This is a genomic window from Ornithinimicrobium sediminis, from assembly GCF_021272345.1.
Lineage (GTDB): Bacteria > Actinomycetota > Actinomycetes > Actinomycetales > Dermatophilaceae > Ornithinicoccus > Ornithinicoccus sediminis_B.
On the sequence record NZ_JAJSDQ010000011.1, the window covers coordinates 1 to 57,671 of the forward strand.

At 70.2% G+C, this 57,671-nt stretch carries 47 protein-coding genes (1 of these 47 running past the window's edge); 14 read left to right on the forward strand and 33 right to left on the reverse strand.

The window, feature by feature from the left end:
- The first annotated feature begins 213 nt into the window (after nt 1-213).
- Nucleotides 214-441, forward strand: coding sequence for a FitA-like ribbon-helix-helix domain-containing protein (locus LVO85_RS15735; RefSeq protein ID WP_232748562.1), 228 nt, complete (start codon nt 214-216; stop codon nt 439-441).
- Nucleotides 438-824 (forward strand): type II toxin-antitoxin system VapC family toxin, encoded by a 387-nt coding sequence (locus LVO85_RS15740; RefSeq protein WP_232748563.1) that lies wholly within the window; start codon nt 438-440, stop codon nt 822-824. The genes LVO85_RS15735 and LVO85_RS15740 overlap by 4 nt, the downstream gene beginning before the upstream one ends.
- Before the next feature lie 37 nt (nt 825-861).
- Here LVO85_RS15740 and LVO85_RS15745 read toward each other — a convergent pair whose 3' ends face one another.
- Nucleotides 862-3,537 carry a hypothetical protein gene (locus LVO85_RS15745; protein ID WP_232748564.1) on the reverse strand — a complete coding sequence of 892 codons (2,676 nt, stop codon included), beginning with the start codon at nt 3,535-3,537 and terminating at the stop codon, nt 862-864.
- 145 nt (nt 3,538-3,682) lie between these two features.
- Here LVO85_RS15745 and LVO85_RS15750 point away from each other — a divergent pair, with 145 nt between their 5' ends.
- Complete coding sequence (locus tag LVO85_RS15750) at nt 3,683-4,969, forward strand: cytochrome P450 (RefSeq protein ID WP_232748565.1); 1,287 nt, start codon at nt 3,683-3,685, stop codon at nt 4,967-4,969.
- A 74-nt stretch (nt 4,970-5,043) separates the two neighbouring features.
- Here LVO85_RS15750 and LVO85_RS15755 read toward each other — a convergent pair whose 3' ends face one another.
- The 9 genes from LVO85_RS15755 to ddaH all read right to left on the reverse strand — a co-directional run bounded on the left by LVO85_RS15755 (nt 5,044) and on the right by ddaH (nt 16,550).
- On the reverse strand, nt 5,044-5,409 hold the full coding sequence (locus tag LVO85_RS15755; protein WP_232748566.1) for a hypothetical protein: 366 nt from the start codon (nt 5,407-5,409) through the stop codon (nt 5,044-5,046).
- Between the two features lie 197 nt (nt 5,410-5,606).
- Entirely contained in the window at nt 5,607-6,059 is a 453-nt protein-coding gene (locus tag LVO85_RS15760; RefSeq protein ID WP_232748567.1) for a hypothetical protein, read from the reverse strand.
- 214 nt (nt 6,060-6,273) lie between these two features.
- Nucleotides 6,274-7,005 (reverse strand): DUF4352 domain-containing protein, encoded by a 732-nt coding sequence (locus LVO85_RS15765; protein ID WP_232748568.1) that lies wholly within the window; start codon nt 7,003-7,005, stop codon nt 6,274-6,276.
- A gap of 890 nt (nt 7,006-7,895) precedes the next feature.
- Nucleotides 7,896-9,959, reverse strand: a complete 2,064-nt coding sequence (locus LVO85_RS15770; protein ID WP_232748569.1) for an LTA synthase family protein — start codon at nt 9,957-9,959, stop codon at nt 7,896-7,898.
- A gap of 78 nt (nt 9,960-10,037) precedes the next feature.
- Nucleotides 10,038-11,459: a phage tail sheath family protein gene (locus LVO85_RS15775; protein WP_232748570.1), complete on the reverse strand. Its 1,422-nt coding sequence runs from the start codon at nt 11,457-11,459 to the stop codon at nt 10,038-10,040.
- A gap of 130 nt (nt 11,460-11,589) precedes the next feature.
- Nucleotides 11,590-12,048, reverse strand: coding sequence for a hypothetical protein (locus LVO85_RS15780; protein WP_232748571.1), 459 nt, complete (start codon nt 12,046-12,048; stop codon nt 11,590-11,592).
- A gap of 14 nt (nt 12,049-12,062) precedes the next feature.
- Nucleotides 12,063-14,615 carry an SGNH/GDSL hydrolase family protein gene (locus LVO85_RS15785; protein WP_232748572.1) on the reverse strand — a complete coding sequence of 851 codons (2,553 nt, stop codon included), beginning with the start codon at nt 14,613-14,615 and terminating at the stop codon, nt 12,063-12,065.
- 33 nt (nt 14,616-14,648) lie between these two features.
- Entirely contained in the window at nt 14,649-15,557 is a 909-nt protein-coding gene (locus tag LVO85_RS15790; protein ID WP_232748573.1) for a hypothetical protein, read from the reverse strand.
- Between the two features lie 213 nt (nt 15,558-15,770).
- Nucleotides 15,771-16,550: a dimethylargininase gene (gene ddaH, locus LVO85_RS15795; protein ID WP_232748574.1), complete on the reverse strand. Its 780-nt coding sequence runs from the start codon at nt 16,548-16,550 to the stop codon at nt 15,771-15,773.
- Nucleotides 16,551-16,680: 130 nt separating this feature from the next.
- On the opposite strand from ddaH, the gene LVO85_RS15800 reads away from it, so the two are divergent.
- Nucleotides 16,681-17,367 (forward strand): hypothetical protein, encoded by a 687-nt coding sequence (locus tag LVO85_RS15800; protein WP_232748575.1) that lies wholly within the window; start codon nt 16,681-16,683, stop codon nt 17,365-17,367.
- An 8-nt stretch (nt 17,368-17,375) separates the two neighbouring features.
- On the opposite strand, the gene LVO85_RS15805 is transcribed toward LVO85_RS15800, so the two are convergent.
- From LVO85_RS15805 to LVO85_RS15815, 3 genes are all read right to left on the reverse strand, one after another.
- On the reverse strand, nt 17,376-18,710 hold the full coding sequence (locus LVO85_RS15805) for an ISL3 family transposase (RefSeq protein ID WP_232748576.1): 1,335 nt from the start codon (nt 18,708-18,710) through the stop codon (nt 17,376-17,378).
- Nucleotides 18,711-18,779: 69 nt separating this feature from the next.
- Nucleotides 18,780-19,706: a DEAD/DEAH box helicase gene (locus LVO85_RS15810; RefSeq protein WP_332875454.1), complete on the reverse strand. Its 927-nt coding sequence runs from the start codon at nt 19,704-19,706 to the stop codon at nt 18,780-18,782.
- Nucleotides 19,673-19,894 (reverse strand): hypothetical protein, encoded by a 222-nt coding sequence (locus LVO85_RS15815; RefSeq protein WP_232748578.1) that lies wholly within the window; start codon nt 19,892-19,894, stop codon nt 19,673-19,675. The genes LVO85_RS15810 and LVO85_RS15815 overlap by 34 nt, the downstream gene beginning before the upstream one ends.
- 177 nt (nt 19,895-20,071) lie before the next feature.
- Here LVO85_RS15815 and LVO85_RS15820 point away from each other — a divergent pair, with 177 nt between their 5' ends.
- From LVO85_RS15820 to LVO85_RS15830, 3 genes are all read left to right on the forward strand, one after another.
- Nucleotides 20,072-21,205, forward strand: a complete 1,134-nt coding sequence (locus LVO85_RS15820; protein ID WP_232748579.1) for an aminotransferase class V-fold PLP-dependent enzyme — start codon at nt 20,072-20,074, stop codon at nt 21,203-21,205.
- A gap of 36 nt (nt 21,206-21,241) precedes the next feature.
- Nucleotides 21,242-22,171, forward strand: a complete 930-nt coding sequence (locus LVO85_RS15825; protein WP_232748580.1) for a hypothetical protein — start codon at nt 21,242-21,244, stop codon at nt 22,169-22,171.
- Between the two features lie 72 nt (nt 22,172-22,243).
- The gene (locus tag LVO85_RS15830; RefSeq protein WP_232748581.1) at nt 22,244-25,366 is read left to right on the forward strand and encodes a DUF3427 domain-containing protein; all 3,123 of its coding nucleotides are present in this window, start codon (nt 22,244-22,246) and stop codon (nt 25,364-25,366) included.
- 5 nt (nt 25,367-25,371) lie between these two features.
- Here LVO85_RS15830 and LVO85_RS15835 read toward each other — a convergent pair whose 3' ends face one another.
- The 10 genes from LVO85_RS15835 to LVO85_RS17125 all read right to left on the reverse strand — a co-directional run bounded on the left by LVO85_RS15835 (nt 25,372) and on the right by LVO85_RS17125 (nt 41,711).
- Entirely contained in the window at nt 25,372-25,893 is a 522-nt protein-coding gene (locus LVO85_RS15835; RefSeq protein ID WP_232748582.1) for a hypothetical protein, read from the reverse strand.
- Nucleotides 25,894-25,959: 66 nt separating this feature from the next.
- The gene (locus LVO85_RS15840; RefSeq protein WP_232748583.1) at nt 25,960-28,767 is read right to left on the reverse strand and encodes a hypothetical protein; all 2,808 of its coding nucleotides are present in this window, start codon (nt 28,765-28,767) and stop codon (nt 25,960-25,962) included.
- Nucleotides 28,758-32,069, reverse strand: coding sequence for a tubulin-like doman-containing protein (locus tag LVO85_RS15845; RefSeq protein WP_332875455.1), 3,312 nt, complete (start codon nt 32,067-32,069; stop codon nt 28,758-28,760). The genes LVO85_RS15840 and LVO85_RS15845 overlap by 10 nt, the downstream gene beginning before the upstream one ends.
- A gap of 55 nt (nt 32,070-32,124) precedes the next feature.
- Nucleotides 32,125-34,800, reverse strand: a complete 2,676-nt coding sequence (locus LVO85_RS15850) for a VWA domain-containing protein (protein WP_232748585.1) — start codon at nt 34,798-34,800, stop codon at nt 32,125-32,127.
- Nucleotides 34,797-35,132: a hypothetical protein gene (locus LVO85_RS15855; protein WP_232748586.1), complete on the reverse strand. Its 336-nt coding sequence runs from the start codon at nt 35,130-35,132 to the stop codon at nt 34,797-34,799. Before LVO85_RS15855 ends, LVO85_RS15850 begins: the two co-directional genes overlap by 4 nt.
- A gap of 59 nt (nt 35,133-35,191) precedes the next feature.
- A complete protein-coding gene (locus LVO85_RS15860) occupies nt 35,192-36,262 on the reverse strand; it encodes a GmrSD restriction endonuclease domain-containing protein (protein WP_232748587.1) in 1,071 nt (356 codons plus the stop codon).
- A 213-nt stretch (nt 36,263-36,475) separates the two neighbouring features.
- Nucleotides 36,476-37,594, reverse strand: coding sequence for a class I SAM-dependent methyltransferase (locus tag LVO85_RS15865; RefSeq protein WP_232748588.1), 1,119 nt, complete (start codon nt 37,592-37,594; stop codon nt 36,476-36,478).
- A gap of 116 nt (nt 37,595-37,710) precedes the next feature.
- Nucleotides 37,711-39,306, reverse strand: a complete 1,596-nt coding sequence (locus LVO85_RS15870; protein ID WP_232748589.1) for a LuxR C-terminal-related transcriptional regulator — start codon at nt 39,304-39,306, stop codon at nt 37,711-37,713.
- 96 nt (nt 39,307-39,402) lie between these two features.
- Nucleotides 39,403-41,292, reverse strand: coding sequence for a SulP family inorganic anion transporter (locus tag LVO85_RS15875; protein WP_232748590.1), 1,890 nt, complete (start codon nt 41,290-41,292; stop codon nt 39,403-39,405).
- Nucleotides 41,184-41,711: a hypothetical protein gene (locus tag LVO85_RS17125; protein WP_332875456.1), complete on the reverse strand. Its 528-nt coding sequence runs from the start codon at nt 41,709-41,711 to the stop codon at nt 41,184-41,186. The genes LVO85_RS15875 and LVO85_RS17125 overlap by 109 nt, the downstream gene beginning before the upstream one ends.
- A gap of 166 nt (nt 41,712-41,877) precedes the next feature.
- On the opposite strand from LVO85_RS17125, the gene LVO85_RS15885 reads away from it, so the two are divergent.
- The gene (locus LVO85_RS15885; RefSeq protein WP_232748591.1) at nt 41,878-42,240 is read left to right on the forward strand and encodes a VOC family protein; all 363 of its coding nucleotides are present in this window, start codon (nt 41,878-41,880) and stop codon (nt 42,238-42,240) included.
- Nucleotides 42,241-42,503: 263 nt separating this feature from the next.
- Here LVO85_RS15885 and LVO85_RS15890 read toward each other — a convergent pair whose 3' ends face one another.
- From LVO85_RS15890 to LVO85_RS15905, 4 genes are all read right to left on the reverse strand, one after another.
- The gene (locus LVO85_RS15890) at nt 42,504-43,277 is read right to left on the reverse strand and encodes a hypothetical protein (RefSeq protein WP_232748592.1); all 774 of its coding nucleotides are present in this window, start codon (nt 43,275-43,277) and stop codon (nt 42,504-42,506) included.
- Complete coding sequence (locus LVO85_RS15895; RefSeq protein WP_232748593.1) at nt 43,274-44,014, reverse strand: ATP-binding cassette domain-containing protein; 741 nt, start codon at nt 44,012-44,014, stop codon at nt 43,274-43,276. Before LVO85_RS15895 ends, LVO85_RS15890 begins: the two co-directional genes overlap by 4 nt.
- On the reverse strand, nt 44,011-44,394 hold the full coding sequence (locus LVO85_RS15900; RefSeq protein ID WP_332875457.1) for a GntR family transcriptional regulator: 384 nt from the start codon (nt 44,392-44,394) through the stop codon (nt 44,011-44,013). Before LVO85_RS15900 ends, LVO85_RS15895 begins: the two co-directional genes overlap by 4 nt.
- A gap of 67 nt (nt 44,395-44,461) precedes the next feature.
- Nucleotides 44,462-45,859 carry a pyridoxal phosphate-dependent decarboxylase family protein gene (locus LVO85_RS15905; protein ID WP_232748594.1) on the reverse strand — a complete coding sequence of 466 codons (1,398 nt, stop codon included), beginning with the start codon at nt 45,857-45,859 and terminating at the stop codon, nt 44,462-44,464.
- Between the two features lie 262 nt (nt 45,860-46,121).
- Here LVO85_RS15905 and LVO85_RS15910 point away from each other — a divergent pair, with 262 nt between their 5' ends.
- Nucleotides 46,122-46,346 carry an antitoxin MazE5 gene (locus tag LVO85_RS15910; RefSeq protein WP_232748595.1) on the forward strand — a complete coding sequence of 75 codons (225 nt, stop codon included), beginning with the start codon at nt 46,122-46,124 and terminating at the stop codon, nt 46,344-46,346.
- Entirely contained in the window at nt 46,343-46,681 is a 339-nt protein-coding gene (locus tag LVO85_RS15915) for a type II toxin-antitoxin system PemK/MazF family toxin (RefSeq protein ID WP_332875458.1), read from the forward strand. Before LVO85_RS15910 ends, LVO85_RS15915 begins: the two co-directional genes overlap by 4 nt.
- Before the next feature lie 44 nt (nt 46,682-46,725).
- On the opposite strand, the gene LVO85_RS15920 is transcribed toward LVO85_RS15915, so the two are convergent.
- Complete coding sequence (locus LVO85_RS15920) at nt 46,726-47,559, reverse strand: SGNH/GDSL hydrolase family protein (RefSeq protein WP_232748596.1); 834 nt, start codon at nt 47,557-47,559, stop codon at nt 46,726-46,728.
- A gap of 244 nt (nt 47,560-47,803) precedes the next feature.
- Between LVO85_RS15920 and LVO85_RS15925 the strand changes: the two genes are divergently transcribed.
- Nucleotides 47,804-48,814 carry a TM2 domain-containing protein gene (locus LVO85_RS15925; protein WP_232748597.1) on the forward strand — a complete coding sequence of 337 codons (1,011 nt, stop codon included), beginning with the start codon at nt 47,804-47,806 and terminating at the stop codon, nt 48,812-48,814.
- Nucleotides 48,815-48,871: 57 nt separating this feature from the next.
- On the opposite strand, the gene LVO85_RS15930 is transcribed toward LVO85_RS15925, so the two are convergent.
- Nucleotides 48,872-49,393, reverse strand: a complete 522-nt coding sequence (locus tag LVO85_RS15930; protein ID WP_232748598.1) for a VOC family protein — start codon at nt 49,391-49,393, stop codon at nt 48,872-48,874.
- 76 nt (nt 49,394-49,469) lie between these two features.
- On the opposite strand from LVO85_RS15930, the gene LVO85_RS15935 reads away from it, so the two are divergent.
- Complete coding sequence (locus LVO85_RS15935; protein WP_232748599.1) at nt 49,470-49,937, forward strand: MarR family winged helix-turn-helix transcriptional regulator; 468 nt, start codon at nt 49,470-49,472, stop codon at nt 49,935-49,937.
- Here the strand turns inward: LVO85_RS15935 and LVO85_RS15940 are convergent.
- The 3 genes from LVO85_RS15940 to LVO85_RS15950 form a co-directional block, all read right to left on the reverse strand.
- Nucleotides 49,904-51,439: an Nramp family divalent metal transporter gene (locus LVO85_RS15940; protein ID WP_232748600.1), complete on the reverse strand. Its 1,536-nt coding sequence runs from the start codon at nt 51,437-51,439 to the stop codon at nt 49,904-49,906. The two genes, LVO85_RS15935 and LVO85_RS15940, sit on opposite strands and share 34 nt — an antisense overlap.
- A gap of 115 nt (nt 51,440-51,554) precedes the next feature.
- Nucleotides 51,555-52,466 (reverse strand): hypothetical protein, encoded by a 912-nt coding sequence (locus tag LVO85_RS15945; protein ID WP_232748601.1) that lies wholly within the window; start codon nt 52,464-52,466, stop codon nt 51,555-51,557.
- A 6-nt stretch (nt 52,467-52,472) separates the two neighbouring features.
- Nucleotides 52,473-53,324, reverse strand: a complete 852-nt coding sequence (locus tag LVO85_RS15950) for a hypothetical protein (protein WP_232748602.1) — start codon at nt 53,322-53,324, stop codon at nt 52,473-52,475.
- Between the two features lie 153 nt (nt 53,325-53,477).
- Here LVO85_RS15950 and LVO85_RS15955 point away from each other — a divergent pair, with 153 nt between their 5' ends.
- A complete protein-coding gene (locus tag LVO85_RS15955; RefSeq protein ID WP_232748603.1) occupies nt 53,478-54,992 on the forward strand; it encodes a flavin-containing monooxygenase in 1,515 nt (504 codons plus the stop codon).
- Nucleotides 54,993-55,243: 251 nt separating this feature from the next.
- Here LVO85_RS15955 and ligD read toward each other — a convergent pair whose 3' ends face one another.
- Nucleotides 55,244-56,884: a non-homologous end-joining DNA ligase gene (ligD, locus tag LVO85_RS15960; RefSeq protein WP_232748604.1), complete on the reverse strand. Its 1,641-nt coding sequence runs from the start codon at nt 56,882-56,884 to the stop codon at nt 55,244-55,246.
- 62 nt (nt 56,885-56,946) lie between these two features.
- Here ligD and LVO85_RS15965 point away from each other — a divergent pair, with 62 nt between their 5' ends.
- A protein-coding gene (locus tag LVO85_RS15965; protein WP_232748605.1) for an ERCC4 domain-containing protein crosses the window boundary here: on the forward strand, nt 56,947-57,671 show its 5' portion. Its footprint extends 229 nt past the window's final position; 725 of the gene's 954 nt are visible here — the first part of the coding sequence; the start codon lies at nt 56,947-56,949; its stop codon lies off the right edge, out of view.

Sequence of the window (57,671 nt, forward strand, 5' to 3'; positions counted from 1 at the left end):
CGGGCGCACCACAGGCAGCGACCCACACCGGGCGACATCTCCCACGGTCGTCCGGAGCACCTCACCACCCCACTGCCCTGCCATAGGACAAACGTACGATCCGACACCGACAGACCCTCGTCGGCCGGTTCGACCTCCATCGCCGCGCGCCGCGGCTGGCCTGGTCGTTCCGAGCTCGTAGCCATGCGCACCGCATGCACCTATGCTGAGTGCATGTCCAACGTCCAGATCCGCAACGTCCCCGAGGACCTGCACCGTCGGCTCCGCGCTCGGGCGGCGATGGAGGGGACGACCGTGTCCGATCTTCTCCTGCGCGAGCTCGAGCGGTTCATGTCCCGACCAACGAAGGACGAGGTGCTCGCCCGCCTCGCCAGTCGGCAACCGGTCTCGACCACCGAGTCGTCGGCCGAGGCCGTCCGTGCGGGTCGTCAGGACCGGTGATCGTCCTTGACGCCTCGGCAGCGGCCGACCTGCTGCTGCGGCGCGGACGTCACCTGAAGGTCGAACGCCTGGTCAGGGAGCACGACACCGCCAGCTCCGACCTGCTCGCGGCGGAGGTCCTGCACGTCCTGAGGCGGTTCGAGCACTGCGGCGAGCTGGACCGCGAGCGGGCGGCCGAAGCAGTGGACGACCTCCTCGACATCCCCCTGGAGATCTACCCGGCCTTCCCGCTGGCTCGCACGGTATGGGGTATGCGGGCCGACGTCTCGGCCTACGACGCCGCCTACGTCGCCCTCGCCGCGGGTCTGGACGCCCTGCTCGTCACCACCGACGAACGTCTGGCACGCACCGCCAGGCGGCACTGCCGCGTGGCCGACCTGTAGCCGCCCTTCTCCTTGCCGCGTGCGGTGGTGCCGGCCTTCACCGACCGGTCCCACCGTCCCCGGACGCAGGGTCCTGCTGGTCGGACGGGGAGGTGGACACCTGCTGGTCGGGTGGTGTCGGCACGATGCGCTCGACGAGCAGCGTCATCGCCGACCCGGCGAGCGCCGTCGCCAGCGCGGTCGCGGCCGCCACCGCCACGCCGGACCCCCAGAGCACGAAGCGGCTGGTGTGGTAGATGTCGCGCAGCCCTTCGGCGCCCGTGCCGCCCTGGCGCAGCGCCAGGTAGTCGGCGCCCACCCCCAGCACCAGACAGATGACGGCCATCTGCAGGATGCGGATGGTGACGGCCTCGACGGTGCCGGTCTCCGTGAACGGCACGAGCAGCAGCACGCTCTCCGAGCCGGCGAGCACGACGAAGAGCCGCAGCGACTTCACCAGGCCGGTGGCCCCCGGGATGAGCGGGAAGAAGTATCCGAAGACGAACCCGTAGAGCGGGAAACGGAACGCCAGCGCCGCCGCGGCCACCGTGCCCCAGGGTCGGGACCCGAAGGGGCCGGAGATCTGCGCGACGGTGTCGGCGAGCGTGCCGATCTGCAGCACCAGTCCGACGACCGTCGCCGCGACTGTGGCCGTGACGGCCCGGCGCCACGGGTTGGCCTCCCCCGCCCAGTTGAACGCGTCCCTCATCGACGACGGCCCCGGGCGTCGTGGCACCTCGCCGAAGGCCTGCGCGACGACCTTCCGGGTGGCGTCGGCGTCCTTGGCGTCCACCTCGGCTGTCGCGACCTTCTTGCGCAGAGCCTCCTGCAGGTGGTGGTAGGTCGCCGCCCTCGTCGACCGGCGCAGCGTGGCCCCGATGACCGCCGGCGAGCTCTGCTGCTGGGTAGGCAGCCAGTCCGAGCCCCAGGAGTCGCTGCGGGGGAAGAGGACGAGGACCATCAGCAGCAGGCCGACGCCGAAGGACCACGGGATGCCGGCATACAGCACCTCGGGGCGCAGCACCAGGCTCGCGCTCAGCAGCAGCACCACCGCCCACGGGAGCGGCCACAGGCCCGCGCTGCCGACCGACCGGGACCGGAGCACGACCACGGCCGAGATGATGAGCGCGAGCGGCACCAGCGAGCGCAGCGCGAAGGTGGCGTTGCCGGCCAGGTGGGCGTCGGCGCTTCCCGGCTGCAGCAGGGGCAGTGACGGCAGCACGATGAGCAGGAGCGCGACCACGGCCAGGGCCCTGGCCACCCGCCGGGTTCCTCGGCTGCGGTTGGAGATGCGGATGAGGTCTCCCAGGGCGATGCGGGCCAGCACCAGCAGCATCGCGGCGGTCGCGAGGGCCGACGCCACGGACACGGCGACCTGGGCCGGCTGTGACCAGATGGGTGCGAGGACGCTCACGACAACCAGGACGCTCAGCCCTGCCAGCGCGGGGGCCAGCCCCTCCGCCCAGCGGCGCGTCACCCCCCAGCAGAACACTGCACAGGCAAGCGCCCCTGCTGCGATGCCGATCATGAGGTCCTGTCGGACCCACACTGCCTCGTCGACGCCTCCGCCGGCCGTGGTCGGGTCGACGGTGAGCACCAGCACCAGGGCGGCGACCGCCGCCAGCCCCAGGGCCGCGCTGCTCGCCACCACTCGCGGCCCCGGCCTGCCGCCGCGCGAGAGCGCCGCCACCACCCACATCGCGTATGCCGCCTCGAGCACGCCGGGGTAGAACGCCAGCGACAGCCCGTCGACACCTGACCCGTCGATGGTGGTGCCGTCCCCGGAGCGCTCCTCGACGAGCAGGATCACTCCGGTGGCGAGGCTGACGCCGACGTCAGCGAGGGCCACCATGCCCAGAGCCAGGAGGAGGTAGAACCGGTCGCCCAGCCGGGCGCCTACGCGTTGCGCCTCGGGATCGGTCTGGGCGTCACCACCCGCCGGACGCAGCCGTCGCAGCACGGCATACAGCACCGCCCACGGGACGAGCGGCCACAGGTAGTTGGCGACGGTGGCGAGCAGCGCGCGGACGGGCTCAGGCACGATGCCGTCGGCAGCGTCCGGCGAAGAGTCGGTCGGCGCCAGTGTGACCTGGGCGGCGCCCTCGGCCGACAGCCGGGCCGAGACGTGCTGCGGCCCCTGGGCCCCGACGGTCCCCGCGACCACCACCTCACTCAGGGTGTGGGTGGGCTCAGCACGGAGCTCGAGCTCCACGACGCACGCCGGGCCGCACATCCAGGCCGACCTGGTCAGGGCGACCTCGACGGACCCACCCCAGTGGTAGTCCCGACCGGCGGCTGCCGGCCTGCCGTGCAGCTCGACGCGTGCGGTCTCGTCGGTCCCCCTGGTCACCACCGGTGGGCTCCACTGCAGGCGTACCACCTGTTCGGCGACGGTGACCACCGGGTTGCCGGCGAGGTTCCAGACGAGGTCCTCGGGCGCCTCGGCGAACTCCCCCTCAGCGACCCCCACCGTGAACGGACTGTCCGCGGGCAGCTCCAGGGTGATGTCCACCTGCGTGTCCGTGCCGGCGACATCGACGCTCACCTCGACACGCTGCAGGTCGGCCGCGCCCTGGTCGACCAGGGCGAAGTCCGGTCGTGGCGCGGGCGGGAAGATCTCCGGGTGGGCCTGGTCCAGCCGGGCGGCGTCGACCGCCGAGATCAAAAACTGTCCAGAGACCGCCAGCAGCAGGACACCCACGAGCACAGCGAGGAGACGTCTGGTGCGCCGCACGTGCGACATCGCGTCCCCCCGTGCCGACTGGGTGGTCGGTCAACGCTACCGGCCACGGCCACAGCGGCACCAGAGCCAGGACTGCGACGAAAGTCGGGGCGACCCCCGGTGGAATGCCCAGAGTGACTGTGAGTGACTGGCTGGCATGACCACTGAACCCCTGATCCACGACCACGGCCTCGACTTCCTGCTCAAGGGCTACGCCTTCGCCGACGACCTGCGCGCCCGGTCCGGCGACCCGAAGGCCGGCAGCCGCGTGCGGCTGAGGCTGCTGGGAGGTGACGCGCTGCTGGTGCGCGGCGAGGAGGGCGTGCGGCTCTTTTACGACACCGACAAGGTGCAGCGCAAGGGTGCGCTGCCGAAGGTCGTCGGGGGCGGCCTCTTCGGCAAGGGCTCGGTGCACGGCCTCGACGACGAGGCGCACCGCCACCGCAAGGCGCTCTTCGTCCGCGCGCTCATGGACCCCGAGTCGGTCGCGCGGCTGCTCGAGGAGAGCGCGGTGGAGTGGCACCAGACGATCGCGTCACGCTGGCTCTCGGGCACGAGCTTCTCGGTGTATGACGCCGCGGTCGAGGTCTACGGGCGTGCGCTGCTGCGGTGGGCCGGGGTGGAGACCGACCACACGACCGCGACCCGGCTCTCCCGCGACGAGGCCGCGATCGTGGACGGGTTCGCCGTGCTGGGCCCGGCCTACGTGCGCACCAAGCTGAACCGCCGCAAGTGCGACGCCTGGTTCGCCGCGCACATCCGGCGTGCCCGGGCCGGCGAGGTCACCGCGCCTCCCGGGAGCCCCCTCGACCTGGTGCTGCAGCACCGGGAGCTCGACGGGCAGCCGTTGTCGGATCACCTGGCCGCCGTAGAGCTGCAGAACGCCATCCGCCCCGGCATCGCCGTCTGCCGGTTCGCCGCGTTCGCGGCGCTGGCGATGCACGAGCACCCGGAGTGGCGCGAGCGCATCTACGCCGAGACCCGTGAGCGCGGCAGCACCACCAACGGCCCGCTCGCCGTGGCCTTCGCCGAGGAGGTGCGCCGCTACTACCCGTTCGTGCCCCTGCTGCCGTCCGTAGCCCGGCACGACCTCGAGGTCGACGGGGCCAGACTGGCCCAGGGTGAGCGGGTGCTCATCGACATCTACGGCACCAACCGCGACGAGCGGCACTGGGAGTCGCCGCAGCGCTTCGACCCCACGCGGTTCCTCGAGACGGGCGAGATGTTCGCGGAGTACTTCATCCCTCAGGGCGGCGGCCGCCCGGAGACCGGGCACCGCTGCCCCGGTGAGGCCATCACCGTCGGCCTGCTCGCCCAGACCGTCGCCGAGCTCTCGCGGCTCGACGCCCGGGTCGCCCGCAAGGGGCTCGACTGGTCGATGCGCCGGATGCCCACCGCCCCGAAGAACGGGGTGCGGCTCTCCGACGTCCGCCGCCGCAGCTGACCCGTGGCGTGCCTCGTGGACCCACGGGTGGTCCGCCAGGTCGCCGACCCACACACACGCCGCTGCTGAGGACGCTATGCTCCGAGGCGTTCCTTACCGCGACCGGGCTGACGGCGAAGGGCTGCTCCCATCCGCACCGCGCGCCAACGTCGCACCTCGAAGCCGCGCAGGATCAAGTCACCCGCGAAGCCGAGACCCAGCCAAAACAGCAATGCCGCCGTACGCCTCTCGGCTTCGAGGCTCTGCAGATGCTGAACTTCCAGTTGTTCGATCTGGATCGTCGCCAGATCGGCAACGTGCCATCCGTTGACCACCTGTTGCTGTGGGGCTCCCTCAGCGCTCTCGTTGTTCAGGTCCGCCATCGAGTCCGCCACCGATGTGCGATCAGACCAAGAGATCTCGTCAGCGCCATCTGGCGTCGCCACGAACCAAGTGATCACGAGAGCCAGAGCAATCAGCGCCCCCCAAAGCACACGTGCGAGACCGGCGGCAGCGCGGAGCGGCCGAGATTGGCTGTCGCTCCGGGCGGCAACTACGCCGGGCGGAGGAGTTTCGTCAGTCGTATCCATTCGGGCTTCCGTCAGTGGCGCTGTAGATGTTGGCGTGTGGACAACTGGCCGAGTGGGCTCTTCATCTGTCATCGCTGGTCCTCCAGTGCCCACGTTCCGCACCGGGCGAGTTCCAAGTCCTGCCCTTCGCGGACCGTAACGGTCGGATAGCCGCCTCCGGGGATGCCGTTGTCGACGATGTCGGCTCCGTTCGAACCCGACACAAGCACCGCCCAGTAGCAGTCCTCGCTGACGGGTTCGATTGGTCGGTAGGAGCCTGGCTCGATGTCGCGCCCAACAGTCCACACACCCGAGGAGACGGCGTCCTCCTCACTCACGTCCGCGCCTTCTGTGACGGTGACGGTTGCCGTCTCCGTCACGGTGACTTCGGACGGCTCCTCGGCGAGGGTGACAGTTGCATCGCTCGCCGTCGGCTCAATTGTCTGAGTCACGGTTGTTGTGACTGTTGCCGCTGGGGAGACTGTGTCGTTTGCCTCCCCGCAGCCACTCGTCAACAAGATGGCGGCCAGGGAAACAAGCACATACACTCGCATATTGCGACTTCGCTCCTTAGTCCGTTGTCGCTACAACAAACCCCATGACCGCGCTAACCGAACGAAGTTGCCATTCATCCAAAACGCGACTATGGGAACGGGGTAGCGATGTGCCCCCGGAGAAGCCGGGACAGCACATCGCCACCTCTGACAGATCAGCCCAGGGAAAATCGATAAGCACCCCGTCGGTGCATCGCGCGCCCTACCGCTCGTCGAGCCAGGCTCCGCGGTCCGAGAAGAAGGAGAACAGGGGCTCGTACAGGATAACGAACTGGCCCGACTCTGAGGCGTCATCTACGTCGAAGCACACATCTCCGTCCGTCGAACCTCCGGGGGCGATCTGACCAGCAGACAACGCATCATCACTACCGGCGATCCCCGTCATCGAGATCGTGCCACCAGGCTCCTGAAGCGACCAGTCGAAGACGTTGAAGTCGATCGCCTCGTCCGCATTGTTGGTGATCGTCACCGCAGTGCAGAGGGTCTCACCAAAGGTGTCATCCCCTGCCTCCAGGGCTCCCGCCGTGATGGCCACGTCGCCAAGGGTCAACTCAGCGCCTGCCTCGCCGATGACGTCATCCTCCTGTGCGCCAGGGAAAGCCGGCTCCGCAGCTTCCTCGGCCTCGCCGTCGCCCTCATCGGCGGGCGCTTCCTCTTCACCGGCAGGAGCCTCGTTCTCCTGCGAAGTGCCCGCTGTTCCGTTATCCGTCGGCTCGTCCTCACCACCACTAACCGCAACGATGAAGATAATCAGCAGCAAGAATAGGAGCGGAAGGATGAATCGCTTTTTCTTGTACCACGGTCGCTGTGCCTTGGCGTATGCCTTCTCCGCCTTTGCTCGCGCCTTGGCGTCTCGCGGTGTGTCCATCTGCTGCTGCCACTGCCCGGCAGGCTGGTTGCCCTGCGAAGGAGGAGGAGGCTGCTGGTCGCTCATGTTTACACTCGTCTCACGTTGTCTTGGATAGAACGCGACAGCGAAACCCCCCGTCCCCCGTGGTACGCCGGTTCGCACCGCGTGAGTTGGGGTCCCCTGCCGTGACGATGCTATGTCAAGATGAGTCCGTCGCGGGGGATGCCATGATGCGACAAACCTGTGACTTCTACGACACGTAGCGTCTGGTCGCTACCGCTCCGGCACGTCGCTGGCGAATTTCGCAAGTCAGGAACGCCTCCATGCAGTGCACCAGTGTGCCGTCGTAGGGGGAAGCTGATGTGACATCCGACACGCCTGGGTCGTTAGCGTCACTGAGGTGCAGCACGAGTGACGTCCGGTTCTCCTACGAACGCGGCAGGGTTGTCCCGGTGATGCCGTTCGTCGGTCGGGCCCGGGCGGGGGTGCTTGCAGACCTGCTAGAACACGCCCCCACGGTTCCCACGTCCCGCCGCCCGCGCATGGTCACCATCGAGGCGGTCACCGACTGAGGCAAGACCAGGCTCTTGCCGGAGTTGCATGTCCGGATGGCGGCGGAGCGTCAGAAGACCCGGTCTACTGTCCTCCGTCGATGGTCGATGGTCGCCTGCCGGAAAGTCGACGCGCGCTCACGGCTTGCCCACGCCGCGGGTCATCGCCCTAGTCGGCACCGCTTTGGTGCATCTCGGGCCGGTGGCCGCAGCCGACGGCCAGGGCTGATCCGGGGCTTGCCCACCTCTGTGGGTTTCCCCGATCCGGCTGCAGCTCGTCGACAGCTCGGCGAACTGGCCCTTTTACAGACTATGCACCTGTCCCCGATCTCGGGGCAGCTGACCCGGCGGACGGGGCAGGTGCAGAGGGTAGCGCCAGGCTCGGACGTGCAACCTGGGCTCCGAGATGTCGGTCAGCGCGCCTTACCGGTCCAGCACGACCCGGTAGTAGTCGTGGTCCAGCACCATGGCCGAGTAGTAGAACCGGCGGTCGATCTCGTCCGAGACCGCCTGCCGGTAGCCTTCCGGCACCTCCTGCCCCTCAGCAGGGGTGAACTCCCGGGTAATGCTGTCGTAGCGCCCCTTGTCCGTGACGAAGCTGCGGTCGCTGAAGATCACCAGGGGGTCGGCGTCGGAGAAGACGTCCCGGCCCATGAGCAGCCGTGAGTCGTAGTCCAGCCCCATGAGGTTGGAGAGGGTGGGGATGATGTCCAGGCTGGAGACCGGGTCGTCGACCGTCTCCGGCTCCATGCCCGGGGCGTAGATGAGCAGGCTGTTGCGGTAGAGCTCGAAGTTGGTGTCCACGTCGTGGCCCTCCAGGTCCTCGATCTGCTCCCGGGTCAGACCGTAGGGGTAGTGGTCGGAGCTCAGCACGACCAGGGTCCGCTCGGCCACCCCGGCCTCCTCGAGCCGCTCCAGCAGGAGCTCCAGCGCCCGGTCCAGCTCGACCTGCGTGGCCAGGTAGGCCTTCCCCGCCTCGGTGTAGGGCAGGTCCTCCACGAGGTCGCGGTTCTTGATGGCCATGGCGTTGCCGCCGAAGTTGTACTCCAGGTGCCCGCTGACCGTCATGTAGTAGGCATGGAACGGCTCGTCGGCGAGGACGTCGGGCGTGGTGACGTCGATCATCTCCAGGTCCGAGGCGGGCCAGGTGCGAGCCACCTCCAGGCCGTTGCCCACCCCCTGGTAGTCGTAGCCGAGGTTGGGGTGGGAGACGTCGCGCCCGTAGTAGTCGTAGGTGTGGTTGTGGAAGGCGTAGGTCGCATAGTCCAGCCCGCGCAGCTGGTTGCCCATGGCGAACGGCATGGAGTTGTCCCCGGAGCGCTGCATGCTCCATACCCCGCTCTTGGGGATGAGACCGGTCGTGGCCACATACTCCCCGTCCGAGGTGCTCACACCCCACAGGGGGGTGTAGAGGTCGGTGAAGTGGAACCCCTCGTGGGTCATCTTGTGGAGGGTGGGCGTGACCGCGGGGTCGACGGCGAGGTGGGAGTAGCCCTCGGCGGTGAGGAAGATGAGGTTGTAGCCCTCGAAGAGGCCCGTGTGCTCGTTCTGGGCGGTGGGCTCGCGCTGGCTGAAGTACTCGTGCAGGGAGCGCAGCTCCTCGCTCTCCGCCTCGGCGAGGAGCTGCTCGAAGTCGATGTCCATGACGTTGTGCTCGACGACGGCAGGCTCCGAGGGCTCGGCCTGGTCCCCCGAGGTCTGGGCTTCGTCGTCCCCGGGAGGTGCGTCGGTGGTGGCCGGGTCCGGGGTCTGCGGCACGGGCGCCACCACCGGTGGCGGCGGCTGCTCCCGCTCGAACCCGAGCAGGTTGCGCTGCAGGTCGACCCGCATGGTCGTCATCAGCCCCAGCCGGTCGACCGACGCCACCGGGTGCTGCTCCCGGTAGTACATGTCGTAGGCGCTGTTCTGCTCCTTGTCCCCCAGGTTGATCCCGGCCACGGCCACGGCGAAGAAGGCCACCAGCAGGCCGGCGGCGACGGCCCTGTGCCGCCACGTGACCCGCGGCCGGGCACGAGCCCGCACCCGCGACACCAGGAACACGACCAGCGGCACCGCCATCAGGAGCAGCCACCCGGCGTGCGCCCCCAGCTTGCCCAGGATGTCGCCGGTGAACTCGGCCACCTGGCCGGCGTTGGTCGCGGAGAAGACGGTGTAGAAGGTCGTGAAGATGTCGTAGTAGATGAGCTGCGACATGTAGAGCACCGAGATGAACGCCAGGCAGACAGCCACCACCACGTCGCGGGCGACCCGCGGGAAGAGGCTCGCCACCAGGTGCACCACCAGCGCGATCACCCCCGCGAAGAGGGCGGCGTAGACCAGCCCCATGCTGATGACCGGCAGGCCGGTCTGCACCCGCAGGACGACCTCGAGGAAGAGCAGCGAGGCCAGGAGGAAACCCGGGAGGACCAGCCCGCGCGCACCGGCACGCTTCTCGCGACGTGGACCGCCCAGGGGTTGTGCTTCCACACCACCGGGCGTCGTCTCCATCCAGCCACGGTAGAGGACTTCACCGCGTGTTCACCTCAGCGCGCGTCGGCGTGCCCCCAGGTATGCAGCTCCGCCAGGTCAGCTTTCCCCTCGACGTGGACGCCAACCCCGGCCCTTGCGCCGCTGCCAGCGCACCTCCACGCCCCGCTCCCGCGCCATCCGCTCGACAAGATGGCTGACCTCCTGGTTGGCGTAGCGGTCGTGGGCGTCGCGCACCGACGTCCGCGTGCCGAAGAGTGCGTCCGCCTTGTCGAAGACCAGCACCTGCCCCGACTGCTCGGCCCGGTCGAACAGCCGGGCAAGGTTCTTCTCGGTCTCGCCGATGTAGCGCGAGACCACCTGACCCAGGTCCACCGTGAGCACCGGTGCCTGCGCGGCAGCCACCGGTTCCCGCGCCGCAGCGGCACGCTGTGACGGCATACCGGCCCGCAGGCGCAGGGTGTGCACGTCGAACTCCGCGGGTCGCACCGGCGCCAGCCACACCGACACCACGACCTGCCCGGCGAGCATGTCGGCCTCGGTCATCGTCTCCTCCGGCCCGCACCGCACGCCGTAGGCCTGCTCGGGCGTGGCGCCCTGCAGCCCGCCGCGGCGCCACAGGTCGTGCAGGAACGCCTCGGACAGCTGCCGGACCCGTGCCCACAGCGCGGCGTCACTGGTCTCGTCCTCGACGAACCGCAGCCCGGCGGTCAGCGAGCCGAGCACGTGGTCGGTGAGCCGCCGCACGGGCAGATACCGCAGGGCCGGGTCGGCGGTCTGCCCCGAGGCGGTCGTGCGCGCACCCCAGACCAGCCGGCCCCGGCCGGGGAACTCCCCCAGCACGTTGACCCCGGCCTGGGTCAGCCGGTCGGTCTCGCTGGCGTCGAGCGTCTCGACGAGCCCGTCGACCCCGCACAGCTCCACCCCCGCCGGCGCTTTCCACACCCCGCGCTCGGCGTCGGTGCGGGCCACCACCCCGGCGACCGCGCCCGAGGGTGGCACCGTGACCCCGCCGCTGACGACCCAGGGGTGGTAGGCCGCGGCCCGCTCCCGGTGGTCGCTCACCTGCTGCACCGCGGCCTCGGTCTCTGGCCCCCACGGGCCGGGTGGCAGGTCGAGCAGCAGGACGGCGCCGTATGCCGCGCACCGGCTCAGCGCCACGCTCACCTGGGCGTGGTGCGCGGCGGTGAGCCCCGGCAGCACGAGCACCGTGACGCCGGAGCCGTCGAGGGCGTGCACACCCCCGGGGCCCTCCTCCGGGACCAGCTGCTCCGGCGCCGGACCGGCCGCCCGGACGACGATGGCGCTGGTGCCGCCGTTGGCGAAGAACAGGTCGCCCGCGTGGCCGAGCGGGCGGTCCGCGCCCAGGCTGGGCCCGAACGTGGCGTGGAAGTCCGCCGCGCTGGTGACCGTGACCGGCGTGTCGACCGGCCCGCTGTCCGCGGCCCCGACGAACCCGGTGACCGACGTGGGCAGTGCGCGGATCGGCGCGCCGGCGGCGCTCGGCTGGGTGGGCGTCATACGTCATTGAAGCGTCGAGCCGTCGCCGATGTCGATGTCGACCTCGGTCACGCGTAGCCCAGCCCGCGGAACAGCTCCGCCAAGCGGAGCGCGCATCCGCCGGTGAGCGCCTGACTGCCGGCGCTCTGACTCAGCGCTCTTCGACGAGCTCCCCGGTGGCAGGGGCACACGGCTCCATGGTCAGTCGGACGCCGTTGGAGTTCAGGAACCACCACGTCCCACGCTGCAGCTCGACGACCTCCGGCGAGTCCTCGACGAGGTCCACCGACCCGCCGGCACCGCTGACGGTCGCCGGGCCGGCGTCATACTCAGGCGGCGCCGACTCCGGACCCCAGACGACCCGGGTCCGGCCGACCTCGGGGTCGAACGCTCCGTCGTGGAGGAACCCGGTGGCCGTGAGCCGATAACGACCACCGCTGACCGTGACGTGCTCGGTCGGCACCACGTCGAGAGCATGCGACCCCAGGTCCAGGGCGACGCCCTCGACCACGCAGGCCTCGCCTGAGGTCTGGTGGGCGTCGTCGTCGCCGTCGGCCGGCACGGCACAGGCACTGGCACACATGACCACCACCGCGAGGGGCAGTCCCACGCTCCAGCGTCCGACTACTCCGGCAGGCACCATGCCTCCACTGTGGCACCGACGTCGGCGCCGCGGATCTGGATCGAGTCAGCCACGGCGCCACACGTCAGCGACGTGCGGGCACCCCAGACCTGCAGGTCACCCTCGGCGACCGTCTGTCCGAGCACCTCGTCGTCGCTGCCCTCGACCGTGACGTCGCCACCGCTCACGAGCGCAGGGGCCCCAGGTGCGGCCGGACCGCGCCCGACGACGACCCCGTCGGCCACGACGGTGATGTCACCCTCGACGACCAGCGTGGCGTCGTAGACACCGGCGCGCAGCAGCTCGACCCTGCACGGCACGTAGACGACGCCGGACAGGCTCTCCGCCGAGTCGGGAGTCCAGACCCCGTCGACACACTCCGCCGGTGCGATCGCCGTGTATGCCGTCGCCTCGGCCGCCAGCGGGCCGTCCGGACGGTAGTCGGCGACGGTGATGGGGCGGGGGCCGCCCTGCTCCCCGGCCACCTGGGTCGCCGCCGGCTCGAAGGTCGGGGAGCCGCCGGCCACGTCGAGACCGCCGACGTGCTCCACCCCACCGGTGAACCGTGCAGCCGAGCCTCGGACGGTGATCCCACCCTCGGAGTGAACCAGGCCACGGGAGGAGAACCTCGACCCCGCGATGTTCAGGGCATCGTCATCCGCTGACGCCGCCCACAGCGCTGGACGTGCCGAGATCGGCGAGATCGTCTCGCTGACCGTCGTGCCGGTCAGCCGGCTGGTGGCGACGATCGTCAGGGTGCCGCTCGACATCATCTCGACACTGGGGACGCTGATGAGCACCCCACCGAAGCGGTCGACCTGGAACTCGCCGACCGAGGCGCCGCCCACGGTGACCGTCACGGTCTCGATGGGGGCGTCCGGGGTCGGCACCGCCGGGCGCCGCTCGAAGCCGGTCAGGTAGGTGGTGTAGGACCCGGTGGGGCGCCCCTCGACCTCGAGCAGCACCTCCTGCACGACCTGCGCGCCGGCGGCTCCGCGACCCTCCAGCTGTAGCCGGTGGATGCCGGGGTTGAGGTCGGGCACCCGGATCTCGGTGTCCACGACCCCCGTGGCGTCGGCCGTCACCTCGCCCAGGTCGAGGGGCTCGGAGAACAGGGTCAGGCCCACCGTCGAGTTCGGCGCGAAGGCGCCCACGATGACCCGCAGCAGCCGGTCGAAGAGCGCGCGCAGCGGGTTGCCGTCTCCTCCGGCCGGCGGCTCCGAGGGCGCGGAGCGCGGCACGCAGTCACCGTCACCGCGGAACTGCCCGAGGACCTCGCAGGCCATGACCTCGAAGCCGGCAGCGTTGGGGTGGAAGAGACCCCGCGACCGGTCGAACGCCACCTGGACGGAGTCGTCGGTCGTCCCGGGCGGGGACATGATGTTGCCGAAGACCGTCGCCTGCTGGGTCTGCAGGTAGCCCAGCAGCTCCTGGGCCTCGGCGACGACCCGGTCGTTGGCCGCCCCCACATCGCAGCCCTGGCGGTTGAAGGGGTTGAGCTCGGCGGCCAGGCACGTCTTGGCGTCCTGGTAGGCATCCACGAGGTCGTCGAGCATCTCGCGGGACACCGGGTCACCGTCGCCGTCGAGGTTGAGCAGCCGGGTCACCTCGGTGTCGAAGCTGTCCTGGTCGATGCCGACCGCGAGCTGGTCCGCGCTCGAGGCAGGGCACAGGGCATTGGCGCCGAAAGAGTCCTCGATGTCGACCACCTCGGTGTCGGTGGACGCCGCAGCCTCGTCGATCCGCGCGTTGATGTCGGTGATCCGCTGGCCGGCATAGTCGATGTCCTTGGCGCGCAGCCCTCCGCACCAGGCCGGGCTGTCGCCCGCGGGGAGCACGCCGGGGTAGTTGACCTGCATGACCCGCGCGCCGGGGAACGCACCGGCGATGGCCTCCTGGGCGAAGCGCTGCTTGGCCGGCAGCGTCTCCAGGGCTTCGCCCGTCTTGAGGAACCATCCGTCCACCCGGCTGCAGGTCGCCTGCTGGGAGACCCAGTTGATCTCACCCGGAGCGTTGGGGTAGCGGGCCAGCAGCGACTCGATGAGCGACGGGCCGACGCAGGCAGCGACGATGTCGCCGAAGCGGGCGTCGTTGCCACCCATCCCCACGGTCACCAGGTCGACGTCCGCAGCCGTCAGCCCCTGGTCCTCCAGCCGGTCAACCGCCGTCTGCACCTGCGAGTCGCCGGCGATGCCCGGGCCCTCCACACCGACGATCGGCGGCTTGCCGCCCGGCTCGATCTTCGCCCCGCTGCACGTGCGGTCGACCAGGAGCACCGGCATACCGGGGGCGAGCTGGTCACGGTTGAGCTTGGCGTAGTTGAGCAGCGCCCGGTGGCACGCGTTGCCGTCGAGGTCGCTGTCGAACCGCGCGGTGTACGTGTTCTCCTGCGCACCCACCGCGTCGGGGTAGTTGTCGCCGTTCTCGTAGCCCTCGGCCAGGTAGCGCGACGCGGGCCGGATGTCCACGGCCGCACCCTCACCCGACTGGTAGGAGTCGCCGAGCGCGACATAGACGAACGCCTCGCCGGTGTCGACCGTCGCCGGCGGGTTCATCGTGAACGTGGCGAGGAAGATGTTGTCGTCGGCCTAGGGGTTCCGGGTCTCGACGGTGATCTCGGTGTCCCCGTCGTCGACGAAGGGCAGCAGGTCGTAGCGCTCGTCGTCCGAGCGCGGTCCGGTCGGCCGCGCCGAGGGGTCGGCCGGGTTCTCGGGACGGTCGCCCAGTCCACCCATCGTGATGAGCGCTCCGTTGTAGCTGCGACCGTCGTCCTCCCCACCCGACGCGGTCGTGAGGCGCTGCCCGTTGACGTCGACGGTGCTGTACTGCTGCACGCCCGAGGCCTGGTAGGAGAACGAGATCCCCAGCGCCATCTCCAGCGTGGTCGCCGGGTCGTCGACGTCGATGGGCGAGGCCAGGCGCAGCCGGTAGGTGTCACCCTCGGTCTTGAGCGCGCCGTAGAGGACCGCCACACTCTGGTCGATCTCGACGTTGGGGTCCTCCCAGACGACGGTGAGGATGCTGCCGTCCACGAGCCACGGCACAGGCTCCTGGTAGGTCACGACGGCGACCCCCGGGGACGCGCCGTCCAGCGTGGGCTGCACCAGGTCGGTCACGTCGGCCAGGTAGTTGTAGCTGCTGATGCCGCTCGGGATCTCTCCCGTCATGGGGACGTCCTGGCCGTTGAGACGCACCGGCTGGGTCATCGGCCTGTTGGTGAAGCCGGTCGTCGCGGTCGCGAGGTAGGCCGAGCGGACCCGGGCGCCTTCCGGCTTGAGGACGGCGAGGTCCGCGACCTCACCGTCGGAGCTCACCCCCGCCGACGACTGCGAGATGCGGCCTCGCTCGTTGGCGGCGACCATCAGCCCGTCTGTGGTCTCGGCCGCCATCACTGACATCCGCGCCGACGAGGGTCGCGTCCCTGGCAGGTCCTCTGCCTGAGCCTGCGGCAGGGTCACGAGAGCACCCCCCATGGCCAGCGCTACCGTCGACAGCATCGAGACAACTGAAAGTCGCACGAATTCCCCCCACCGTGCAGCACGGACCTGATGCCGGCTCCCGCGTGGAGCATGACAGGGCCTGTCCCCCTTGGCAATAGATGACTCTGGACTTCACACCAAAGAATGTCCGGACCCATTCATAAGATGACTCACTGCCCGCACGACCACTCACCGGTTGGCCCTTTTCAGCGGCGCCGGACACGAGGTCAGTCAGCCGCGCATCCGCACCGACAGACAGGTCACGCAGCCCTCGAGCTTGATGAGCTCGCTGATGTCGACCTCGGTCACCTCGTAGCCCAGGTCGCGGAACAGCTCGGCCGACCGGGGCGCGTCGGCCGCTATGAGCAGCCGCTGCCCACCGAGCAGCACCACGTGCGCACCCGACTCCTCCGGCACCGGCAGGAACGGCTGCCACACCGAGGGGTCGTCCACCAGCGGCTCGTGCCCGACGACCGTGCCGTCCGGCAGGGCGGTCACGGCACTCTTGAGGTGCAGCACCCGGCTCACCGGCACCCCGACCACGCGTGCCCCCAGCGGCTCGAGGTGCCTGGCGAGCTGCCGCATACCCTCGGTGTTGCTGCGTCCGCCCTGGCCCACCCACACGGTGCCACCCCACTTCAGCACGTCTCCCCCGTCGAGCGTGCCCGGTGCCTCGATGCGCGCGACCCGGTAACCCGCGGCCCGCACCGCCGTCTCGACACCGACGACCTCGTCGCGCCGCGACTCGGCGCCCGGGCGGGTCAGCACCGCCAGGTCGCCGTAGACCACCACCGCGTCCTCGACGAACACCGCGTCCGGGCAGTCGTCGGCCGGCTCCACCTCGACGACGTGCCATCCCGCGTCGCGCAGCGCCTGCACGTAGCCCTCCCACTGCCGCATCGCCAGGTCGAGGTCGACCGGCTGCCGGTCGATGTGCGTCACCAGGCCCTCGGCGAGCCGCGGACCGGGGCGGCGGACGAGCGCGCGGTGCTGCTCGGCGACAGGCTGCATGCCGCCAGCGTGCCAGACCGCGTATGCCGTCACGACAGCTGCCCGGGCGGGTCGCGTGCACACGACCGCCACCTGCGCCAGCATGAGCCCCACCCGGCACGCCGAACCGGCCTTATCGAGGGGAGACGTCATGGCGCGCTGGTGGAGACGCGACCGGGACAGGCGTCCCCCGAGCTCGGCCGACCCGGTCGCGGCGGCCGTCGCCGAGCTGGAAGGGCCGCTGCGGCGGCGGTATGCCGACACCCCGACCAGCCTGGAGGACCTGCTGCGCTGGGTCGAAGTGAGCGAGTCCGACGACCTCGACGGGTTCGACACCGTGGCGGTCCTCAGCGACGAGATCCACGCCCACTGCGACCCCTACGACGACGGGCTCGAGAGTGCCCTGGCCGACCAGCCCGGCATCGAGGACGTGCTGGCCGAGGACCGGGACGTGGTCTACCTGCGCACGTCGCTGGCGCTGCCGGACGTGACCGCGGCCGTGCTCCGTGCCGTCGTCGAGGTCAACCGGTCACCGCGGGCACCCGCCCCGACGGCCGTGCTCTCCGACGAGCTCGTCGAGCACCTGGCCGCCACGGTGCGACCGGTGATGGAGGAGGCCGGCTTCGTCGCCCGGGATGCCTCAACGTCAGCGCGCTACTTCCACCGTGAGACCGACGGCGGGCTCGTCCAGTCGGTGATGGTCGCCGCAGGGCTGGGCGAGACGGCCGACGGCGCGCTGCGCGAGGGCAGGCTGTGGGTGCACGCCGGCACGCACGTGCCGGAGATGGCCCACCGCGCGCTGCGGAGCCCGGACCTGATCGCGGCTCTTCGTCTTTGAGGGTGGGGTCATAGGTTCAGGCCGCCGCCGATGAGGAGCATGCGGAGGCGATAGTTCTCGAAGTTGGTCAGGCCTCGGGCGATGCGGCGGTGGAGCTCGATGAGTCCGTTGATGGCCTCGGTGCCGCCGTTGGTGGCGCCGGTGTCGAAGTAGGCCAGGAACGCCTCCTTCCAGGTGCGTAGGGTCCGCCCGAGCCGGGCGATCTCGGGGATCGGGCAGGTCGGGAACGACGCGACGATCCGCTCGGCGATCTTCTTTCCCTCGGGCTTGTCCGTGGTCTTGTACGCCGAGCGGAGCAGCTGCGCGGCCTGCCAGGTCAGGTCGACCTCGTCGTGGGCCTCGTGGGCAGCGAACGCCCGCTCGATCCGCCCGCGCTGCTTGTCGGTGAGGTTCTCCGCGCCGGCACGCAGGATGGTCTGGATCCCGTACAACGGGTCGCCTTTGCGACCGCGGTGTCCGGTGGTGTCCTGCTGCACCCGGCGGCGGACCTCGTCGACGCACTTGGTGCCCAGCGCCACGACGTGGAAGGCGTCCAGCACAGCGGTCGCGTCAGCGAGCTCGTCGTCGATCGCGGACTTGTACCCCTGGAACGGATCCAGGGTGGCCACGTCCACGCCGGCGGTGAACTCGCTCCCGCGTGCCTCGAGCCAGTCGGCGTAGGCAGCCTTGGTCCTGCCCTGGACCAGGTCGAGCAACCGGGCTCTGACCTGCCCGTGCTCATCGACGGTGAGGTCGACCATGCCGGTCAGCTCTTTCGGTCCACGGCCCCCGTCCTCGGGCGGCTTGGTAGACACGTGGTGCCACACGTGCTCATCCACGCCCAAGGTAGAGACGCCTGAGAAGCGGGTCTCGTCATCGGCTGCGGTGGTCAGGATCGGCTTGATCGCCTCCCACACCGTGCGCCAGCGGACCCCGAGCTGGCGGGCCACGCCCTGCACGCTGGCGTGCTCACGGCGGATCTGAGTGATCGCCCACCTGGCCGCCCGGGAGGTGAGCAGCCCGCGAGGCCGGGCCAGGTCCGGGTCCTGCTCGGTGAACGTCACCACCTCGCAGAGGTCCTCCCGGCACCGGTACCGGCGCTTGCGCCACAGCAGCACGACCGGGGTGCTGAAACAGGGCGCGTCGACCAGGCGCACCGTCCGCCGGCCGAGCGACTCTGCCACCACCCCGCAGGCCGGGCACCCGGTGGGGACCATCGCGGACTCAACCGTGAGGGTCAACAGGTCCACGCCACGATCGACGGTGGTCACGTGCACGCCGTCCAGCCCGAGGAAGAGGTCGCAGTTGTCGCAGTACGCACCGCCCGCGCACACAGCGGGGCAGCACGACGTAGGGTCAGACACGTCGAGGTCCTTGAGATCGGGAGAGGTAGAAGTCCCCTGATCCTCGGGGACCTCGACCCCATCACCGGCTCAAGTCCGCGCTGCGGCGCGTCGCCACCCCACCCTCAAAGACGAAGAGCCCTCAATGCGATCTGAGAACGCCTTCAGGTAGCGGCGAGCAACCTCGGTGATGGTTGGGTCTTCGTCTTCCCTGACGGCAGCGTGAACCTCGTGCATGAACGCACCGAATGGGTCTGCTGGGAAGCCCGCACTCAGTAGCTGCGCCCGACAGTCCTTCGCCAGTTGGTCTGCCTCGTCGTACTTGACTCGCTCGGCTCGCGTGAGCCGAACCCCCAGCAACTTCACGTCATACGGCGCCACCACGCGATCCGCGATCGCTCGCGCAAACCCGATCGTGTAGACCGACCCACCCCCGAAGTACGTGAGCAACACCTCGATGCCGTCGTCGTTGCGCTCGAAGGTCGCCGTAAGCCCCAGCCGTCGGCGATATGTGTCGTGGAGGATGGTTCGCCACTGCCCTGCTCCATACCGGTGGCACTCGTCCGCAATGAGCAGCACACGCCCGTCGGGACGCGTAGGCGGTGAGAGATAGAGCGACTGCACCGTCCCGACCAGCACGGAACAGGTGTCGAAGGACGAGCGTTGGCCGTGCCCAATCAGACCGACCCCTTTGATCCCGTGCGCGCTGAGCGTCTTTTCCCACTGGCGGGTGAGATCAACTGTGGGCACGACGATCACAACGGAGTAGCCGTCCGCGATGGCTTCACGCGTCGCTTCCACGCCCACCCTTGACTTGCCCGTTCCCGTCACGGCTTCGACAACCCCGTGACGCCCGTGAGCGGCCCATGCATCCAGGGCCTCCACCTGCCACGCCCTCAGGGGTGGACGGCGCTCGCCAGTGACGACGCTCCAGTTGGGCGCCGGCCTGCCGTACTCAGTGAGCCAGTCCGATCCCTTGCGACTCAGCCGATAGAGACCTGAGGCATCTGCCACCACCAGCGGCTGCGAGCGGCGTAGTGCAGCTGATGAGCCTGGCCGCAGGTGGTCTCGTCTACCAGTCTCCGAAGTGCCTCGGGCACCACGGGGCCCTCGTCATCGACGAACGACAGCACTTGCAGCACCCGGTCACGGCACGTCGTCACCTCGAACGAACGCGTCAGGCCCTCGTAGTGGCAAATACTCATGGCCCTCCCCGTAAACGACATCGACCCGGTGCATCATGTCCCATCGGGCCGACAGAGCTCAGGCCCCACGCCCGGCGAGCGAGAGCGTCGACCGCTGATCGAGCCTGGGGCGGATCAGGCTGACGCTCAAACCGCAGTCCGCTACGCATCAACGGCGGACCGGCTAGCGTCAGTGCCATGACGCTCCCCCGGCCTGACATCGACCCCGACGGACTGCTGGAGTACTCGGTCGTCTTCACCGACCTCTCGCTCAACCACATGTCCCGGCGCTTCATCGGCGTGATGCAGCAGCTCAACGAGGTGCTCACCACGACCTACCGCGCCGATACGCTCGCCGTGGTCCCCGGCGGCGGCACCTACGGCATGGAGGCCGTCGCCCGGCAGCTCGCCACCGGACAGCGCTGCCTCATCGTGCGCAACGGCTTCTTCTCCTACAGGTGGTCCCAGATCCTCGAGATGGGCGGCATCACCGACGACGTCACCGTGCTGACCGCTCGGCCGACGGAGCAGACCCACCCATCGTCGTGGGCGCCGGCGCCGGTGGAGGAGGTCGTCGCCGCCATCGCCGAGCAGCGGCCTCGGGTGGTGTTCGCCGCGCACGTCGAGACCTCGGCGGGCATCGTGCTGCCCGACGACTACCTGCGCGCGATCGCGCGGGCCACGCACGAGGCCGGCGGGCTGTTCGTGCTGGACTGCATCGCCTCTGGGGCCCTGTGGGTCAACATAGCCGACCTCGGGGTCGACGTGCTGATCACCGCCCCGCAGAAGGGATGGAGCGGCAGCCCGGGCGCGGCCTACGTGCTGGTCAACGACGCGGCACGCACGGCGGTCCACGAGACCACCTCGACCAGCTTCTCCGCCGACCTCAAGCGGTGGCTCACCCTCGCGGAGGGGTATGTCGAGGGCCGACACGCCTACCACGCCACCATGCCCACCGACACCCTGGCCCACAACCTCGAGGTGATGCTGGAGGCGACGGGGCGCGGGCTGCCCGAGCTGCGCGCCGCGCAGGTCGAGCTGGGCACCGCGGTGCGGGCGCTGCTGGCCGAGCGCGGGTTCGCCTCGGTGGCTGCGCCGGAGTATGCCGCGTCCAGCGTGGTCGTGGTGCACACCGACGACCCGGGCCTGAAGTCCGGGGCGAAGTTCGCCCAGGTCGGCCTGCAGGTGGCCGGCGGCGTGCCGCTGATGTGCGGCGAGCCGGAGGACTGGTCCACCTTCCGCCTGGGCCTCTTCGGCCTGGACAAGCTCGGCGACGTGGACGGCACCGTGGCGCGGCTGGCCGACGGCCTCGACCGGGCGCTCGCGCTGTAGCCCTCAGCCCGTCCCAACCGGCCCTAGGCTGGCCCCATGAGCGTGCTCGACTGGCTGCTCGAGGGCGACCCCAGCATCCGCTGGCAGGTCATGCGTGACCTGCTCGACGCCGACGACGAGACGGTGGCGGCCGAGCGTGACCGGGTCGCGACCGAGGGCTGGGGTGCGCGGCTGCTGGCCCTACGCTACCCGGACGGCCAGTGGGCCGGCGGAGCGTGCTTCCCGGCCGGCTTCCGCTGGGGCGAGTCGGATGGCCAGCCGTGGACCTCGACACTGCCCACGCTCGACCTGCTGCGCATCCTGGGGCTGCCTCCTTCGTCGCCGCAGGGCATCGAGACGACCGCCCTGGTGCGGGACCGCTGCCGGTGGGAGCATGCCGGGCAGCCGTTCTTCAGCGGCGAGGTGGAGGAGTGCATCAACGGCCGGACCGTCGCCATCGGGGCCTCCTTCGGCCAGGACGTGGACGCGGTGGTCGACCGGCTGCTCGCTGACCAGCTCGCCGACGGCGGCTGGAACTGCTGGCGCGAGCAGGGCGCGGTGCGCTCGTCCTTCCACAGCACGATCTGCGTGCTGGAGGGGCTGCTGGCCTACGAGCGTGCCACCGGGTCGACCGCCGTCGTCGACGCCCGCCGTCGCGGCGAGGAGCACCTGCTGCAACGGCGCCTCTTCCGCCGCCTGAGCACCGGCGAGGTGATCGACCCGGACTGGCTGCAGTTCTCCTTCCCGGTGCAGTGGCACTACGACGTGCTGCGCGGGCTCGAGCACTTCCGGGAGGTCGGCGACGCCCCCGACCCCCGGCTCGAGGAGGCGTTCGAGCTGGTGCGCGCCAAGCGCCAACCCGACGGCACCTGGCTGCTCGAGAACACCCACTCCGGCGAGGTCCACCTCGAGCTCGAGGACGGCGACGGCAATCCCAGCCGCTGGAACACCTTGCGCGCCCTGCGGGTCCTTCGGTGGGCCGGCTGAGCAAGAGGATGACCGCCCGGCCGGGGATGACGTCGAGGTGCTGCCCCGCGGCGGGTCTGCCAAGCTGCCGGCGTGACCGGCCCCGCACCTGACCAGCACTCCCTCCTCGAGGGGCTCTTCGAGAGCCTCGTCACCGAGGAGCTGGAGCGTCGGCTCCGCACTCGCAGTGACCTCGATGCCCACATCGACGGCGTGGACGCCGCCAACGAGCCGCACGTGCTGGCGCGGCACCTGGCCAGGGTCGTGGAGTCCGAGCTCACTCGGCGGCGGAGCCCCGACGACCGGCGCGAGGTGGTCAACGCCCTGCTCGACCTGCTGGAGGCTCCCGAGGAGCGGCTGACCGGGCAGAGCCGTCAGCTGCTCTCCCTGGTCCGGCCACCCGCACCGGGCGTCCCGTCGCGCAGCACGCACCGCCCCGCCACTCCCCTGTCCGACGCGGCGCTGCTCACCAACGCGCACGGCGAGCCGAGCATCGGCGCCGAGGTGCGTGCCGAGCTCGCCAGCGCCGACGAGGTCGAGGTCGTGCTGGCCTTCGTGAAGTGGCACGGTCTGCGCCTGCTGGAGCGCGAGCTGGCCGAGCTGCGCGAGCGCGGCGTGCCCCTGCGGGTCATCACCACGACCTACATCGGCGCCACCGAGCGGCAGGCCCTCGACCGGCTCGTCCGCGACTTCGGTGCCGAGGTCAAGGTGCACTACGACACGCAGCGCACCCGGCTGCACGCCAAGGCCTGGCTGTTCCGCCGTGGGACCGGCTTCGAGACGGCATACGTCGGCTCCTCCAACCTCTCCCGCGCGGCGCTGCTCGACGGGGTGGAGTGGAACGTGCGGCTCTCCTCCGTTGCGACGCCGGGCCTGCTCGCCAAGTTCCGCGCGACCTTCGACTCCTACTGGCACGACCCGGCCTACGAGACCTACGACCCCGACCGTGACGGCGACCGCCTCGACGACGCCCTCGTCGAGGCGCGCGGGGGTGGGCGTGGCGGGCGCGTGACCCTGACGCTCTCGGGGCTGAAGGTGCGGCCCTACCCGCACCAGGCCGAGATGCTGGAGCAGCTCGACGTCGAGCGCCGGGTGCACGACCGTCACCGCAACCTGCTGGTTGCTGCCACCGGCACCGGCAAGACCGTGGTCGCCGCGCTGGACTACCGCCGACTGGCCGCCGAGGCGGGCGAGCGGCCCACCCTGCTCTTCGTCGCGCACCGCAAAGAGATCCTGGAGCAGTCGCTGCGCACCTACCGCGAGGTGCTCGGCGACGCCGGCTTCGGCGAGCTGTATGTCGCCGGGGTGCGCCCCGAGCGGTGGCAGCACGTCTTCGCCTCCGTGCAGTCGCTGACCTCGTACGGCGTGGACCGCATCCCCGCCAACGCCTTCGCCGTCGTCGTCATCGACGAGTTCCACCACGCCGAGGCGACGACCTACCGCCGGCTCACTGACCACCTCACCCCCCGCGAGCTGCTCGGGCTCACCGCCACCCCGGAACGTGGGGACGGCAGGGACGTGCGTCAGTTCTTCGGCGGCCGCACCGCTGCCGAGCTGCGGCTATGGGACGCGCTCGGCGCCGACCTGCTCACACCGTTCCACTACTTCGGCATCGCCGACGGCACCGACCTGCGCCGCGTCGAGTGGCGCGCCGGGGCCTACGACACGACCACCCTGTCCGGCGTCTACACCGGCAACGACGCCCGCGCCCGCATCGTGCTGCAGGCCGTGCGCGACAAGATCGCCCAGCCCGACCGGATGAAGGCGCTCGGCTTCTGCGTCGACACGCACCACGCCGCCTACATGGCGCAGGTGTTCAGCGACGCCGGGCTGCCGTCGGTCACGGTGCTCGGCACCACGGCACTGGCCGCACGTCAGGATGCGCTGGACGACCTGCGTGCCGGGCGGATCGTGGCGATCTTCACCGTTGACGTCTTCAACGAGGGCGTGGACATCCCCGAGGTCAACACCGTGCTCTTCCTGCGGCCCACCGAGAGCGCCACCGTCTTCCTCCAGCAGCTGGGTCGTGGCCTGCGCCTGGCGCCGGACAAGGCCGTGCTGACCGCCCTCGACTTCGTCGGCCACCACCGCACCGAGTTCCGCTTCGACCAGCGCTACCGCGCCCTGACCGGCAGCACCCGGGCACGGCTGCAGCGCGACATCGAGCAGGGCTTCCCGTTCCTGCCCTCGGGCACCCAGATCGTGCTCGACCGACAGACCCAGGCCCTGGTGCTGGCCCACGTCCGCAGCCAGGTGACGACCCGCTGGGCGCACATCACCGCCGAGCTGCGAGCCCACCCGACCGACGACCTGCAGGCCTTCCTGGCCGAGTCCGGCGTCGAGCCGGCCGACGTCATCGCCAAGCCCGACCGCTCCTGGGCCCGGCTGCGGCGCGAGGCCGGGGTGTCCGTGCCCGCCGGCGGCCCGCCCGAGGCACAGCTGCTCAAACGCGTGCGTGCCCTGGCTCACGTCGACGACCCCGACCGTGCCACGGCATACCTGCGGTGGCTTTCCGACGACGCTCCCGACTACGACCAGGCCGACCCCGCTGACCGGGCCTTCCTGCGCATGCTCGGCTTCACGCTGTGGCCCGACGGGGGCGGCTTCACCGAATACCAACAGATGGTCGACGCCCTGCGGGCCGAGCCGGCAGTGCGGCAGGACCTGCGGGCCGTCATCAGGCTGGGTCTGGAGCATGCGCAGCACGTGACCGCACCGCTGGGCGGTGACCTCGGCGCCCGGCCGCTGCGGGTGCACGCCCGCTACACCCGGGAGGAGGTCGTCGCGGCTCTCGACTACGTCAGCATTGCCGGGCGCAAGGCCAACAGCTTCCGCGAGGGGGTGCTGTATGCGGCGGACGCACGCGCCGACGCCTTCCTCGTGACCCTGAAGAAGTCGGAGGCCGACTACTCCCCCACGACGATGTACCAGGACTACGCGGTCAGCCCCGAGCTCTTCCACTGGGAGTCGCAGTCAGTGACCGCCGTCGCCTCGCCCACCGGGCAGCGCTACATCCACCACCGCGAGCGCGGCAGCCACATCCTGCTCTTCGCCCGGGACACCAAGACCACCGACCTCGGCTCGGGAGCGCCCTACCTGTTCCTCGGCGATGCCGACTACGTCAGCCACCGTGGCGAGCGGCCCATCGCCTTCACCTGGCGGCTGCGCACGCCGATGCCGGTGAGTGTCTTCGAGACGGCCAAGGTCGTGGCCTGACGGTCCTAAGCCGAGTCCGGCGGAGTGGCTCGCTCCTGGCCGTGCGACTCGATGATGTCCTTGGTCCGCATTGCTCGCTCGCTCAGCTTCTCGTTGAAGGTCCTCGTCGCGCGCGGCTGCATGCCGTCCTGCACACGAGTCTTGACCATCATGTGCACGCGAGTGAAGGGCCCGCCCAGGGGCTCGACGCGCACACCGAAGAAGACCGGTGTCTCCGAGGTAAGGGTGCGGATGGCGTAGAAGTCGCCCTCCCGCGACTCGATGATCTCCTCGACGACGCCCACGATCTCGCCGCTATCGAGACGTGCCAGGCTGCAGACCCACCCCCCGACCCCCTGAGGAGTCCCTGGCACGTGAAACGCACGGACACACGAGCGACCCACCAAGACTTCGCTCTGCGGTGAGGCCACGAACTTCCAGACCTGCTCGGGGGAGGCGTGGATGTCCTCCCACACTCCGACGTCGAGCTCGACGCCTTCCAAGGAGCTCTGCGAGCGACGCTCCCACCGGTCTTCGAGCCGCGACATCAAGCCCACTGCGGTTCCCTTCCTGTGTCCTGGAAACAAACCGATCCCACTGCCGCGTGATGCCTTTCAGTTCCAGACGTTCGGGTCATCCTCTGCCTCAACCTTTGCACCCTCGACCTTCGACTTGGCACCAGCATGCGTGAACGCTTCGACATGACTCGCAGAGCACCGACCTGAAAGGTCAACCCTCATCGCGATGCGGCCCATGGCCCGGCCGACGTCGACCGATGGGAGCCCGCTGGTGTCGTGAACGGGCAGCCAGACGAGTGATCGATCTAGGAGATGCTTGGACCGCAACTGCCCGTCGGGCGTCCAGAAGTCAATGACGAACGGCGTCGCGGACCTCAGACTGACGCGATAGAAGTCCTCGTCCGGTATTTCGTGACCATCACTGAACTGTCCCTGACGTTTGACCAGCAAGGGGGCCAACCTCACGTCCTGACGGTCGACGGCCTCCCGCAGTTGGCGTACGTACTTAAGCGACGCCTCAGCACGCGGACGCCCGTCGCGCAGGAAGGCATGCAGCTCGCGCCGGGGGCTCGCCTTGTTGGTGAGTTGGTCTGCGTCTATCAGGGCGGCGGCTTGCCCCCGTGACCGTCGAGTCTCCGATATGAAGACATCGAAGGCATCGTCCCACTGCTGTTCTAGGAAGCCAGGTGGGCAGAGCACATTCACAGCACGGGTGAGCACCTGCGTCCCAAAGTCCTCATTGCCGGGCTCGGCGCTCCTGGCCAACGCCACGGCAGCCGGGAGGCGTTCCACCTCTGCTGGATCAAGGTCAGGCTCGCGTGGATTCAACGGCGCCCACGGCCGGTGGACTACCTCGGCCAGGATGGGAGCCCACAGCATGAGGCCGCGGTAACGGTTCTCCCACCAGGTGACGTCACGCCGGGCGTTGACGAGCTCTTCTGCCATATGTCGACGCTGATGAATGGCGTCTAGCGTCTGCTTCCGGTAGCGCAGGTCAGCCTTGAAGTAGCGGTGGTTCGCGAAGGCGACGAGGCCAATGAACACGATGACCACCACACCTAGCCACGTCAACCCTTCCTGCCATGTGAGCGTGTCTGTGACCACCAGACCGGTCAAGACCGCGACTGCCACCACGATGAATGCGACGGCGGACCGCCACCCCAGAAGCAAGCGCCGGTATGCAGCACGCAGAGTCTCGACTGCCTTACCGCCCATGTGCTCTTCGGTGGCCTCCAGCTTCGCCCGCTTGTCCTGAGCGGCCGACAGTCGCCCAGCCACTTCGTCGGCCATCATCCACAGTAAGGTTCCCCGACGCCGTTCAACCCACGCCTGCACTTGCCGCCGCGTCGGAGCAGCCGGCTCTGCGTCTGCCACGTTGGTCGATTCAAGGTCGCCCCTCATGTCAGCGGGGCGCGCCCCACCAGTCGAGTGCTTGCGATCCGCGGCTTCACCCTTCTGGTTCCGCTCCGCGTCCATCTGGTCTTCCTGTGGAGAGCCGCCCGCCTGTGACTCGGCTGGCTGTTCTTGGCGATCCTCGGGCACGCGGTACTTGTGGCGGTGCAGTTCCAGGACATCCACGATCCCGATCAGGTTGTCTTCGATCCGCAACGTGTCATCCGGCTCAGGGACCACCATATGTGGTGGGACGACATCGACCAGGGACGACGAGCCTTCGGGTCGGATGGCGTCGGGCAAGGGTCCACCATCGATCAGGGCGAGTGCGACACGCCGAAGATCTCGCCAGGTCTCAGCCAGGGGTGCGTCCGACTCCAGCCCCTCGTCCTGCAGCAGCTCACCCAGAGTGCGTTCTGCCTGCGAGAACTGCTCGTCGCTGAGGGCCACGAGGTGGGGAGGGTCATGAGGTCGCAGAGCGACACTGATGTCAGTGCCTTCTCCAACCAGCTGGGTGGTCAGCCTCCGCTCCACGGAGCGCTCGCCTCGGCGGACCATCCAACCCCAACCGGACTTGAAGAGTCGCAGGTTGTAGACGACAGCACCCGAGGCGACATCGGCTGCCCCACGTCGCTCCGCGCCATCACGCACCGGGAACCGCGTTGGTGGCCGCACCCAGTTGTGACTGCTCAGGATGCGCTCAGTTGCAGCAGTGGTCATGTCAGTCGGTTTCGCTGCAGGGTGGGCCCAGTCCAGATAGTCGACGACTCCACTGTCTGCGATAGTCGCGAGCACACGCGCCGCAAGCTGCTCTACACGATCGGCTCCGATCACTGCCCGGACCGTGGGACGCATGACGTAGAGATCGCCTTGAGAGGTGGTCGAGTCGGAGTTGAGCGTGTCGACCGCACCACTGGGCACGCCCAACCAGAGTCCGGCTGTGGCGCAGATGGCGTTGACTGCATGCCCGACATAGTTCTCGTCGTGACGGACGAAGATGCTCGCTCGGTCCACGTCGGGGCGGTCCTCGGGAGAGACCACCACATTGACCTCCCAGTCCGGTCGCAGGATGGAGTCCGAAAGATCAGTCACACCGCTGGCCGGCACAACCAGCTTGACTTTGTGAAGGTGTGTCCCCAGATCGTCCTCGCCGGTCGCCAAGGGGAGGACCGCTTTGAGCGCCTCGGCGACCACGCTGGCTGCATCGTCGAGGAGCAGCTGCTCGCTATGCTCCGACTCACTCAGATGGACGACTACGAACCGCACCCACGACAGCCGGTGCAGCCCGACCAGGGTGAAGAGGTCGTTCGACTCAAGGCCTTCCGCGGAGACGTGCACACCGGTGACCCGGGCAGGTCCGGGTAGTGAGTGATCCACCGCCGAAGGGCGGAGCCACACCGAGGGTCTCAGCAGCCCGGCACGTGCCCAGGCTGCGGACGCGGCAAGGATCTCGTCTCCCACCGCGCCGTCGCCCAGTAGCACGACGGAAAGGTCTTCGGCGATCAATTCCACACCCCGGGATCGTCCCCTGCAGTGACCGACTCTGTTGCGCGGATCAGGTCATGCAAGGCGTTGATGATGTCGTGACGAAGGTCGTAGGCACTCGGTACGTCCAGTGGTTCGTCGGGCCTCTTCTGCAGGAAGAAGCCCTCGTAGGCGACCGTGAGTTTACGGAAGCTGTCGATGACTTCGTTCTTGCGCTGCTCCCAGTCTGGGTCCGGCGCTCCGGACTGTCCCATCAGGATCCAGTTGCGCAGTTCGGGATTGAGGTCGTCGTAGTTCTCCACTCCACCACTGCCAGACTTCCCGAGCTCGCGTAGTCGGGTGTAAGGCGCCATGGGCCTGAGGCTGGCGGAAGTGTTCACCTCGACCATGGCGAGCAGGATTGACTCCAGTACGACGGGGAGGTACTGCTGCGGCGGGATCGTTGACCCGGTGAGCAACGGCTCTGGGAATGGTAGCCAGGACCCCTCGCCCCGGGCGCTCGACTGGAAGATGGTTGCGCTGCCGTCAGCGAGGGTCAGCTGCTTGAGCCGGCTCGCCGTGAACCAGCCCCTGATCATCGCCTGCCTGATGCTGGGGGACATGGGCAAGCTTTCCGCCAGCGGCCGCGCTCGACGCCAGCGCCAGAACTCCTGGATCAGGTCAGACGTGGTGTTGCGCCGCCCCCACTCGCGGGCCACGGGTTGCATGAGGCTGTCGAACACAACGGGCTCGAAGGGTCGGTTGAGGGTGGCAAACATGTCGATAAAGGACTGGCCGCCTTCCCCGAAGGCACGCTCGACTTCAGCGGACCACTGACCCCTGCTCTGCAGGACCTTCTGGACGACCTCCCTGGCCGGGCTCCGCTCGGCGAACGGAATCTCACTGAACCGCACCGACGAGCGCGGCTCGGCCTCCTCATGTACCTGAACCAGGACCTGTGGATTAATCTTGACCAAGGGGGCTGAGGCGTTGAGTGCGGCAATGAGCGCGCCTTCGAATCGTTGGAGTCGATCGGCATGCACGGAAGGATCGACCCCTTCGGGCGAGAGATAGCCGGCGAGGTTCTCAGCCATGTAGCGGCTCATGGCAGTGCCGCCTTCCACCAGCCAGGTGTCGGCACGCCTGAGAAGGTGGTCCCCAGATGCCAAGACCTCGAAACTGGCGATGGCAGGCGAGTCGACAGCGGCCACTTGGCTCTGCGGAACCCAACTGCTGCTGCGCTGAATGAACCGCTGTTCGCTACCAGCGGCGGGCTCTCCTGTGAGAATCCCCTGCACCACCTGGTCCATGGCCGTCGTGCGTTGGTCGGTCCCCATCGTGCGCTTGACGAGGTCTTCGAGTATCTGTGGGTACTCCAAAGTCTTCGCGAGCAGGAACTCGTTAGGCGCCTCGGCCAAACGGCCCGGAACGATATCGCCGTCGGGCCAGTCGCTGATGCCGTGCTCGCCCGCACTCGGGGACGCCAGCTCCTCCTGCTCCAACCGACGGACAGCGAACCGCAGCGACTGCTCGAGCGGCCGTAGGACCCCGCTGACCAGATCTGGGACCAAGTCCGCTGCCAGCTCACGAAGTTCCGCCTCGGCGTGAAGGTGCATAGCCTCGGCAGCCGCCCTCGTGCCCTTGCGGATGACAGGGTTGTCTGGCAGCAGCCGATCGGCGTCGACGTCGAGTGCCTTGGAGACCTCGGACATCCCGTCGTTGGCCCAGCGAGCGTACTTCTGTGCTTCGGCGCGCATCTCGTCGGCGACCACCTCCATCTCAACGACAAGCCGCTGAAGGAGCAAGACCGTGACCGGTCCGCCGACACTCGCGGCTTGCTGTGCGACCTGGGTCACGACACGACCCTGGATCTCCTCAACCCAGCGCACGGCATTCTCGCGACGGCCCTCGCTGATGGTGTGCAGGTAGGCAGCGCGTCGGTCACGTTGAGCCCGCTGGATGCGGTTGCCTACCTCACCTGCCGGCTCACCCTTCGTGCCCATGTTCTTCTGCACCTGCTCGAAGATCGCCTGCTCAGTGGCTTTCGATGTGTCGACCGCACTGGCAGGACGAAGAGCATCGATGATGTCGTTGTGAGCCTCGGTCCGCTCGTCTAGGCCGGAGTGCGCAAGGAAGCGAGGGAAGACACGGTCGGCCGACTCCTGGGCGAGCAGGTGGTCGCTGCGATCGTCGCCTTCCTTCCGAGTGTCGAGGTGACGACGCAAGAAGCGTTCTACGGCCGCTCGCGCCAGCCGCTCGCTGGCGTACTGGCGGAAACGGTCACGGCCAAGGCCCACGCGGGAGGAGCCCAACGCTGAGAACGGCGTCTCCGTGCCTTGAACATGCAGCGGCATGTGGTCCACCAGCGAACTGGCAGCGGACGACCAGTTGCCCTGCAAGTAGGCCGTGATGCGGTCCTGCAGCTCCGGACTGGCGACCCAGGCGCTGATGGACCGGCCCATGGCGCGGTAGATGTCATTCTGGGTGCTGTAGGAGACGTACTCGTTGCGATTCCCCACTAGGAAGGGGTACCGCGGCCCGAGCCGGTTGGCAGCCCCGACCTGTACGCCCTTCATCGCAAGCAGGCTGGCGGTATCTTCTGAGGGGCCGTCGCTGTTCCAGTACCCAGCGAGCAGCTCCCCCAGCGTGGCCAGCGAGTTAGGACGCACTCCCTTCCGGTGCTCCTCGGGGAGGTAGTCGAAGACGTCGGGGGCGTACATCAGACCGAGTGACTCCGAGGCCCACGTGTCTCCGAGCGCCCGGATCGCATCGCACACGTCGATGACCGCGCCTGCGCCACTACCACCGGCGATCGACGAGATCACGATGACCGTCGGATCGGCCATCAGCGGGCTGGCCTCACCCCCGAGCAACTGGGTGAGTCGTTGCAGCTCGCCGATAACCTCGGTGCCGGTGAGTGCCCTCTTCGCATCGTCGAGAGCGACATGGATCTTGTCTAAGCCCGTCAGTGTCACCATCCGACCGATCGCCCGGAACTGGCCCGCGCCCTTACTCACGGGGATATTCACCTTGTTCGGATCCGGCCGCCACGTGCAGAGCGCATCCTTGGCCACGTCACTGGCGCCACCACTGAGGGTCGCATCTAGCGTGCGGTAGGTAAGGCCCGGGCCCACCAAGCCGGTGTAGTCACGACTGGGAAGCTGCCTCGGCAGGTCGGACTCCGCCCCGTCGGCCGATGTCGGCACGTCCACGTTGACGAACTGCCACGCCTTGGGGAGGTCGTCCTTCCATCCTGCCTGCTGGAGCCGACGCAGCAGCTCCTCTCGCACCACCCGCAGAGTCTTGCCCCCGGAACCGCCGACACCGACAAGCAGAAATGGTCTAAGCACAGTCTCTCCTTTGTTTGGCCCTCATCACCGCTGCGTGAGGGATAGGGACGATGAGTTACTCGTCAAAGATCGATCGTGGCCGGTCCGGAGGCTCTTCCTTCTGATCGCGTCCGGCAGAGTCGCCGCGACCAGAGGTAGGCCGGTCCCAATGGCCCGACGACGCCGGCCGCCCTTCGTCGGCCTCACTTGCATCGTCGTCCCAGAGCGACTGTGGTGGCCTCTCGGAACCGCGCTCAGCTTCAGTCCCAGTTGCAGAGACGTTGCCCGCCGGAACTACGGCTTCGTCACCCGCCGAGCCGGGTTCCATCTCGACCAGGGTGGTGTGGAGCTCGTGCCAGCCCGCGAACTCTGTCAGCATCTGACGGCGCCGGTCTATCACTCCGGTCAGGTTTGGGTCGTCCTCGTCGACGACATACAGCTGAGCCTCCACATAGCCATCCTCATCTTGAAGCGGGCTGGCCAGCAGGAAGAAGACGTCACGCAGGTCCTTCTGTGCCGGCGCGGAGCGTCCTTGCTGAGCGGTATAGGGGGGCACGTTGCTGAGCAGAACACGCTCGTCGACGGTGTGACGCGCCTCGAACCGAGGCTCCCCCAACAACCAGACGGGAAGTCGGCGACGGAGCGTCAGGGGACCGATCACCAGCCGACTTCGTCGCTGAGTCTTGCCCAGTCGGAGCCCTTCGAAGTCATCGAGTGTCAAGATGTCCGGCCTTGACTGCGGCTGGACACCAGTAGGCCCGAGACGGACCCTCGAGGACGCCCACACCGTCCGCGGTCCGACCATGAACGTCCCATTGACAAGGTTCGCCACGAGGGTGATCAAGAGCGGGATAGCAAGCGCAACCGCGACGAACATGACCACCAGGGTCCATCGAGTCGTCTCGTTGATCGGCCGGACCATCGAGGCCTCGAAGGGCACACCCACGGTGACCTCACCTGCACCATCGACCTCCGACAGCACCAAGTCGACTGTCCCGTCGATGCGTCCGTCCGCGGGAGCGGCCGGGATGATTTCGACGGGCCACTCCACTACCGACTCCGCCGGAACAGTGATGCAGTCCTCGGCAAGGATCACGCCCACATCACCAGCGAGCTCCGGTGCCTCTACGGCAACGTTACCGACGCAGGCGCGGCTTTCACCGCGTTCGCTGCCTCGGAGCTGCAGGACACCACGGGACGTGCCCTCTCCGACAATCGTCGGAAGAACGAGCTCGGCCGTCTCAACCGTGGCATACGAGGGCGGCAGCACCGAGCGGACACGCGCAGCGGCGGTGATGGGTCCAAGCGCCACGCCCGTCGGGCTGCTTACTGCCTCCGCCCGAGCCACCACGTCGAGCGTCGAAGGAACCTCGTCGAGCGGCAACGCATGCTCCCCAACCAAGTTACCGTCGTCAGTTGCGCTCAGAGCTACAGGTGTGCCGTCGACCTCCAGGATCACAGACAGAGACTGGTAGAGAGATGCATCAACAGGGGTACCATCCGCAAATTGAACGCTGACCTCGACTGCCGAGCTCTCTCCGACGACCAATCCGTCAGGAGCCGCAATCTGAAGGGTGGCGCCCCAGAAGTAGTAAAGATCGACAACCGTGATGCTGTCGAGGGTGGCGCGGGTATCCAGCACCCACCCTCCCCCTTCGGAGCCGCCTGAGTCGAAGGTCACTGTCGCGACCGTCAGGCCCTCGCGCACCGTCACGCTGAGTGAGGCATCGCGGAACCCTTCGGATTGGCTACCGAGGGGCTGCGACGTCCCGTTGGGAGCAATGATGGTAGGCGGTATCTCAGGGTCGACCCCATCGAGGACCAAGCGGAAACCACTCAGGCCTGCGTCGACAGGCACTGCGAACTCTCCCTCGACGCATTCCGAGCCAGGACAGGTCGTGCTGCCTGCCTGCTGTCCACCCTCCAGCAGGGTGCCGGCGCCCGCAAAGACCCGTTGGAGAGCGCCGGCATCGGTGGCGCGCAGATAGGCACCAGAGGCAAAGTTCTCCGGGATGGGCGTTGTCCCGCACTGGGTCTGATCCGCGCGACCCTCCGCGACTGCCCTCAGCAGGTCGGCATCCTCCGCGCTCACAGCGGTGCTTCCCTCGTCAGCGAAAAGTGCGAGTGCCACGACGGCGATCTGGTCACCGCGCACGCTGTCCGCGATGCCCTGAGGGTCGCAGAGGTCTGCCTGAGCGGTCTCCGTCGCATCACCGACGTCAAGTCGACCGTCTGTGAACCACAGGATCACCTTGCAGGCTTCGTCGTCCACCTGCGCGGCTCGTCCTTCGAGTGACGTCTGAGCCCCACCCAGAGCAACGCGGTAGTCGGTGTAGGCTCCGGCGTTGCGCGTGGGCAACTCCTGCTGTGCCGCTGCGCGTAGCCGGTCCGGCTGGTCGTCGCTCAAAGACCCCCACTGCACGAGTGGCAGGTGGCTGCCATCGAACACAGCGAGATCCACCTGTACGTCGAGCTGGTCACCAGCCGACTCGCGGAGGGAGGTCAGCGCGTCAACAGCAGTTTCAACCGCAACGACGCGCTCATTCTCCGGGTCCGTTGTCCGCAGGCTGCCCGATTGGTCCACCACCACGGAGACCAGCAGCGTCTCGGACGACGAGACGCACGCGGCGACATCGGCAAAGGCTCGCTCGCCGATCTCGGACAGCTCACTTTGGGCATGGCCCGAGGGGACCACGAACACTAAGGCCGCCACCAGGGCAAACGCGGCAGCGAGCCGACTCAGGACTCTCATCGCGCCAGCTCAGTCGCGACGACGAACGCGTGCCAGACCGCCGCCAACAGACCCAAGACCATAGCCGCGACCGCCAAGCGGTCATAGGCGTAGCGTGGATCGAAGTACCGCGTGCTGCGTCTGGTCTCGTCGCGAAGGTAGCGATGCGCGCTAACCGCAAGGGGGGTCAGCACGCCTCCGAGGGTGTAGCCGACGATTGCCAACCCAAATGAGTCTGGATCCGTCGTGTCGGTCGCCAGTCCTGCTAGGACAACAGCAGCCAGCGCACAGAACGCCGCGAGGACGGACGGCCAGAGCGGCGCACGGCGCGTTACAACGTCGGACTTAGTCATGGATTCCCCTTCCGCGGCACACAGTAGGCCACCCCACCGACACTCGGTCAACCGGAACGTCAGTCACCGAGCAGGCTCTTGTCCGACGCGTCACAGCCCAGGATCAGGTCCGTGAGTGCCCTTCTCTCGGAACCCGTCACCGCCACACCGTAGGTGTCCTTGACCCACACCACCTGGAGAGCGAAGCCGCAATGTGCAGTGTCCGCGGGCGGCAGCCAGCCGGTGACGTCGAGGCTTCCCTTGGTCATGTTGACCTCACCGAAGGTGACGACAAGATTCTCGGGGTCATTGGCGAATCGCTCACGCCGCTCGCGGGGCCATGCCGAAGCGCCTTTATTCCAGGCATCGGCGAGCGCCACGATGTGGTCCACGTGCAGCTGCCCGGCGTTGCCAGCCCCGCGCTCGAACTCGAACGCCCCACCGGAGTAAGGATCAACGAAGGTGCCCACCGCCGCGACACACCCCTGAGTGCCCTCCCGAACGACGAGATCCGAGAGGTCGCGTCGCAGCATGTCGTTGCGCGTGTCGCACCCGTTCCGATCCGTGTCGAGCCACTCCTGGCCGAAGGCTTCGCGGTCGTAGGGAGGCGCACGGGGAAGCGCAGCCGCGGACGGAAGCCGTTCGACCGCGTCAAGGGGGTCCCACAGTGGATCGATGTCGGCCAGCGCCTGGGGGGCCACCAGATTCGTGGAAGGCGCTGCCGCCTCGGCGTCGGGAGTGGATGGCTTGGCCTCTGATGCCGAGGTTTCGGAGTCGAGCACTGATTGCTCCGGGGTGGTCGGCGTCGGTTGACTCAGCCCTGAAGGGTCCGACTCAACGGCCTGCTCTTTTACAGTGACCCGATCAGCGCCGCGGAGCCCTCCGCCCTGGGCCTCATGAAGCAACCACGCCCACCCGAGGAGGCTCCCAACAATGATGAGGCTGATCACGAGAGCGATCAGCCGGGCACTGAAGCGTGGACTCCTGCGCGAGACTTCAGGCTCTCGCGTGTCATGGTCGTCGTCGAAGAGCGACTGTGGACGCTCGGACTCCCACGAGATCGAGGGTTGGTCTGCCCCGTCCCCCTTACCCATGTCATCCATCATCTCGGATTTTGGCACACGGTTGGCCCTCACGGGGTCCAAGAGCATCAGAGGACGGTCGTGATACGCGAACTCAAGAGAACCGGTCTTCTCGGAGGGCGGACTGCATGGCTCTCCGACCCAACTGGTAGCTGTTTGACATAGGTCTGTGTGCGATGAGCCGCCCGGAGCGCCCCACCGGCACCGCGTCATACCGCAGGCGGCAGCGCGACACCCCGGCGCTCGTGCGAGCACCGGGGCGCGCGGCTTCTGGGCTGGTGTTCACCGGCGCGCGATGTAGTAGCTGTTGATGAAGTCCTCCTCCAGCCGCTCCACCCGCACATCGCCGAAGCCGGCGTCCGCGAGCATCTGTCGAGCGAGCTCCGTGCCCCAGGCGGTGCCGAGGCCGTCACCGTCGAGCGACAGCGACACGGTCATGCAGTGCATCGTGGACACGGCGTAGAGGTACGGCGCCCACGGCAGGTCCATGTTCTTGTCGACGTCGCTGGAGGCGTGCATGTCGACCATCAGGAAGACCCCGTCGGGGTCCAGGTGCTCCGCGACCTGCTCCAGCACCGTCGCGGGGTGCGCCTGGTCGTGGACGGCGTCGAACGCCGTGACCAGCCCGAAGGTGCCGCTGCCTGCCAGGCTCGTCACGTCACGCAGCTCGAAGCGGGCGTTCGCCAGTCCCCACTCCTGGGCCTCCGCGCGAGCCACCGCCAACGCGTCCTCGGAGAAGTCGTAGCCGACGAAGTCGCTGTCCGGGTAGGCACGCGCCAGGAGGTTCACCGCGTGGCCCTGGCCGCAGCCGATGTCGGCGACCCGGATGCCCTGGGCCAGCCGGTCGGGCAGCTCGGGCACCAGGGGCACGATCCGCTCGAGGAGCGCGGCGTCGTTGGTGTCTGCGCTCAGCTCGGCCATCACCTCGTGGAACCGGCCGAACCGGTCGTAGGGCACTCCCCCGCCCTCGGCGAAGCACCCCACCACCTCCTCTTCCACCTCGGCCATCAGCGGCAGGAACTGCATCACTGCAGCGAGGTTGTCCGGACCGGAGGCCCGGGTCAGCACCGCAGCGTGCTCCTCGGGCAGGCGGTAGGTGTCGTCCGTCGGGTCGTGCACCACGACGCGCGCCGTCGTCATCGCGCCCAGCCACTCCCGCACGTAGCGCTCGTGCAGCCCGGCCGTCGCCGCGACCTGTGCACTGGTCGACGGAGGCAGGCCCGCCATCGCGTCGAACAGCCCGGTCCGGTGACCGACGCTGGTCATCAGCGCCGTCGACCCCGCGCTCAGCGCCCCGAGGAGCTCGCCGGCGAACCGCTGCACCTGCCCCGGGTCCGGGCCGGCCGTGTGCCCCTGGTCGAGGGTCGCGGTCTGGTCTGCGTATGTCGTGTCGGTCGTCATGGGTCCGCTCCTTCCGTCTCGTCGTGCGGACCTCACCAGCCTCACGCCACCCCGGCTGCCGGCACATCGGCCGAATCATGCAGACGGTGTGCAGGGCACCGGCGCTGCCCGTCACCTCAGAGCAGGCCGCGCTCCCGCGCCCAGGCCACCGCCGCCGTCCGCGACGTCACCTGCGTCTTGAGGTAGACGTTGGCCAGGTGCCGGGCCACCGTGCGCTCGCTGATGCGCAGGGCCCGGGCCGCCTGCCGGTTGCTGCGGCCGTCGGCGACCGCGGCCACCACCTCGAGCTCCCGGGGGGTCAGGCCGCCGAGGTCGCCCTCAGCCGTGCCCGCGTCGGGGACGCCCAGCTGCTCCAGCACGGCCGCGGCCTTCTCGCGCTCCCGGCGGGCGGTGTCCCGGTCGCCGAGCGCCTCGTAGGCCACCGCCAGGTCCAGCCCGATGCGGCACACCTGGTAGGGCGCGTCCATCCGCTGCCACAACACGCACGCCTGGCGCAGCTCGCGCACCGCCTCGGCGTGCCGGCCGCGGGCCAGCAGCACCGCACCGTGCCACCGCCGTGCCTCGGCCTGCCACCCCGGGCTGGCGTGGGTCTGCGCGATGCGGGTGAGCTCGTCGAGGTATGTCGTGGCGTGGCGGGGGTCGTCTCCGGCCAGCGCCACCTCGACCCGGGCGGCGAGCAGCGGGGCCCGGGCCAGCGGCGCGACCTGTGACACCAGCGCCGCGTCGAGGATGGAGGCAGCCACGGTGTGGCGTCCCCGCTGCAGGCACAGCAAGGCCATGCCCGGCAGCGGGTCACGACCCAGCTCGTGGGCACGACGGTAGGCCGCCTCCGCGCCCCCGATGTCCCCCTGCAGGCGGCGCAGCTCCCCGAGGCTGTAGTGGGCCTCGGCCGCGATCTCGACGTCCAGGTGCTGCAGGTCCTCCGCGGCCTGCTTCGCCTCCTCCTCGGCGCGGGTCCACTCGCCGTGCACCAGCCGCAGCTGAGCCCGGTGCACCCGGCAGATGCCGGTGAACATGACGGCGGGCGCATGCCCCTCGCACCACCGCTCGGTCAGCGCGGTCCAGCGCTGCGCCCGCGGCAGGTCGAGCAGGTCGTGGCACAGCGAGATCGTGCTGCAGTAGATCAGGCCGACCCACTCGGGGGCGACCACGCCTTCCCGCACCGGCAGCATCGCCTCGTCCACGCTGCGCAGGCCCTGCTCGACCTCTCCGCGGTGGACGTCCACGACCCCGCAGAGGAACCGGCCCAGCGCCACCAGCGTCGGCAGGTCGTGCTCCTCACCCAGGGTGAGCGCCTCCGTCGCCAGCCGACGGGCGGCCTCCAGGTCACCCCCACGCATCGCCGCCTCACCGTCGACCGCCAGCAGGAACCCTCGTTCCGGGGCGTCCGGCAGCTCGTCGAAGAGCCGGCGCGCGCGGGCCATCCACCCCAGACCACCCTCCTCCTGGCCACGCACGAGCTCGGTGTAGCCCAGCTCGAAGGCCACCAGCGCCGCTCGCACGGGCCGGCCCTCGACCAGGAGGCGCCGGTGCAGCTCGGCGCTGACCACGGCATACTCCACGACCTCGCCCAGCCACCAGCAGGCGCTCGCCAGCGACTCCAGGTCGTCGGTGGCCAGCTCGCCGGCGGCGTGGAACCGCTCGCGTGCCGTGGCCCAGTCGTGCCGCCCGCACGCCTCCCGGGCCGCCGTCAGTGCCTGGTGCTCAGTCATCCCTCCACCACCTGCGACCGATCATGACAGGTCCTAGCCGGCCGGGCAGCGCCTCGGGTCCGGTGCCCCGGCGCGAGCCTTTCCACGGCATCCTGGTCAGTCCGCGGCGTCCTGCTCCGGCTCGGCCGAGCGCCGCGGGTGCTCCCGGACCCGCAGCGCACCCTCGGGCAGCACCAGGGCGTAGGGGCGTCGCAGCTCGTGCCCGAGGGTCTCGGCCGGCTCCTCCCGGCGGCCGGCGAGCCAGGCCCGGGCCTCCTCCTGCGCCCTGACGGTGGAGGCTCCGAGACGGGGCTGGGCGGGCCGCAGGTGCACGGCCTCGTCGAGCTCCAGCTTGGCCGAGAGCCGCAGCTGCCTCGACATCGGCTCGGTCAGCCCGGTGAGGTAGAGCCGTCCGCCGCCGGCCTCCAGCTCGTCGGCGTAGTCGTCGAGCACGTCGATGAAGGTGGCGCCGATCTCCTCGTGCCCGCGCAGCCGCAGCACCACGACGGCCTCGCTGGACCCTCGCGCCGCCGGCAGCCGCTCCTGCAGGGCACGGGCGCCGGCGAAGAACATCGACCCGTTGACCCCCAGCACGGTCACGTCTGCGTCACGCACCTGCTGCGGCACCTCGGGGTCCTCGACGAGCCCGCCGTCCTCGGTCGTGCGCAGCTCGACCAGCCGCGCGTCGCTGCCCGAGCGTGCGACATACACCAGCACCGACAGCACGAACCCAGCCGCGACCGCCATCGGGATCGAGAGCACGAGGGTGGCGAAGAAGGTCACCGCGATCGTCAGCCGGGCCTGCAGACCGGCCGACCAGATCGAACGGGCCTCCCGCGAGGAGATCGCCGCCAGGCCCGCCATCACCATGAGGGCTCCCAGCACGGTCATCGGCACCTGCACGACCACGGCGGGCAGCAGCACGATGAACAGCAGCATCCAGACCCCGCTGAGGATGCTGGCCCACCGGGTCCGTGCCCCGGCGGAGACGTTGAGGGCCGTCTGCCCGACGGAGCCGCCTGCGGGGATGCCGGAGAACAGCCCGGCGGCGATGTTCCCCGCCCCCTGGGCGAAGATGTCGGTCGAGGTGGAGATGCGGGAGTCGTCGGGGTTCTCCACCTGCTGGGAGACACCGGCCCCCTGGATGGCGACGATGCCGGCCAGTGCCAGCGCCGCCAGCACCAGGTCGACCGACAGCAGCGACAGGTCCGGCAGGCTGGGCGCAGGCAGCCCGGTGGGGATCGCCGCCACGTCGCCGACGCGCTCCACCGACGGCAGGCCCAGCACCACCACGGCCACCGAGGGCACCACCAGGGCGACGAGCGTGGACATGCTCTCGAAGCGGGTGAAGCTCAACGCGACCATGATCGCCAGCGCCACCACGCCGACGGTCGTGGTCACCGGGTCCCAGTCCGCGACGTGCCGCACGAGGTCGACGAACTGCAGCAGCTCGTTGGGGCCCTCGGGCCGGTAGCCGACCAGCGGCGCCGTCTGGTCGAGCACCAGCACGGCCGAGACGCCGAAGAGGAACCCGGTCATCACCGAGTGCGAGACGTAGCGCACCAGCCGCCCCACCCGCAGCACCGCGAAGAGCGCCAGGAACAGGCCGGTCAGCAGGCTGATGAGGAACACCGCGGGGCCGCGCTCCTCCGCGGGGTATGCCGCCACCGCCTGCCCCGCTGCCAGCGAGGCCGCCGAGGTGGTCGCGATCATCATCAGGTGCGAGCTGGACGTCAGCCCGCCCGCGATCGCCGAGGTGGCGGAGGTGTAGAGCCCGTAGACGGGGTTGACCCCCGCCAGCGCCCCCGCGGCCAGCCCGTCGGGCACCGAGACCACCGCGTTGACCAGACCGGCCTGCGCGTCGGCGCGCAGCCGGCTGGGTCGGAAGGACTGACGGCTCAGGCCAGGGCGGCGCGCCGCCCTGGCCGGGGGTCCTGCTGCTGGCGGGACGGGCGCGTGGTCACCACCGGTCGCGGCAGGGTCGGCTGCCGGGTCGTCCTGCTCCACTCGAGACTTCCTTCCGCGGGTGCCGGGGGCAGGGACACCCTAGAGCGCGTAGGGCCACTGCGCCCCCACGACGGCACCACGGCAACGGCCCCCTGATGGCCGGCTCCACCCTCGGTCTCGGCGGTCTTGTCCGCTGGACCGGACCGTTGAGGTCGAGGCACGTAGCGCAGGTGCCAGTACAGCATGCACAGCGCGGTCACCACGTAGAACGAGTGCAACGCCCAGATCGGACCGGGCGGCAGATGGAAGACGTAGACGGAGTGCACGGCGTTGCCGACGTTGGACAGCACGATGTTGCTCAGGCTGTAGGAGGCCAGGTCGTGGCTGCGCGCGGCCTTGAGCACCATCGGCAGCATGCTGCCGGCGAAGACGACCGTGGAGACCGTCCCGGCCACGAGCGGGAGGGTGTCGATGGTCATGGCCGCGCTCCTTCCGTGTCGTCGTGCGGACTCCACCGACGCTAGGGACGGCCCGCGCTGGGCACATCGGCAGAAGTGTGCAGGCAGTGTGCACACCCGGCGCCGGCCCGAGGTCGCCACCGGTCGAGTCTCGACACCACAGCTCACCCGACCCGAAGATGGCTGCATGGACGTGCGCAGCGTGACGGTGGGCCTCCCGGTCAGCGACCTGGCCGAGGCGAAGGAGTGGTACCAGCGGGTCTTCGCACTACCCGAGCCGGAGCTCGAGCCGGCGGACGGGGTGCTGGAGTTCCAGCTCGGCACGATCTGGCTGCAGCTCGGGGAGGAGCCGACCACACGCTCCGGCGCCCAGGTCGTCACCCGGTTCGGCGTGGACGACGTCGCCGCCGAGCGCGAGCGCCTGGTCCGCCTGGGGGTCGAGGTGGGGCCGCTGGAGCATGTGCCGGATGCGGTGGACTACGTCGACTTCGTGGACCCGGACGGCAACCAGCTCAGCTTCTACACCGAGCTGCAGGGCGACCCGCACTGACCTTCCGCCACATTCTGGGGCTGCCCGGCCTCTGCGCACCTGCCCCTGCCCTTCCTACCCTTGGGCCTCCCTACCTCCCGTTCCCGGCGCATCTCCCCCCGCCTTCCGGCCCCTCTGCATCTGCCCCGCATCTGGGGGCAGCTGCCCCCGGGGGCGGGGCAGGACGGAGGTCGACCGCACCCGGGTCAGCGGTGAGCCGGCCGGGTCGGTCACGGAGGGCCTGCCTGCGGCGGGACAGCTCTTCACCGCCGCACGGGCAGTCCCTACGGCACCGGCACCCGACGCACGATGACCCAGTAGACCGCCGCCGTCACGACGGCCGTCGCCAGGTCGAAGCCGGGCCGGCCGACCGCCTGACCGACTGCGTCGGCGAGGCCCGGCAACGCCCACCCCGCCAGCCACGGCAGCAGGATCGCGAGAGCCGGCAGGACGAGCGCACCCACCCACCAGGGCCAGCGCAGGAAGACCGTCGTGATGGTGATGGCCCCGACCAGGGCCATGAGCACGGCGCCCAGGCCACGCACGGCCAGCACGGCCAGGTCGGCGGGGCCCTCGGCACCGAGCAGCTCGGCCGCCCGGCCGACCCCTCCTGCGACCACGGCCAGCACGATGCCGGCCACCACCAGCACGTAGGCCGTCATCACGAGGGCCGTCACGAGGTTGCCGACCGCGACCGAGGCGCGGGTGGCCCCGGCGGCGATGAGCGCCCGGGTCCGGGCGGCCAGCACGAACGCCATGACCAGGGCGGCGACGCCCACCCCTCCGGGCACGAACAGCAGGGAGGCCACGATGGTCACGCCGTCGCTGTCGGCCACGACCTCGAACGACATGGCGTCCAGGTCGCTGGTGGTCAGCAGCTGCCAGCCGCGCCATCGGGCGACCAGGCTGCCGACCACCCCGATGGCCAGCATCGCGGCGGTCGTGATGAGCAGGGTCCGCAGGCCCTCGGCCACGAGCAGCCGGGTGACGGTGGGCCACTGTGCGGCATACCCGGACCGGCGGCTCGCGACGGGTGCGTCGGTGCGGAGGTCGGTCATCGCGGGGCCCTTTCGGTGCTGACGCGCACCAGCACGTCGGTGAGCGAGGCCAGGGTGTCGCCGGTGGAGTGCTGCTGGCGCACCGTGTCGGCGTCCCCGGCGGCGGCGACCCGCCCCCGGTCGAGCACGACGACGTCCTCCATGAGGTCCTCGACCTCCTCGAGCAGGTGGGAGGACAGGATGATCGTGCGCGGGTGGGCCACGTAGTCGGCCATCAGCTCGTCGTAGAACATGCGCCGCGCCACCGCGTCCATGCCGAGGTAGACCTCGTCCAGGAGGGTGACCTCCGCCCGGGAGGCCAGCGCCAGGGTGGCGCCCAGGACGGAGCGCTGCCCCCGGGAGAGCTGCTCCGGGTTCTTGCGCAGGGGCACCTCGAAGCGGTCGAGCAGGGCCAGCGCGTAGTCCTCGTCCCAGTGCGGACGCAAGGCGCGGTGGATGCGCAGGGTGTGCCGGATCCGCACGTCCTCCAGCACCCCGCCCTTGTCGCGGACCAGGCAGACCCGCGAGGTGAGCGAGGGCTCCTCCCAGACGTCCCGACCGCCGACCCGGACCGTGCCGGTCTGCACCGGTCGCAGCGCCGCGATGAGCGAGAGCAGCGTGGTCTTGCCGGCGCCGTTGCGGCCGACGAGTCCGGTGATCGTGCCGGGTCGGAAGCGGACACTGACGTCGCTGAGGGCCTCGGTGGACCTGAAGCGGTGGGTGACGGCGTCGACCTCGACGCCGAGGGGGTCGCTCACGGCTGCTCCTTGAGGTAGTCGACGAGCTGGTCGGTGGTGATGCCGAGCGCGCGGGCCTCCTCGAGCACGGGACGCATCGAGTCGTCCCAGAAGGTCGCCCGGCGGCGGGTGCGCAGCAGGTCGCGGGCACCCGGGCAGACGAACATGCCGAGCCCGCGACGCTTGTGCAGCAGCCCCTCGTCGACCAGCGTGCTCATCGCCTTGGCGGCCGTCGCGGGGTTGATGCGGTATGTCGTGGCGTACTGCGTCGTCGACATGACCTGGGCCTCCTCCTGCAGGTCACCGGAGAGGATGGCGTGCCGGACGCGGTCCGCGATCTGCTGGTAGATCGGGGTCCGGTCGTCGAAGGGCTCGGCCGTCGTCAGCGCTGTGCGCTCCACTGCCCCACCTTCCACACTCCGTACTGGTTCATTACTTAACTAGTGAACCACACCACCACCCCGAGCGTCAACGCGGGTGGGACCGGGCCGGTCGCTCCAGGTCGGCGACCACCCGACGCACGGCGTCCAGGGAGCGGGCCACGTCGTCCTCCGTCGTCGACCAGTTGCTGACCGAGATGCGCAGCACCCTCCGCCCATGCCAGGTCGAACCGGTCATCCAGGTCGTGCCGTCGGCCAGGAGCCGCTGCACCACCTCCTGGGTGCGCTCGTCCGAGCCGAAGGAGGCACAGACCTGGGTGAAGACGACGTCGTTGAGCACCTCGACCCCCGGCATTCGGCCGAGCTCACGAGCGAAGGTCGAGGCGTGGTCGCACAGCCGCTCCACCAGGTCGGCGACCCCGCTGCGGCCGAGGCTTCGCAGCACGGCCCACACCGGGAGCGCCCGTCCCCTGCGGGAGAGCTCGGGCACCTTGTCCAACGGCTGGCAGGTCGCGTCTCGCAGCAGATAGGCCCCCTCGGCCCCCATCGACGCCTGCAGCGCCGCCGGGTCGCGCACGATGGCCAGGCCGCTGTCGTAGGGCACGTTGAGCGTCTTGTGGGCGTCGGTGGCCCACGAGTCGGCACTCTCGCAGCCGACCATGAGATGCCGTCGGGCCGCCGCGGCAGCGGCCCAGAGCCCGAACGCGCCGTCCACGTGCACCCACGCGCCGTGCCGATGCGCGATGTCGACGGCCTCCTCGAAAGGGTCGAAGGCCCCGGAGTGCACGTTGCCCGCCTGCAGGACCACCAGCGTCGGAGCTCCCCCACCCGTCTCGAGCGCCGCGGCGAGTGCCCCTGGCGTCAGCCTGCCCTGGTCGTCGACGGCGACGGGCTCCGGCGCCCCCAGCCCGAGGTAGCGCAGCGCCAGGTCGACGGTGTCGTGCCGCTCCGCGCCGACCAGCACCCGCACCCGTGGCCCCCCGGCCAGCCCGTGCTGGACCACGTCCCAGCCGACGCTGCGCAGCACCGCGTCCCGGCCCGTCGCCAGCCCCGTGAAGTTGGCCATCGTGCCGCCCGTGACGAAGCCGACGGCCGACTCCGGCGGGAGGCCGAGCAGGTCCAGCAGCCACGTGGCGGTGATGTCCTCCACAGCGGTGTGCGCCGGGGTGACGTCACGCAGCGCGCTGTTCTGGTCCCACGCGCTCACCAGCCAGTCGGCCGCCATGGCGGCAGGGTGCGTGCCCCCGATGACGAAGCCGAAGAACCGCCCCGCCGGCATCGCGGTCAAGCCCTGCTCGCCGGCCTCGGCGAGCAGGGTGACGACGTCCTCCGGGGGGCTGGGCTGCTCCGGCAGCTCGGCGCCGAGCGCCTCGGCGATCTCGGCGGTCGTGGCCTGCGGCGGTACGGCTCGCGTGTCGAGTGAGCCGACCCAGTGCAGGGCCTGGCGGTGGGCGACCTCCAACGCCGCGACATACGGGTTGTCCACTGTGGTCCCTCGCTCTCCGCGACGGCGCCACCCTGCTGTGGTCCCTGCCCGCACAGTGCCGGCGGACAGGGTGGCTTCGTCAGATGGCGTGGCGGCCGTGTCTCGCCTTTCGACGCTAGACCCGTCGCCTGCGGCGGTCAACGAGGAGGACGAGGGCGCATCCGGGGTTGGCAACCCACAGGCGGAGCGCACCCGGTCTTGTGTCGAGAATGCCACGCAGGTGGCACATCTATGCCATCGTTGAGGCATGGCGAAGCAACGCTTGAGCACCACAGTCGACGGGGAGCTCCTGTCCCGTGCGCGGCAGCTGCAGCCCGGCACGTCGGACGCATCGATGGTCGAGCGGGCACTGACCGCTCTGCTGGCCCAGCACGAGCGCATGGAGATCGACGCTGCATATGCACGTGCCTACGAGGAGCACCCCTTCGACGAACCCGACGAGTGGGGCGACCTTGCTCGCTTCGGCGAGGCGGCCGGCGCACGGTGAGCCCTCCCCTCCATGGCGAGGTCTGGTGGTGCGAGCCACCGGACCTCGGCCGACGCCCCGTCGTCGTGCTCTCCCGTGACGCCGCGATCGCGCGTCGCAGCAGGGTGCTGATCGCACCCTGCACGACAACGTTCCGGGGGCTCCCCAGCGAGGTAGAGCTGGTCCCGGCCACCGACCCCGTGCCCCGCCCCTGTGTAGCCACCCTTGATGCCGTGGAGAGCGTGCCTGTCTCCCTGCTCGTCGACCGGCTCGGGCGGCTGAGCCAAGCTCGGCTGCAGGACCTCTGTGCAGCGCTGGCCGTGGCGGTCGACTGCCCGGCGTCACTGGTGCGCTGACACCGAGGTGCGGCACCAGACAGGCTGCCGCTGATGGGCGTCGGTCAGTTCATCTCCGCCATCACCAGCGGCAGGAAGCCCTCGGCGTGCCCGGCGCGGGTGGGGTGGTAGATGTCCCGGTAGTCCCACGCGTAGCGACCCACCAGGTAGGGAGTGGAGGCGCACACGTCGTGACCGGTGAACCCGTCGATGACCGAGACGTAGGTCGCTCCGGCCGCGGCGACGCGTGCGGCGATGGCCGCGTCCAGCTGCTCGGTCACCCCGTTGAGCGCCGCCGCCTCCGTGGCGTCGATGCCGTTGGCCTGGCTGCACGAGACGTTGTCGCCGAACGGCCTCGGGTAGCCGACCACGATGAGGTCGGCCTTCGGCGCGCGGTTCGTGATGTCGGCGTAGGTGGCGTCCAGCCTGGCCGGGAGCTCGTCGGCGATCCGGCCGGAGACGGTGTCCACGGTCGACAGGCACTGCGCCTGGTCGTAGCTGCCGATGCAGTTGAGGATGAGGTCGGTGAACCCGATGTCGTTGCCCCCGACGGACAGGGTGACGTAGGCGGTCGACCGGGACAGGCTGCTCAGCTGGCTCGAGCGCACCGTGGAGGTCGTCGCCCCCGAGCACGCCTTGAAGTCGACCGACGTGTTCGGCCGCGCGTCGTCCAGCAGCGCCGGGTAGGCCCGCGAGCTGCGGTAGCAGCTCCAGTTGAGGTCAGCGCTGCCGGTGCCGTTGCCGGAGGCGTAGGAGTCACCGAGCGCCACCACCTTCTCGGTCGAGGACTTGCCGCCACCCCCTCCGCCCTTGTCGGGCTTGGCGGCGACCGCTGACCCGGCGCCGGCGAACGTGACCGCGATGACGGACAGGGCGGTCACCCAGTGGCGCAGGTGCATTGCAGTCTCCTTCGACCGAGCAGCAGTGGTCCTCGCAGTGTGATCCTGCTCACGTCAGAACGCAACAGAGAGCGACTCCTGACGACGCGCAGCTCACCTGAGGACAGAGCCCACGACCACGGAGAAAACCCGTGCCGGATCGATGTATCACCAGCCCGTCTCGCGACTCTGGCACGCCGCAAGTGCCACTGCAGAACGGGCCTCTTCCTGGGGCGCCGCCTCATCGCTGTCGAAACGGAGCATCGTGACCAACTACCCGCCGCCTCCGGCGCACCCCCAGCAGGCCCCGCAGTACCCCCCGCCCTACTCGGAGCCGGCGCCGGGCCGCTCGTTCCTCGTCACCTGGCTGCTCGCGATGTTCCTCGGCATCTTCGGGGCGGACCGCTTCTACCTGGGCAAGATCGGCACCGGCGCCCTCAAGCTGGTCACCCTCGGAGGCCTGGGCGTCTGGGCCCTGGTCGACCTCTTCCTGGTGCTCTCCGGCGCACAGCGGGACAAGGACCGACGCCCGCTCGAGGGATACCAGCAGCACAAGAAGACCGCCTGGCTCGTCACCGGTGGCCTCTTCCTGCTCTCCTTCGCCTTCTCGGCCTTGGGCGGGGACGACGACGCCCCTGAGGTCGCCACCGTCCAGTCCGCCGTCGCCGACCCGGCCCCGGCCGAGGAGGAGGCCGTGGCAGACGAGGAGGCTGCGGCAGAGGAAGCAGCTGCCGAAGAGGCCGCCGCCGAAGAAGAAGCTGCGGCAGAGGAAGCAGCTGCCGAAGAGGCCGCCGCCGAAGAAGCAGCGGCGGCGGAGGCAGCCGCCGAGGAAGCAGCGGCGGAGGAGGCAGCGGCGGAGGAAGAGGCGGCTGCGGAGGCCGCAGCACCGGGAGTCGGCGACACGGTGGAGGTCGGCGACTTCGAGATCACCATCACCGGCCTGGAGACCGGAGTCACCAGCGTGGGGGACAGCTTCATGGCCGAGAGCCCTCAGGGCCAGTTCGTCATCGTGCGCCTGACAGTCAGCAACACCGGCACCTCCGCCGAGTACTTCTTCGACAGCGACCAGGAGCTCATCGACGAGCAGGACCGCCAGCACTCGACGTCGAGCAACTCCTTCCTGATGGACGAGGAGAACCTCTGGCTGACCGAGATCAACCCCGGCAACACCGTGGAGGGTGCCCTGCTCTACGACATCCCCGCGGACGCCGAGCCGGTCGCCATCGACGTCGAGAGCGGCTGGTTCTCCGACCCGGTGCGTATCTCTCTCGACTGACCGACGTCGGACACGGCCCGCGAGAGGTGGCCACTCGCGGGCCGTGCCGTTCAGTCGTCAGTGGTCGGCCTGGGGACCAGCGGTGAAGAGCTCCCCGGAGGTGGAGACTCCGGACCACTTTGCGACCTCGGCGGCCAGGTCCAGACGGTCGATGGGCGCCTCGTTCTCGTAGCGCCCCCACTCGGCGCGCGGCAGCATCCACATCACCTCGAGCTCGTTGCCGTCCGGGTCTGCGCCGTAGAGGCTCAGCGTGGCGCCGTGGCTGGACTCCCCGCCCAGCGCTCCGGCCGCGGCGAGCACCTGCCGGGCGGCGGCGAGCTCGTCGACCGTGTCGACCTGCCAGGCGAGGTGATAGAGGCCGATGCCGCCGCGCATCTTCGGCGTGGCCTGGGCGCCGACGCCGAAGAGGCCCAGGTCGTGGTGGTTGCCCGAGCGCGGCAGGCGCAGGAACGCGGCGTGGGCGCGCGGCTCCTCCGCGGCCACCTCGAAGCCCATCACACCCGTGTAGAAGGCCAGGGCGCGGTCCAGGTCGGCGACGAACAGCACGGCGTGGTTGAGGCGGACGGGGTCGACGGACATCGAGGTTCCTGCAGGACTGGTTGACATGTCATCTATCTTCCTCGTCATTGTCTGACGTGTCAACTACTATGCCCATGTGCGCGACGGCATCGACCTCGACCTGATCACCACCTTCGGTCGCCTGCTCGAGGCGGGCGCCACCCTGCAGCGGGACCTCGGCCGCGAGCTGGAGCGCGAGTGCGGCATCCCGCACACCTGGCTGGAGGTCATGCTGCGCATCTCCCGCTCCCCCGACGGCCAGGTGCCGATGAGCACGCTGGCGGGCCAGCTCACCCTCACCAGCGGTGGCGTGACCCGGCTGCTCGACCGCATGGGCACCGCCGGGTATGTCGCACGCGTGCCATGCCCCACGGACCGGCGGGTCACGTATGCCGTCCTGACCCCCACCGGGCAGGAGCGGCTGCGCGAGGCGAGCACCCTGCATACGCAGCAGCTGCGCGAGGTGTTCGACGGCTTCTCCCCCGCCGACCTTCGCAGCCTGGACACCCTGCTCGACCGGCTGCGTCCCGGCTACCCCAGCAGCCCGCCGAGGTCGGCGAAGTAGAGGACCGCGAACACGGAGTAGAACACCCCGGCGAGCACCATGGCTCCCACCGTCGCCCAGCCCGGGCGCAGGCCCTCGGGCACCCGTCGGTTGACGGCCAGGGTCGCGAAGACGATGAACGGGGTGTGGATCGTCGCGATGATGCCCGAGACCGACATGATCACCACAGGGTCACGGACGAACACGATCACCAGGGCCGGCACCAGCCCGGTCACGGTCAGCGCGAACATGATGGTCAGGGCCTGTCGGGGCCGCATCGAGTCCGGTCGCCAGGACACCAGGCGTGCCAGCCAGCGGTGCCGCTCGACCGGGCTCTCCCCGCCCCGCTCGTGCGGCCGCAGGGGCAGCAGCAGGACGATGTCGGCGAACGAGCGCGACCACCCGTCCTGGTTCGCCAGCACGCTGCCCCCGAGGGCGACCACGATCGCGGCGACCATGATCCAGTGGCCCACCTCACCCCAGACGTCCGACAGCAGCAGGGTCAGCTGGTCGGCGACGTCCGTGCCCGAGGGCACGATGCCCTCGGGCCCGAGCAGCTCGGCGCCCAGCACCAGGAACGAGGTGATGATGACCGTGCCGGTCACGACGCCGATCGCGGCCGTGGTCGACATGGTGCGCAGCCACGCCGCCACCCGCTCGGTGCGGGCCTCCACGGACCGGTCAGCGGGGCCCTCGTCGTCACTGGCCTCCTCAGCCGTCCCACCGCCGAAGCCCCGCGCCGCCGTCCAGTAGGAGAACCACACGATGCCCATCGAGCCGGCCAGGATGGTGCCGATCCACGGCAGGATGAACTGCACGTCCACCCCGTCGGGCACACCAGGCACCATGCCCGCCACCGCGTCGCCGTCGGCCTCGAACACCCCGGCCGCGGCCGCCACCGTGATCGAGACCAGCACCAGTGCGAGCACCAACGCCACCCGGGAGACCGTGCCGTAGCCACCGCTCGCGACCGTGGCCACCCCCGCGCCCAGCACCACCAGCGACCACAGCAGCAGACCCCCGGGCAGCTCACTGGCCAGCGCACTGCCGACGAGGGCACTGAGCCCTCCGACACCGGCCACCGCCGCCAGCAGCTGGGGGACGAAGACCAGCCAGAGCGCCCAGTTGCGTGGCCCCGGCAGGGTCGAGTAGCCGTCGAGCAGCGTGCGCCCGGTCACCACGGCGAAGCGCCCGGCCTCGCGGATCATGACCCACATGAGCAGGGCGACACCCCACAGGAGCCACAGCAGCGAGTAGCCGTACTCCGAGCCGACCCGCGGCGTGAAGAGCACCGAGCCCGAGCCCACCGCCGACATCGCCCACAGCAGCCCGGGGCCCCACCAGCGCAGCCGACCCAGGCCGGTCGGCGGCTCCGGGGACCGCTCCCGCAGGCTGATCGAGGCATCCGTCCCGGCGTCCTCGGGCTTCTCCTGGCTGTCCCTTGGGGCCTGTGCCTGCGTGTCCCCGGAGACCCCCTGGTCCTTGGAGACCCCGTAGGCCTCGGAGACCTCGTGCCGTGCCATCCCTGCGTCCTTCCGCGTCGTCGGTCCTCTCCCCGCACCACGGCCACGCCGGCCGCGGCGCGGCCCTCGCCCTGCACACAAACATGCGCTCCGCCCGCCTGTCGAGGCGAGATGGTCAGGGCGCTGTCCCTTCGACGCGCAGGAACTGCACGCTCAGGCCGGGGTGGTCCTCCGGCACGACGAAGACCACCCCGAGCGCCGTCGACCAGCCGTCGCTGACGAGGAAGTACGTGCCCCGGGCGTACTCCAGCAGCCGCAGCCCGGAGTAGCGGTAACGCGCGGCGTCCTCCCCCGTCGCCGTCTCGTCGGCGATCTCCTCGGTCAGCACGCCGGGGCCTTCCAGGTGCAGCGGTGCGTCGGTGCTGAGCACCACCCCGGGCAGGATCCGCTGCGGAGCGCGGTCGATGTCGGCAGCGAGCTGGTGCCCGTCGACCTCGGCGTAGTTGCTGCCCGTCCAGAAGACGCAGACCAGGGCCACGACGACCCCGCTCGTCTGGAGCACCTGCACCCTGCGGCCCGCGTGGTCGTCGGTGCCCATGTCGACCCCGCCCAGGTGCGCGGCATACAGCAGGAGCAGGACGCCGACCCCGATGGCCGCCGGCAGCAGCACGAACGCCAGAGCCTGGAACCGGTCGACCAGCCCCAGCAGCACCACCAGCCCCGGCAGCACCAGCCAGGCCACGGCCAGCAGCCGCAGCACCCAGCGGGTCGTCACCCCGTCGTCGTCCGGGTCGTCGTTGCGCAGGGCCGCGGCGCGCGGGCTGAGCCAGCGGTCGAGGGCGACCCACATGGCCGCCAGCACGCTCACGCCGAGCAGCAGCACCAGCACGGTCTCCACGCTGCGCAGCACGTAGTCCTGCGTCGACATGGTGAAGATCGCCTCCGACAGGCCCAGCCGGGACGACTGGGTCTCGGCGCGCTTCCAGCCGATGAAGACGAGCAGCGAGGTGATGACGACGACATTGGCCAGCAGCCCGAACAGCGGCCGCAGCAGGGCGCCCACGCCGTCCGTGCGCGGCTCGGCCATGGCGGCTCAGCCCTGGGCCGGCGGGGCGGTGGTCTCCGTGACGTCCGTGCCGGGGGTCGGCTCGAGGTCCTCGGTGGCCTCGGCGTCCTCGGTGACGTCGGGGTCCGTCCCGTCCGGTGCCTCGGTCACCTCGCCGTCATCGGGCACGGGGCCCTCGTCCTCCTGCGGGGCCAGCCGGTCGTCCTCGGGGGTCCGCGGGTCGTCGCGGGGGTAGCTCTCGTCGGGCCACGGCGGCGCCGCCCCCGCCTCGCACTGCACGGTGTCGCGGTCGATCCGCTGCAGCACCCCCACGAGGGAGCGGAAGAGCTCGCAGTCGTAGCGGAAGGTGCCCGTGGTCTGCCCCTCGTCGTCGACCACGAAGAACTCGGTGTCCATGCCGGCCCACCCGTAGGTCGCCGCCTCGCCGAACCAGGCGTCGGCCCCGCCCTCGTCGCCCTGGCACAGGCTGACGCCGGCCTCGTAGAGGAAGACACTGCGGGGCGACCTCAGGTCCTCCCAGAAGTCCTCGAGCGCGGTGCGGGCGCCGTCGCAGTCGCCGCTCTGCAGGGGAAGGTAGACGTCGTCCTCGCGCGTGTCCGCCGGGGTCCGCGGCCCCTGCGGCAGCGAGAACACCGAGAAGTCCGGCCCAGGGTCGTCCTCGGCGTCAGCGTCGTCCTCGGGCTGGGCCTGGACGACGGGGTCGGGGTCGGTCTCCGGCTCGGCGGCGGGAGCCTCGCCCGGGTCGGCCTCCGGTGCTGCTGCCGTCGTGATGGCCGGCGCGTCGGCGGCGTCGACCGACCCGGGCGCCGTGAACGCGCCGCTGCCGCACCCGGCGAGCAGGACGGCGGCGGTGGCCAGGCACACGGACAGTCGGTGCATGCGACCTCCCGCGGGTGTCACGGTGGGCTGCCGGAGTCTTTCGACGGTAGTGCCGGGCCGCGGCCCGGGTCAACGCCTGCGCCTGCGCTGTCGCACCGGGCCTCCCCGCACCGTCGCGTCGGGCGTCGAGGACGCCGTGACATGCTCGGGCCCGTGACGGCAGGGACGCGACACGAGGCGGGGGTGCAGCAGCAGGCGGGGGTGCAGCAGCAGGCACCGGTCACCCACGTCGACGTGCTGGTCGTCGGCGCCGGGCTCTCCGGCATCGGTGCCGCCTGCCACCTGGCCCGTGAGCTGCAGCGCACCTCATACCTGGTGCTGGAGGCGCGTGACGCGGTGGGCGGCACGTGGGACCTCTTCCGCTACCCGGGCGTGCGCTCCGACTCCGACATGGCCACCTTCGGCTACGGCTTCCGGCCCTGGCGCGGCACGCGGTCGCTGGCCGACGGGCCCTCGATCCTGCGCTACCTGCAGGACACCGCCCGTGAGCACGGCGTGCTCGAGCACGTGCGCCTGGGCCACCGGGTGGTCAGCGCCGCGTGGTCCTCGCAGGACACCCGGTGGACCGTGCAGGTCGAGCGGGCCGACGGCGAGCGCCTGGAGATGACCTGCCGGTTCCTGTTCTGCAACACCGGCTACTACCGCTACGACCACGGGCACACCCCCGACATCCCCGGCCTCGGCGGCTTCGCCGGCCCGGTGGTGCACCCGCAGCAGTGGCCCGCCGACCTCGACTGGTCGGGCCGGCGGGTCGTCGTCGTCGGCAGCGGCGCCACCGCCGTCACCCTGGTGCCCGAGCTCGCCCGCACCGCCGCTCACGTCACGATGCTGCAGCGCACCCCCACCTACGTCGTCTCCGTGCCGCCCACCGACGCCCTCGCCGAGCGGCTGTCCCATGCGCTGCCGCCACCGGGGGCCTCCTCGGTCGTGCGCCTCAAGAACGCCCTGCGCGGCGAGGCGCTCTACCGGCTGACCCGGGTCGCTCCCGGGGTGGTGCGCTCCGTGCTGCGCCGCGACGCCGCCCGGCACCTGCCGGCGGGGTACGACGTGGCCGCCGACTTCGAGCCCGACTACGACCCGTGGGACCAGCGGCTGTGCGCCGCCCCGGACGGTGACCTCTTCGCTGCGGTCCGCGAGGGAGTGGCCGAGGTCGTCACCGGCACCATCGAGCGGGTGCTGCCCCACGGCATCCGGCTGCACGACGGGCGGGAGGTGCCGGCCGACATCGTGGTCACCGCCACCGGGCTGGACCTCCTGGCCTTCGGCGGCATCGCGCTGTCCGTCGACGGCGCACCGGTGGACCCGGCCGGGTGCCTCACCTACCGCGGGATGATGCTCTCCGGGGTGCCCAACCTGGCCTTCACCATCGGCTACACCACCGCGTCGTGGACGCTGCGGGCCGACCTCGTCGCCACCCACGTATGCCGGATGCTGCAGCACCTGGGCCGGCGCGGCCACACCGTGGTCACCCCGGTGCTGCCCGCGGGCGCCTCGACCTGGCAGCGTGACCCGCTCATCGGCTTCTCCTCCGGCTACGTGCTGCGCGGCCGGGCGCTGATGCCGCAGCAGGGGCCGCGGGAGCCGTGGCGGCTGCACCAGAGCTACCTGCGCGACCTGGTGACCCTGCGCCTGGGGCGGGTGGCCACCTCGGCGCTGCGCTTCGAGTGACCTCAGCGCAGGTCGCGGCGCATCAGCCTGCGCACCAGCCCACCGCTGTGGCCCTTCGTCTCCGTCACCGTCGCGAAGCCCGCACGCTCGAACATCGGCACCGTGGCGACAGGCACCAGCAGTGGTTGACGCGACGGCTGCGGTTCACCACGGCGACGAAGTCGCCGAAGCGCTCGCTCGTCGCCGGCAGCACCTCCCAGGTCATCACCCCAGCACACCACCCTCGGACCGCGACCGCCAGACCCTGCGCCTCACCGGACCTTCGGCAGGCGCTGGTCGGCGTGCAGCGCCCCGGCGAAGAGGTCGCCCCGCTCGGCCACCCGCTGCAGCACGGTGCGCACGCTCCAGCGGTCCGGCCGCAGCCCGGGGTCGTCGAGCTCGTCCCAGGTGACCGGCACGGACACCGGCGCGCCGGCAGCAGCTCGCGGGCTGTAGGGCGCCACCAGCGTCTTGTTGACGGCGTTCTGCGTGTAGTCCAGCCGTGCCAGGCCCTGCCGCTCGCGCACCCCCCACCTCCAGCTGACCAGCTCGGGCACCACGGCACCGATGCTGCGTGAGACCCGCTCGGCCCAGGCCCGGGTGTCGGCGAAGCTGGGTCCGCGCTCGACCGGCACCCAGACCTGCAGGCCGCGGCGGCCGGTCACCTTGGGGTAGGCGCGCAGCCCCAGGTGCTCGAACGCCGTGCGGTGCAGCCGGGCCAGCACCAGCAGGTCCTCCCAGGTGGTGCGCTCGCCGGGGTCCAGGTCGAAGAGGACGAAGGTCGGCAGCTGCGGCTGGTCGGTGCGCGAGGTCCACGGGTGCCACTCCAGGGCGCCGAAGTTCGCGGCCCACACCAGCGCGGCGGCCTCGTCGACGACGAGGTAGGTGCGGGTCTCACCGGGGTCGGCGTCCGGGTTGTCCCAGCGCGGCACCCAGGCCGGCGCGTGCCCGGGCAGCTCCTTGTGCCAGAAGCCCTCGGTGCCGGCCCCCTCGGGGTGGCGGCGCAGGTTGAGCGCCCGCCCCGCGAGGTGGGGCAGCAGCGTGGGCGCGATCGCGGCGGCATACCGCACGAGGTCGCGCTTGGTGACCGGCTCCTCCCCCTCGCGTGCCGGGAAGAGCACCTTGTCGAGGTTGGTGACCTTCAGGGTGCGGCCGAAGACCTCCCAGCTGCCGCCGGCCCCGAGGTCGTCCAGCGCCTGCAGCTCGGCCTCGCCCGGCGGGTCGGGCACCTCCACACGGAGCTCGACCGAGGCCTCGGCGGCCGGCAGGTCCGAGCGCCACAGCCGGTCGGGGTCGGCTCCGACCTCCTCGTTGGTGCGACCGCTGAGCACCGAGCGTGGATGGTCCTCGGCGTCCCAGCCGGGCACGGCGTGCTCGTCGTGCTTGTGCATCAGGAGCCACTGCTCCGTGTCGCCCGAGCCCTGGTCGCCCCGGCCGCCGGTGCGCACCAGCACCACGTGCCCCCGCAGCTTCGAGCCGTGCAGCACCGCGTGCAGCTCGCCGCCGCGCACCTCGGCGCCCGGGTCGTCGCTCTTGGTCGGCTCCCAGGTGCCGGTGTCCCAGACGACGACGTCGCCGCCGCCGTACTCCCCCGCGGGGATGACGCCCTCGAAGTCGACGTACTCCATCGGGTGGTCCTCGACGTGCACCGCCAGGCGCCGCACGTCCGGGTCGAGGGTGGGCCCCTTGGGCACGGCCCAGCTCACCAGCACCCCGTCGATCTCGAAACGCAGGTCGTAGTGCAGCCGGCGCGCCCGATGCCGCTGCACCACGAACCGCCGGCCCTCGCCCGACGGCTCGCTGCCCTCCGGCGACCCGCTGGGCTCCGGGGTGCGCGTGAAGTCGCGCATGCGACGGTATGCCGTGAGCGGCGCCTCGTCGTCGCCGCTGCCCCGCGGCCGCTGTGCTGCCATGACGTCCACGCTGGCACGCCGGCGCGCGTGCCGCACCCTGCGCCCCGTGCCACGATGTCGGTGTGCCTGCCGACTTCGTCATCGCACGCAACCCCGAGGAGGGCACGACGCTGCCCTACCTGCTCCGGGTGCCGCTCGGGCCGGAGGGCATCGTCCTCAAGGCCAAGGAGACGTGGCCGCGCACGGGCAAGGTCTACTGCCACCGGGCCGTCGGCTGGCCCAGCGACCCCGACGTCGTGGAGACCGTGCCGGTCCGCTCGTGCGTGCGCCGCGGAGCCGCGATCGACCTGGTGCTCGACCGTGCCCAGCTGAGCAGGTCGCAGTTCGTCCTGACCCGGATCCGGGGTGGCCGGGAGGCCGTCTTCTGGCAGACCGCCTCCACGGTCCGGCAGGCACGCCCGGCCGGGCACCTGCCCACGGCCCGGGCCTCCGGCATCAGCGAGCTCGAGGTGGTCGTCGACAGCCACGAGCGGTATGCCTGGAACTTCAGCCACCAGCAGGTGACCACCACCCGGCGGGCGCTGCCGGCCGGTGACTACGCGGTGGAGCACCACGGCCGGGTCGTCGCCGCGGTGGAGCGCAAGAGCCTGGCCGACCTAGTGTCCACCCTGACCGGCGGGAGGATGCGCTACCTCCTGGCGGCCCTGGCCGACCTGCCGGCCGCCGCGGTGGTGGTGGAGGACCGCTACTCCCGTGTCTTCACCCTGGAGCACGTGCGCCCCTCGACGGTGGCGGACGCCCTCGGTGAGGCCCAGGCCCGCTTCCCCGCAGTGCCCGTCGTGTGGTG

What these genes read in the sequence shown, in the direction of transcription:
- LVO85_RS15735 (WP_232748562.1), top strand. Translation starts at nt 214, where the DNA reads ATGTCCAACGTCCAGATCCGCAACGTCCCCGAGGACCTGCACCGTCGG.
- LVO85_RS15750 (WP_232748565.1), top strand. Translation starts at nt 3,683, where the DNA reads ATGACCACTGAACCCCTGATCCACGACCACGGCCTCGACTTCCTGCTC.
- LVO85_RS15765 (WP_232748568.1), bottom strand. Translation starts at nt 7,005, where the DNA reads ATGAGCGACCAGCAGCCTCCTCCTCCTTCGCAGGGCAACCAGCCTGCC.
- LVO85_RS15770 (WP_232748569.1), bottom strand. Translation starts at nt 9,959, where the DNA reads ATGGAGACGACGCCCGGTGGTGTGGAAGCACAACCCCTGGGCGGTCCA.
- LVO85_RS15775 (WP_232748570.1), bottom strand. Translation starts at nt 11,459, where the DNA reads ATGACGCCCACCCAGCCGAGCGCCGCCGGCGCGCCGATCCGCGCACTG.
- LVO85_RS15785 (WP_232748572.1), bottom strand. Translation starts at nt 14,615, where the DNA reads ATGAACCCGCCGGCGACGGTCGACACCGGCGAGGCGTTCGTCTATGTC.
- LVO85_RS15790 (WP_232748573.1), bottom strand. Translation starts at nt 15,557, where the DNA reads ATGCTGTCGACGGTAGCGCTGGCCATGGGGGGTGCTCTCGTGACCCTG.
- ddaH (WP_232748574.1), bottom strand. Translation starts at nt 16,550, where the DNA reads ATGCAGCCTGTCGCCGAGCAGCACCGCGCGCTCGTCCGCCGCCCCGGT.
- LVO85_RS15800 (WP_232748575.1), top strand. Translation starts at nt 16,681, where the DNA reads ATGGCGCGCTGGTGGAGACGCGACCGGGACAGGCGTCCCCCGAGCTCG.
- LVO85_RS15815 (WP_232748578.1), bottom strand. Translation starts at nt 19,894, where the DNA reads ATGAGTATTTGCCACTACGAGGGCCTGACGCGTTCGTTCGAGGTGACG.
- LVO85_RS15820 (WP_232748579.1), top strand. Translation starts at nt 20,072, where the DNA reads ATGACGCTCCCCCGGCCTGACATCGACCCCGACGGACTGCTGGAGTAC.
- LVO85_RS15825 (WP_232748580.1), top strand. Translation starts at nt 21,242, where the DNA reads ATGAGCGTGCTCGACTGGCTGCTCGAGGGCGACCCCAGCATCCGCTGG.
- LVO85_RS15835 (WP_232748582.1), bottom strand. Translation starts at nt 25,893, where the DNA reads ATGTCGCGGCTCGAAGACCGGTGGGAGCGTCGCTCGCAGAGCTCCTTG.
- LVO85_RS15850 (WP_232748585.1), bottom strand. Translation starts at nt 34,800, where the DNA reads ATGAGAGTCCTGAGTCGGCTCGCTGCCGCGTTTGCCCTGGTGGCGGCC.
- LVO85_RS15855 (WP_232748586.1), bottom strand. Translation starts at nt 35,132, where the DNA reads ATGACTAAGTCCGACGTTGTAACGCGCCGTGCGCCGCTCTGGCCGTCC.
- LVO85_RS15860 (WP_232748587.1), bottom strand. Translation starts at nt 36,262, where the DNA reads ATGCTCTTGGACCCCGTGAGGGCCAACCGTGTGCCAAAATCCGAGATG.
- LVO85_RS15865 (WP_232748588.1), bottom strand. Translation starts at nt 37,594, where the DNA reads ATGACGACCGACACGACATACGCAGACCAGACCGCGACCCTCGACCAG.
- LVO85_RS15870 (WP_232748589.1), bottom strand. Translation starts at nt 39,306, where the DNA reads ATGACTGAGCACCAGGCACTGACGGCGGCCCGGGAGGCGTGCGGGCGG.
- LVO85_RS17125 (WP_332875456.1), bottom strand. Translation starts at nt 41,711, where the DNA reads ATGACCATCGACACCCTCCCGCTCGTGGCCGGGACGGTCTCCACGGTC.
- LVO85_RS15885 (WP_232748591.1), top strand. Translation starts at nt 41,878, where the DNA reads ATGGACGTGCGCAGCGTGACGGTGGGCCTCCCGGTCAGCGACCTGGCC.
- LVO85_RS15890 (WP_232748592.1), bottom strand. Translation starts at nt 43,277, where the DNA reads ATGACCGACCTCCGCACCGACGCACCCGTCGCGAGCCGCCGGTCCGGG.
- LVO85_RS15920 (WP_232748596.1), bottom strand. Translation starts at nt 47,559, where the DNA reads ATGCACCTGCGCCACTGGGTGACCGCCCTGTCCGTCATCGCGGTCACG.
- LVO85_RS15930 (WP_232748598.1), bottom strand. Translation starts at nt 49,393, where the DNA reads ATGTCCGTCGACCCCGTCCGCCTCAACCACGCCGTGCTGTTCGTCGCC.
- LVO85_RS15940 (WP_232748600.1), bottom strand. Translation starts at nt 51,439, where the DNA reads ATGGCACGGCACGAGGTCTCCGAGGCCTACGGGGTCTCCAAGGACCAG.
- LVO85_RS15945 (WP_232748601.1), bottom strand. Translation starts at nt 52,466, where the DNA reads ATGGCCGAGCCGCGCACGGACGGCGTGGGCGCCCTGCTGCGGCCGCTG.
- LVO85_RS15950 (WP_232748602.1), bottom strand. Translation starts at nt 53,324, where the DNA reads ATGCACCGACTGTCCGTGTGCCTGGCCACCGCCGCCGTCCTGCTCGCC.
- ligD (WP_232748604.1), bottom strand. Translation starts at nt 56,884, where the DNA reads ATGGCAGCACAGCGGCCGCGGGGCAGCGGCGACGACGAGGCGCCGCTC.